Here is a 56,448-nt window from a genome sequence, read left to right as displayed (position 1 = left end):
CTCGCTCCCACATTGAGCAGTGGTGATTTCAGTAACCGCGATCGAAATCCACTTCCCCGCGCAACGCCTCTCCCGCCTGATACGCCCGCAGGTTCTCGACAAACAGCTTCACCATCATCGAAGGCGAAGTCGGTGCCGAGCTGTGACCGGTCAGCAGTAAGCCCCAGGCCGTCCAGAACGGATGACGCTGGGGCAGGGGTTCCTGACGGCACACGTCGATTACTGCGCCAGCCAGATGGCCTTCCTTCAAGGCATCCACCAGATCCGCATCGACCACCGCCACACCGCGCCCGGCGTTGATGAACAACCCGGTCGGCTTGAATTGCTTGAACAGCGCAGCGTCGTAGATATCGTGGGTTTCCGGCGTGTTCGGCAGCAGGTTGACCACGTAATCGACTTCACCGACCAGCCGCGGCAGATCCGCCAGTGAACCGACTTCGATAAACGGTGCCTGCTCCCGCGCGCTGCTGGCAACGCCATACAACTCGACGCCGAACGGTACGAGGAACTGCGCGACACTTTGGCCGATATCACCGGTGCCGACGATCAACACCTTGCGCCCCGCCAGGCTCTGGCCATGGCGACTGTCCCACTTGCGCTCGACCTGGCTGACCAGTCGCGCCAGCACTTCACGTTCGTGACCGAGCATGTACGTGAGCACGTACTCGGCCATGACCTGGCCGAAGATTCCGACTGCACGGGTCAGCCGATAGTGCCGCGGCAAGCCATCGGCCAGCAGCGGCGTGATGCCGGCCCAGGTCGATTGCAGCCATTGCGGTTGATGGCCCTGGCGTAGCAGGGTCGCCAGCAAATCAGGCTGGCCGAGCCACACCGGGCAATCGGCGGCCTGGCTGGCCAGTTCGGCGGAATCACCGCTGGTCAGCACCTCCAGGTCCGGTGCCGCCTCGCGCAACAGTTGGACGTACACCGGGTGGTCGTGTTCAGCAATCAGGACGCGCATGCTTCAAACCTTTCAAAAACGGTGCAGACGGCCGCCGACGGAGCAGTGCTCCGTCGATGCTGCCATCGCTAAAATCAATCAGTGTTTCATAACCACTCTGAACAGAGCCTGTCTGGCGCTCACATCGGATCGTTGCGACGCAACAACTCTTCCGGCAAGTGCTCGATGTACTCGTCTTCAGCAGGTGGCATTTGCAGGTGATAACCCTGTTTTTCGAGATTTTCCAGCACGACCGTGATGTCCTCACGCGACAGTTTGCGCTCGGGGCTCAGCACCAGGTCGAACGCGTGGATGGCCTTGCCGAAGGCTGCCATCAGGGGTTCCGGCACGCGTTCCAGAGCATCGCTCTTGAGCACATACAGGTACATTTCGTTTCGCTTCGAGCTGCGGTAGATGGAACAAATACGTTTCAAGGCTGTTCTCCGGCGGTGGCCAGGCTGTCGAGCAGCGCCTGGCCCATCAATTCGCGGCGCCAGCCACGCAGCGAATCAGGCAATTGGTAGGGACCATTGGGGAAGCCGCTCTTGAGCAGCGCTTCCAGGGTTTTCTTGCGCAGCATCAGTTCCGGCGCGATATTCAGGCGCTCGGCTTCGGCCTGGCCTATGGCCTTCATTTGTTTGAGCAGCGCAGCGGCATCCACCGGCAACGGCTCCGGCACGGCTGGCGGCCATTGATCAGGCGACACACTGCCAGAGCGCTTGATCAGATCAAGCAGAAACTCGCCGTCCTGACGCACGGTACGCGGGTGCATGTCTTCGATTTTCGCCAGGGCACCGAGGTTATCCGGTTGCGTACGCGCCAGCGGCCACAACGAATGCTCGCGGATAATCCGGTTGCGCGGCAGGTCGCGGACCCGGGCTTCCTTTTCGCGCCAGGCGCAGAGCTCACGCAAAACGGCGAGTTGAGCGCGGGACAACTTCCAGGCCAGCTTGGCATCGCGATAGACCTCGTACGGGTCGATCTCGCGGCGCAGGTTGGCCACCAGTTCGGCGCCGTCTTCCAGGACCCAGGTGTATTTCTCGTCAGACAGCTTTGGACGCAGCTTTACGAAGACTTCAGCCAAATGCACGGCGTCTTCGGCGGCATAGCTGATCTGGGTTTCGGAAAGCGGACGTTGCAGCCAGTCGGAACGGGTTTCACCCTTGGGCAGGTCGATGCCGAGCACTTCCTGCACCAGCCGCGAATAGCCCATGGAAAAACCGAGGTTCAGGTAAGCGGCAGCCAACTGCGTATCGAACAGTGGCGTCGGCAGGCTGCCGGTCAGGCGTAGCAGGACTTCGAGGTCTTCGCTGCACGCGTGGACAACCTTGAGCACCGCCGGGTTTTCCAGCAACGCGGCCAATGGCTGCCAGTTGTCGATGGTCAGCGGGTCGATCAGATAGGCGCGAACGCCATCACCGATCTGCAGCAGGCCGGCGATCGGGTAGAAGGTGTCGACCCGCATGAATTCGGTGTCGAGGGCAACGAATGGCAACTGTTGCCACTCGGCGCACAACCGTCCGAGGCTATCGTTGTCGCGAATCCAGTGAATATCGATGGCCACACGGCTCTCCCTTGAAGAATGGCGCGCAGTATATATCGCCCCCGGCGATTTCCGCGCATCCACTGAACAAGAGCGTTAGCGAAAATTACTGCGTGACATAAAGAATAGTCCTACAAAGCCGAGCTAGCTGGTCTTACCCAGCATCTGGAACCGTCGCGAGAATCACCGTGCCCGGCCAACACCGGCCAAAAGCCAGGTCGGCGGTCGTTGCGTGAAACAGAGTCAGAGGCAATCAACCCTTGGCCAACACGCCGTCGGTCACTGGACCACGACATCCGGCAAACATGTCCAGATCCTGGTTGTAGACCTTGCTGTTGACCTCCAGCAGCCCAAGCATCGAATGGAACAGGTTGTCCTGGCTCAGGGGCTTTTCACGGCTCTGTTGCAGGCAGTGGGTGTCTACCGCAAACGACTTTTTATAGCTGTCGGAGAACCAGGCAAACATGGCGACATGCTTTTGCTGCTCCGGTGCCAGCATGTAAGGCGTGCCGTGGAGGAACAAGTTGTATTCACCCAGGGACTCGCCGTGGTCCGACAGATACAGCATCGCGGTATCCACTTTGTCCTGGTTGCTGCGCAGCAGATCGATCAAGGTCGACAGCACATGGTCGGTATAGACCAAGGTGTTGTCGTAGCCATTGACGATACTTTCGCGACTGCAATTGTTCAGGGCATTACTCTCGCAAACCGGGGTGAAGCGCTCGAACTCTTTCGGATAACGCTTGAAGTACTCCGGACCGTGGCTGCCCATCTGGTGCAATACCAATACCGTGTCCTTGTCCAGGGTATCGATGAAATGCTGTAGCCCTTGCAGCAGGATTTCGTCGCGGCATTCGCTGTTGGCGCACAGCGCCGGGTCCTTCAGATTGCTGACGTCGTCAACGGTGACGCGATCGCACGTACCTTTGCAGCCTGACTGGTTGTCACGCCAGATCACGTCGATACCCGCATGCTTGAGCACGTCCAGCAGGCCTTCTTCGTTCTTTGCCTTGCTGGCGTTGTAGTCCTTGCGTCCCATATTGGAGAACATGCAAGGCACCGATACGGCGGTCTCAGTACCGCAGGAATGCACATCGGTGAATGCGATCAGGCCATCTTCCTTACTCAGTGTCGGAGTGGTGTCGCGGCTATAGCCAAGGATGCCGAAGTTCTCCGCCCGGGCACTTTCACCCACGACAAGAACCGTCAGGGATTTGCGCCCGTGAGTTTGCCAGGCCGGATTGCGCCGGGCATCTTCACCGAGCTTCACAAAAGGCTGATGTGCAGACGCAACCTGCTCGCGCAAGAAGCCAGCCGAGGCACCAATGTAGTTGCTTGGCACCACCATCAGGCGTAACTCGTGGTGATTGCGAAACAGCGAAGACAGTCCTTGATAGTTAACCAGTGCAACACCACCAATGACTGCTGCCGAGGCAAAAACCACCAGAACTTTACTGAGTAGTTCACGGTGCCAACGACGATAATTAATCGGCGTCTTCCACAACAGCCAGGACGGCAAAACGCCGAGCAGAAAAATATACACAAACAACTTGAGCGACAGTAAGTCACGCACTTCCGTGGCATTGGTTTCAGCGAAGTTACGCAACATGCCGGTGTCGATCAGAACACCATACTGGCTCATGAAATACGCCACCCCCGCGCTGGTCATGAACAGCAGGGTCAGGATCGGTTTGAGCACCGGCCGGAATGCCAGCAGGGTCAGCACAATGTTGAAGGCCGCGAAGATCATCGCTCCGAAGGCCACGCGCATGACGATGCCTTTGCCATCGGATGCGGTGATTTCGAACAGGTGTTGCCAAAGTACGTAATTGAAGCCAACTAACAAAAACGTGCTGGCAATCAGTGTCACCCATTCAGGGCGCACAGCTTTAATCTTAAGCATGATATTTGGCGGATCCTGAAAATAAGTATCTTCGGCAAATGTGAAAATTTCATTTACCGAGACAGCTGTAATTTTAGGCAGCCAACAATCAATTTTTTGTGAAAAATAAGCCAACAATTAGTTGGCTTATTAAGTCCGCCTGACACTTTCAGACTATTTGAGAATGGTTCAGCCCCGATTCAGATTCGACTCAAGCCTGGTGCAAATACCAGCGCCAGTCCTGTTCACCGACCTCCCCCATGAATTGACGATATTCAGCGCGTTTCACCGCCAGGTAGACGCCGAGGAATTCGCCGCCGAAGGCTTCCCTGGCCCAACTCGAACCTTCCAGCGATCGCAAAGTGGTCAGCCAGTCGGTCGGCAACAGTTTCGCAGCCTGGGCGTAGCCATTGCCTTCCACCGGCGCACCGGGATCGAGTTGTTCGCGGATACCGCGATGAATACCGGCCAAAATCGCCGCAGCCGCCAGATAGGGGTTGGCATCTGCGCCACAGATTCTGTGTTCGATGTGCCGGGAATACGCCGGCCCGCCAGGTACGCGCAGGCTCACGGTGCGATTGTCCACGCCCCAGGTGGCCGCCAGGGGCGCGTAGCTGTTGGCCTGGAATCGCCGGTAGGAGTTGGCGTTGGGGCAGAACAGCAACAGCGAATCGAGCAAGGTACTGAGCATGCCGGCGACGGCCTGCTTGAGCAGTGGCGTTCCATCCGGGGCTTCGCTGGCGAAGAGGTTGTTGCCGTCCTTGTCCGCCAGGCTCACGTGCATGTGCATCCCGGTGCCGGCCAGGTCATCGAAAGGCTTGGCCATGAAGCAGGCTGTCATGCCGTGTTTGTGCGCCACACCCTTGACCAGACGCTTGTAGCGCACCGCTTCATCCATCGCCTGCAGCGCGTCGGTGCGGTGTTCGAGGGTGATTTCCACTTGCCCCGGCGCGTATTCGGAAATGGCCGTGCGCGCGGGAATCCCCTGGAGCTTGCAGGCGCTGTAGAGATCGGCCAGGAATGGTTCGATCTGCTCAAGCTCGCGCAACCCGTAGACCTGGGTGCCGCGCGGACGCCCGCCATCGACATCCCGTGCCGGTTGCGGTCGGCCATTGCTGTCGCGTTGTTGGTCCAGCAGGTAGAACTCCAATTCCGCCGCCATGACCGGGTAATAACCGTCAGCCTGCAAACCTTCGATGACTTTCGCCAGCAGATGACGGGGATCGGCAATAGTGGCGGGCATTCCCTCCGTCGGGTGCATGCTGACCTGTACGGCCGCCGTCGGAATCAGGCGCCACGGCATACGCGTGAGGCTGCCGCTGATCGGGTAGGCGCGGCAGTCGATATCACCGACATCCCAGACCAGCCCGGAGTTCTCCACGTCATCGCCGTTGATGGTCAGGCCGAGGATGGTGCTCGGCAATGGCCGCCCGCTTTCATACACCGCCAACAACTCATCACGATGCAGCAGCTTGCCCCGCGGCACACCGTTGTTGTCGAGGATGAACAGCTCGAACATTTCAATATCCGGGTTCTGCTCCAGAAAGGTCAGGGCTTCTTGCTGGGTGGCAAACGAGGTCGTGGCACAACTCATGGGAACTCTCTTTTTCCGTGTCAGACGGGTACGCAAAAGCACCCGCACTTTAATCCCGCCATCGAGCGGAATATGTAGGAACAATCAGCGGAAAAAGCAGGAATCCGGCGGGCGCGCATGGCGGCAATGCCACAGCGCCCAGAAAGCCAGTTCAGAAGGTAGTGCAGAGAGGTTTGGCGTGGTGGTGGGCGTGAATCGACGACCAAGGCTCGACGCTCGAATGTCGATGGATGCCTTGAAGTGGATTGCGACTGGCCAACCGCCCATACAGAGAACCGCAGAAAACAGATGACCCGCAGCGTCACACGATGGCTTAAGTCGTTAAATCAGGATTTGAAGAACCTTGGATGTCGTCTGGCTAAACATTAGGCTGTTTTGTGATGCCTTCTGTGGGAGAAGGTCTGTATTTGATTTCTAAATACCACCCCAGACTTTCTGATTTGCCCCCTTCGGGCCTCGCGCGCCTAATCGGAACCCTTCTGTTCAAGGTCCGATCATGGAAAACACCCGAGCCACTTCCCGCCCTGCCCTCTGGCTCATGTTCAGCATTGTCCTGGTTGCCCTGAACCTGCGCCCTTCCATGGCCGCTGTCGGGCCTCTGCTCTCGGCGATTCGCGACGACATTGCACTGAGCTTCAGCCAGGCTTCACTGCTGACAATGTTGCCGGTGACGGCCATGGGACTGGCGATGTTTTTCGGCCTGCGCGTCAGCCAGCGATTCGGCGATCAGCGCACGGTGGTGTTCTCGTTGCTGATCATCGGCGTGGCCACGGTTTCGCGGTTGTTCCTTGATTCAGCCGCGGAGTTGCTCCTCAGTGCAGTACTGGCAGGTATCGGGATCGCCCTGATCCAGGCCCTGATGCCAGCGCTGATCAAATCCCGCTTCAGCGACCACGTTGCCCTGTGCATGGGGCTCTACGTCACATCGATCATGGGCGGTGCCGCCATGGGGGCTTCCTTTGCGCCGCTGGTGATGGCGCGTACTGGAAGCTGGCGTATGGGCCTGGCGATCTGGACCGTTCTCGCCGTGCTGGCGTTGCTTTTCTGGCGCAGCCATAGCGCGGGGATGCCTACACTGGATTCGAGGGCATCCAGCAAAAATTCGTACTTCGCCAATTCCCGCGCATGGTTACTCGCGATTTTCTTTGGCTTGGGCACTGCGTCCTACACCTGTGTTCTGGCCTGGCTGGCGCCGTACTACGTGGAAAAAGGCTGGAGCGAGCAGAACGCCGGATTGCTGCTCGGGTTTCTGACCGCCATGGAAGTGCTGTCGGGCCTGCTGACGCCCGTCATCGCCAACCGCAGCCACGACCGCCGCGTCGTGCTGATGGTATTGCTGACACTGATCATCGCCGGTTTCTGCGGACTGATTCTGAGCCCGCAGCATTTGAGCCTGATGTGGCCATGCCTGCTGGGGCTGGGCATTGGCGGCCTGTTCCCGATGAGCCTGATCGTATCGCTGGACCACCTGGACAATCCGGTGCGCGCCGGTGGCCTGACCGCATTCGTGCAAGGCATCGGCTACTTGATCGCCGGCCTGTCGCCGCTGCTGGCGGGGATCATCCGCGACCAGCTCGGCAGCTTTGAATGGGCCTGGTGGTCGCTGACGGCAGTCATGGCACTGATGATGCTGATGGTTTTGCGCTTCAACCCAAGGCACTACAGCCGACACATCCATTGACCCGGAGCCTGCCATGAAAACCACCGGTTTCGCCGTCGCTCACGCCAGCATGCTGCTTTGGGCCTTGTTGATCGCCGCATCGTTTTCCGCGGCGGCGCAAGTCAGCCAGGCCATCGACCCGATCCTGCTGACCGGTTTACGCCTGCTGTTTTGCGCCTTGGTTTTTCTGCCGCGGTTGCTGCTCAAAGGCGATGCCGTCATGACCGCCCGCGCGCTGTTCGGTCACGCGGTGCTCGGCCTGCTGCTGGCGCTGTACTTCGGTTCGCTGTTCGAAGCATTGCGCTACACCTCGGCTGTCAACACCGGGACGATGTTCACGCTGGTGCCGCTGATGACCCTGGGTTTCGAAGCCGTGCTGACACCTGACAGCCGTCTGAAACAACGGATTGTGCCGATGCTGCTCGCCGCTGCCGGGGCGGTTTTGTTGATCATGAAAGGCACTGGCCCCGGCGAGTTGCCATCGCCCTATGCATTGACGGTGTATGGCATCGGCTGCCTGGCGATGGCGCTCTACGCCCCCCTCAGCCAGCGCCTGAAAGCCGATAGTCTCAAGGGACGCGGGCCGGTGCCCATGACGTTCTGGAACATGCTGTTCGGTGCGCTGTTTCTGCTGGTGTTCTGTGGATTGAGTGGCGGTTGGCGCTCGGCATCATTACTGACGCTCAACGATTTCTATTGGCTGATGTACCTGGCCGTGTTCGCCACCCTGGCGACGTTTTGGCTGCTGCACCGGGCCATCGGCGTGATCGCGCCGTCCTCGGTGATTTCCTACATCTACCTGAGTACGTTGTTCATCACCTTGTTTCACTGGCTATGGGGGCGCCAGATGCCGCTGCCGCTGGAAATGGCTGGCGCGGTGCTGGTGGGTCTCGGCATGTTCGCGCTGTTGATATCCAGCCGCCGCACGGTGTCGGCGATGGTCCAGGGCTGACAGGGTCCTGGGCGAAACGTCCTGCAAGGCATTTTCCCTGCTCGCCCATTCCGCTAGGATCATTCACCCACCCATGCGCACGGTCAGCGCAAGGGACGCAGCGAGATGGAATGGATGCTGAACAGTAATTCGCTTAGAAAACTCGACATGCAGGACCTCATGGTGTTCGTCGCCGTGTATGAGCAGAACAGCGTCACCGACGTATCCGAGACGCTTTGCGTCAGCCAGTCCACCGTAAGTTACTGCCTGAAAAAACTGCGCACCAGTTTCGAGGACGAACTGTTCATCAATACCCGTACCGGTGGCATGCAGCCCACCTGCAAGGCCCGCGCGATGTACCCCCACGTACTGAAAATCCTGGAAAGCATCAACCTGTGTCACGCCGGCTTACCCACGTTCGACCCGGGCCTGCAACCCGTGACCTTCAACATCTGCGCACCGGAATATTTCGAACAGCTGATCCTGCCGCGCTTGTTGAAAACCTTCGACCTCGCCGACCTTCCGGTGATGGTCAATGTGTTCAAACTCGAAGCCGATATCCCAGCCGAAGCATTGCGCGAAGGCAGCCTCGACCTGGTGATGTGCTTCGGTCCGGACTTTCATCGCAGTCACGTCGATTTCAAATCGCAGACGCTGCTGGAAGACGATCTGGTGTGTGTTTTCGACAAGCGCACCACGCCGGCGGAACCACGCTTGAGTCTGCAAACCTATGTCGAACGTCGACACGTGTTCCCGACACCCTGGACGTCCGCCACCAACATGGTCGACGGCTGGCTCGCGCAGCAGGCACAACAGCGCCAGATCGTTGCACGCGCCAACAGCTACAGTGCAGCGCTAAAGCTGATTACCGGCACCGACTATGCCCTGACCCTGCCCCGGCGCATCCAGCGATTGCTGGCCAGTGCAGACACCTTCAATCACTGTGAAGCGCCCGAAGGCTTGCCGGGTTTCACCCTCGACATGCAGTGGAACCAGGGTGTCGATCAGGACAGCGCCAACACCTGGCTGCGAGCGCAAGTGATCCGGGCCTGCGTCGACCAGGAGACGGCCTGATGCTCAGTTGTTGATGGCGGTCTTGCTGTAGGAGTCGCGATCGATGTCGAGAATTTCCACGCACAACTGGACCTCGATGCTGCTCGGCCATTCACACAGGTCCCGCACCACCGCCAGCAGGCTTTCAGACAGCTGTTTCTTGATCTCTGCGGAACGACCACTCAACAGCGCCAGTTTCACATGCACGAACGCCCGCTCAGCCAGTGCCGTACCGACCTTGAACGTCTCGACCTTGACCGCGCGGCTCTTGATGTCGAATTCGGCAGCAAACTGACCGGAACCCACCAATGTATTGTTCAACCGCATCAATGCCACATCGGCATTCAGATCAGTCAGGTTGGCGGTATATTCCATGTGCAGGTGAGGCATGAGTCAGTTCCTGTAAGTGGGTGGAAAGGTCGTACATATAACACAGCACCGCCCTGCTCATTCAGGCAGCGGCAAAACCGCACGCTCGCTCATGAACGCTTCCAGCCGCGAGCGCAGCCAGCGCTCGGCAGGGTCGGTATCGACATGACTGAGCCAGACCATGGACAGGTCCAGGGTAGGTGTCTGGATCGGAAAGGGTTCCTTGAACAGCACTCCCGATGCAGCCATCGCCTCGGCGGTGTAGTCCGGCAGGCTGGCAATCAGGTCCGTCCCGGCAAGCAGCGCCGGCAAAGAACTGTATTGCGGGACCGAGAGCACCACCTGGCGCGTGCGGCCGATATCTGCCAGCCACTCGTCGGCGTAGCCACTGACGTTGGCGGTATGGGACACCAGCACGTGCGGCCGCGCGCAATATTCATCGAGGGTCAGCGGTGTGTCGGAGGCATCGGCGCGCAAAATGCTGGGCTGGATGTGCCGCAGCAACTTGCGCTTGGCATTGGCCGGCAAGCCACGGGTCTGGCTGATTCCCACCGTGATATCGCCGGACGCCAGCAAGTCGGGAATCCGCCAGTAATCGACATGCTGCACCACGAACACCACGTTGGGCGCTTCCTGGCGCAGCGCTCGCAGCAATGGCGGCAACAGCCCGAACTCGACATCGTCGGACAACCCGATGCGGAACGACATCTTGCTACTGGCCGGGTCAAAATCATGGGTCAGGCTCAAGGCCACGGACAACGAATCCAGCGCCGGCGAGAGGTGCCTGATGATTTCCTCGGCTCGCGCTGTCGGCTCCATGCGATGGCCAACGCGTATGAACAGCGGATCATTGAACATCGCACGCAAGCGGTTGAGCGCCGAACTGATGGTCGGCTGACCGAGAAACAGCTTCTCCGCCACCCGAGTGACATTGCGCTCGAGCATCAGCGCTTCGAATACCACCATCAGGTTGATATCCGCCTTGCGAAGTTCATTGCGATTCATCCACTGCCCCCGATCCCCAAATCTGCTGACAGTTTAGGTAGCTGGTGCGATTGCCGTCTATCCAACTCAGGTTCAACAGCCTGATGCCGTTCACGTTTAAGCAAAATGCTGTTCCATGCCTAGTCCTACAGCCTCTTCCTTTTTACCTGAAACCCCTGGCAGGCAGCCCGTGAGTCCCTAAGCTCAGCGACGCACGAGGTGAAAAACCACCCTCGTCATCCAAAACATGCGAAATCACAAGGAGCGGCACCATGGCCAGAGACAAAGCCAAAGACGACAAACATTTCAACTGCACCCAGGTACACGAAGCCGACTACGTCGCCAGCCTCTACCCGCACGCCAGGGAAGAGGTCAAGACATTCCTCGCCTCCGCCTGCAAGGACAAATCCCTGCACAACTCCACCCACAAGGACGTCTACGAACTGATCAAGAGAAAACTGGGCCATACCCAGCCGTAAGACGGATTGAAACGAAGCTGCTCTGTACGAGCAGCTTCAGCGCCCTCTATCTAGATTTCCTTGATCGGGGTCTGCTCGCAGGTCCCTTTGATCAAACTGATTGCATGCACACAATCAGCCTTGTTGACGTAAGCCTCCCCGCTGGCAATCGTTTCATGATTGCCTGCCCTCAACCGCCAACGCCATTGGCCCTTGCCGGTCAGAACGGTGCCGCGGATTTGTCTGTAAATCTCAAAATACATTGCTCGCTCCTTGCGATTGCTGGTGGCTGCAGATCAGTGGTCTGCGAAACCAGAGTAAAGGAGGAGCTTCCAGGCTGATTGCTTTCAATGTCAGGGGATATTTCGCACTGGCGACCCTGAATAACCGTGTGCCAACTTTCCTGCGGACAAAAACAAAACCCCTACCTGCATACGCAGATAGGGGTTTCGGAATTTAATCTTGACGATGACCTACTCTCACATGGGGAAACCCCACACTACCATCGGCGATGCATCGTTTCACTGCTGAGTTCGGGATGGGATCAGGTGGTTCCAACGCTCTATGGTCGTCAAGAAATTCGGGTACTGAGTCGTGACCGGCTGGCCGCGCTTCAGCAAATTGGGTATGTGACAGCTTGGTGTTTTGTGAGTATCACGAACTTTCGGTTCTTTCGTCTTCACACACCGCAATCTGGCCTTTCGACGCAAATTGCTTGGGTGTTATATGGTCAAGCCTCACGGGCAATTAGTATTGGTTAGCTCAACGCCTCACAGCGCTTACACACCCAACCTATCAACGTCGTAGTCTTCGACGGCCCTTCAGGGGACTCAAGGTCCCAGTGAGATCTCATCTTGAGGCAAGTTTCCCGCTTAGATGCTTTCAGCGGTTATCTTTTCCGAACATAGCTACCCGGCAATGCCACTGGCGTGACAACCGGAACACCAGAGGTTCGTCCACTCCGGTCCTCTCGTACTAGGAGCAGCCCCTCTCAAATCTCAAACGTCCACGGCAGATAGGGACCGAACTGTCTCACGACGTTCTAAACCCAGCTCGCGTACCACTTTAAATGGCGAACAGCCATACCCTTGGGACCGGCTTCAGCCCCAGGATGTGATGAGCCGACATCGAGGTGCCAAACACCGCCGTCGATATGAACTCTTGGGCGGTATCAGCCTGTTATCCCCGGAGTACCTTTTATCCGTTGAGCGATGGCCCTTCCATACAGAACCACCGGATCACTAAGACCTACTTTCGTACCTGCTCGACGTGTCTGTCTCGCAGTCAAGCGCGCTTTTGCCTTTATACTCTACGACCGATTTCCGACCGGTCTGAGCGCACCTTCGTACTCCTCCGTTACTCTTTAGGAGGAGACCGCCCCAGTCAAACTACCCACCATACACTGTCCTCGATCCGGATAACGGACCTGAGTTAGAACCTCAAAGTTGCCAGGGTGGTATTTCAAGGTTGGCTCCACGCGAACTGGCGTCCACGCTTCAAAGCCTCCCACCTATCCTACACAAGCAAATTCAAAGTCCAGTGCAAAGCTATAGTAAAGGTTCACGGGGTCTTTCCGTCTAGCCGCGGATACACTGCATCTTCACAGCGATTTCAATTTCACTGAGTCTCGGGTGGAGACAGCGCCGCCATCGTTACGCCATTCGTGCAGGTCGGAACTTACCCGACAAGGAATTTCGCTACCTTAGGACCGTTATAGTTACGGCCGCCGTTTACCGGGGCTTCGATCAAGAGCTTCGCGTTAGCTAACCCCATCAATTAACCTTCCGGCACCGGGCAGGCGTCACACCCTATACGTCCACTTTCGTGTTTGCAGAGTGCTGTGTTTTTAATAAACAGTCGCAGCGGCCTGGTATCTTCGACCGGCGTGGGCTTACGGAGCAAGTCCTTCACCCTCACCGGCGCACCTTCTCCCGAAGTTACGGTGCCATTTTGCCTAGTTCCTTCACCCGAGTTCTCTCAAGCGCCTTGGTATTCTCTACCCAACCACCTGTGTCGGTTTGGGGTACGGTTCCTGGTTACCTGAAGCTTAGAAGCTTTTCTTGGAAGCATGGCATCAACCACTTCGTGTTCTAAAAGAACACTCGTCATCAGCTCTCGGCCTTAAGATCCCGGATTTACCTAAGATCTCAGCCTACCACCTTAAACTTGGACAACCAACGCCAAGCTGGCCTAGCCTTCTCCGTCCCTCCATCGCAATAACCAGAAGTACAGGAATATTAACCTGTTTTCCATCGACTACGCTTTTCAGCCTCGCCTTAGGGACCGACTAACCCTGCGTCGATTAACGTTGCGCAGGAAACCTTGGTCTTTCGGCGTGGGTGTTTTTCACACCCATTGTCGTTACTCATGTCAGCATTCGCACTTCTGATACCTCCAGCAAGCTTCTCAACTCACCTTCACAGGCTTACAGAACGCTCCTCTACCGCATCACCTAAGTGATACCCGTAGCTTCGGTGTATGGTTTGAGCCCCGTTACATCTTCCGCGCAGGCCGACTCGACTAGTGAGCTATTACGCTTTCTTTAAAGGGTGGCTGCTTCTAAGCCAACCTCCTAGCTGTCTAAGCCTTCCCACATCGTTTCCCACTTAACCATAACTTTGGGACCTTAGCTGACGGTCTGGGTTGTTTCCCTTTTCACGACGGACGTTAGCACCCGCCGTGTGTCTCCCATGCTCGGCACTTGTAGGTATTCGGAGTTTGCATCGGTTTGGTAAGTCGGGATGACCCCCTAGCCGAAACAGTGCTCTACCCCCTACAGTGATACATGAGGCGCTACCTAAATAGCTTTCGAGGAGAACCAGCTATCTCCGAGCTTGATTAGCCTTTCACTCCGATCCACAGGTCATCCGCTAACTTTTCAACGGTAGTCGGTTCGGTCCTCCAGTCAGTGTTACCTAACCTTCAACCTGCCCATGGATAGATCGCCCGGTTTCGGGTCTATTCCCAGCGACTAGACGCCCTATTAAGACTCGCTTTCGCTACGCCTCCCCTATTCGGTTAAGCTCGCCACTGAAAATAAGTCGCTGACCCATTATACAAAAGGTACGCAGTCACCCAACAAAGTGGGCTCCCACTGCTTGTACGCATACGGTTTCAGGATCTATTTCACTCCCCTCTCCGGGGTTCTTTTCGCCTTTCCCTCACGGTACTAGTTCACTATCGGTCAGTCAGTAGTATTTAGCCTTGGAGGATGGTCCCCCCATATTCAGACAAAGTTTCTCGTGCTCCGTCCTACTCGATTTCATGACCAAGAGATTTTCGCGTACAGGGCTATCACCCACTATGGCCGCACTTTCCAGAGCGTTCCGCTAATCTCAAAGCCACTTAAGGGCTAGTCCCCGTTCGCTCGCCACTACTAAGGGAATCTCGGTTGATTTCTTTTCCTCAGGGTACTTAGATGTTTCAGTTCCCCTGGTTCGCCTCTTGCACCTATGTATTCAGTACAAGATAACCATCTTATGATGGCTGGGTTCCCCCATTCAGACATCTCCGGATCAAAGTCTGTTTGCCGACTCCCCGAAGCTTTTCGCAGGCTACCACGTCTTTCATCGCCTCTGACTGCCAAGGCATCCACCGTATGCGCTTCTTCACTTGACCATATAACCCCAAGCAATCTGGTTATACTATGAAGACGACATTCGCCGAAAATTCGATTGAGCTCCTAAGAGCAACTCACAAATTTTACCTTAGCCTGATCCGTTACCAGTGAAAGTAACGTTCAGTCTATCTTTCTATCACATACCCAAATTTTTAAAGAACGAACTAGTCAAAGACTAGAAATCAATATTCATACTGGAATATTCATTTCTAAACTCTAACGAAACAGACCACCTTAAAGGCTGGCCTCTCGTCTTCTTCAATGAATCAAGCAATTCGTGTGGGAACTTATGGAGCAGCTGAGTCGTCGATTAAGGAGGTGATCCAGCCGCAGGTTCCCCTACGGCTACCTTGTTACGACTTCACCCCAGTCATGAATCACACCGTGGTAACCGTCCTCCCGAAGGTTAGACTAGCTACTTCTGGTGCAACCCACTCCCATGGTGTGACGGGCGGTGTGTACAAGGCCCGGGAACGTATTCACCGCGACATTCTGATTCGCGATTACTAGCGATTCCGACTTCACGCAGTCGAGTTGCAGACTGCGATCCGGACTACGATCGGTTTTGTGGGATTAGCTCCACCTCGCGGCTTGGCAACCCTCTGTACCGACCATTGTAGCACGTGTGTAGCCCAGGCCGTAAGGGCCATGATGACTTGACGTCATCCCCACCTTCCTCCGGTTTGTCACCGGCAGTCTCCTTAGAGTGCCCACCATGACGTGCTGGTAACTAAGGACAAGGGTTGCGCTCGTTACGGGACTTAACCCAACATCTCACGACACGAGCTGACGACAGCCATGCAGCACCTGTCTCAATGTTCCCGAAGGCACCAATCCATCTCTGGAAAGTTCATTGGATGTCAAGGCCTGGTAAGGTTCTTCGCGTTGCTTCGAATTAAACCACATGCTCCACCGCTTGTGCGGGCCCCCGTCAATTCATTTGAGTTTTAACCTTGCGGCCGTACTCCCCAGGCGGTCAACTTAATGCGTTAGCTGCGCCACTAAGAGCTCAAGGCTCCCAACGGCTAGTTGACATCGTTTACGGCGTGGACTACCAGGGTATCTAATCCTGTTTGCTCCCCACGCTTTCGCACCTCAGTGTCAGTATCAGTCCAGGTGGTCGCCTTCGCCACTGGTGTTCCTTCCTATATCTACGCATTTCACCGCTACACAGGAAATTCCACCACCCTCTACCATACTCTAGCTTGTCAGTTTTGAATGCAGTTCCCAGGTTGAGCCCGGGGCTTTCACATCCAACTTAACAAACCACCTACGCGCGCTTTACGCCCAGTAATTCCGATTAACGCTTGCACCCTCTGTATTACCGCGGCTGCTGGCACAGAGTTAGCCGGTGCTTATTCTGTCGGTAACGTCAAAACACTAACGTATTAGGTTAATGCCCTTCCTCCCAACTTAAAGTGCTTTACAATCCGAAGACCTTCTTCACACACGCGGCATGGCTGGATCAGGCTTTCGCCCATTGTCCAATATTCCCCACTGCTGCCTCCCGTAGGAGTCTGGACCGTGTCTCAGTTCCAGTGTGACTGATCATCCTCTCAGACCAGTTACGGATCGTCGCCTTGGTGAGCCATTACCTCACCAACTAGCTAATCCGACCTAGGCTCATCTGATAGCGCAAGGCCCGAAGGTCCCCTGCTTTCTCCCGTAGGACGTATGCGGTATTAGCGTTCCTTTCGAAACGTTGTCCCCCACTACCAGGCAGATTCCTAGGCATTACTCACCCGTCCGCCGCTGAATCCAGGAGCAAGCTCCTGTCATCCGCTCGACTTGCATGTGTTAGGCCTGCCGCCAGCGTTCAATCTGAGCCATGATCAAACTCTTCAGTTCAAACATCTTTGGGTTTTGAGAAAACCCTAAACTTGGCTCAGCAATCGTTGGTTACATCTTTGATTTCTCGCGGAGTAACTTGTGATGCTGATAATCTGTTGACTAGCAGTCTGACTCCACAAGCACCCACACGAATTGCTTGATTCAGTTGTTAAAGAGCGGTTGGTTAAGATCTTTCGTCTCAACCGAGGTGCGCATCTTACAGCGCATCTTTTCAATTTGCAACCTTAAAAGTTTCTGATTTTTCAACAAAATCAACTACTTAAGCCAAGAACAACATCAAACTGCTCGTTAGCGGGAGGCGAATAGTACAGGATTAAAATGCGTGGTCAACCCCCCCACCTGAAAATTCTTCTTCCTTACCAAGGCGCCCGGGTTGCCACCACGAAAACCTCCAGCGTCTATATAAAGCATCGGGGCAGCAGAGAACCCAAACCACGTCGCCTGGACATATAGATACAACAATGATGAGAAAGCCCTGCGGTAAATGGATACCCGGGGTATCCCAAGAGCATGACGGGCATCGCGCCAAAAATGCCGGGACACGAAATACCCCAACCAATATGACAGAAACGAAAAAGCCCCTGAAATGTTTAACCATTTCAGGGGCTTAGTCTTATTCAATAATGGCGGAGAGATAGGGATTCGAACCCTAGGTACCGGTGAAGGTACAACGGATTTCGAATCCGTCCCATTCGGCCACTCTGGCATCTCTCCAACGGCGCGCATCATAACAACACTTTCGCAGGAAGCGAACCCCCTAAGCGAAATATTTCTGTGCTATCAGATGCTTGCGTCGGTTAAAGCGGTACGCCCAGACGATTGGCGACTTCTTCGTAGGCTTCGATGACGTCACCGAGGCCCTGACGGAAGCGGTCCTTGTCCATTTTCTTGCCGGTGGCCTTGTCCCACAGACGGCAGCCGTCCGGGCTGAATTCGTCGCCCAGCACGATGGAGCCATCGTGGAACACGCCGAATTCCAGCTTGAAGTCGACCAGCAGCAGGCCGGCGTCGTCGAACAGCTTGCTCAGGACTTCGTTGACCTTGAGCGACAGTTCTTTCATGCGAACCAGTTGCTCGGCGGTACCCCAGCCAAATGCCACGACGTGGGATTCGTTGATGAACGGGTCGCCCTTGGCGTCGTCCTTCAGGAACAGCTCGAAGGTGTAAGGGTTGAGCTTCATACCCTCTTCGACACCCAGACGCTTGACCAGGCTGCCAGCGGCGTAGTTACGCACGACACACTCGACCGGGATCATGTCGAGCTTCTTCACCAGGCATTCGTTGTCGCCCAGCAATTTGTCGAATTGGGTCGGCACGCCGGCCGCTTCGAGTTTCTGCATGATGAAGGCGTTGAACTTGTTGTTCACCATGCCTTTGCGGTCGAGCTGTTCGATACGCTTGCCATCGAACGCCGAGGTGTCGTTGCGAAACAGCAGGATCAAACGGTTAGCGTCGTCGGTCTTGTAAACCGATTTGGCTTTGCCGCGGTAGAGTTCTTCACGTTTTTCCATGATGGGCTCCGCTTGCTAAGTAGATGGGCTAGGCGATGTGACGCCAGTCGAGCCCTGAATCTTGATCGGCCAGTTGCAGCCAGTCCGGGTCGCACCCGAGGGTGTCGACAAAACATTGCCGGGCCAGCCGCGGCAGGTTGTTCTTGCTGCTCAGATGGGCCAGGACCAGGTGTTGCAGGTCTTTCCAGCCCAGCTCGGCCACCAGGAATGCCGCCTGGTGGTTATTCAAATGTCCCAATTCACCGCCTACCCGTTGTTTGAGAAAGTACGGGTAATGACCGCGAGCCAGCATGTCACGGCAATGATTGGACTCGATCATCAACGCATCGAGGTCCCGATAGCCGTCCAGCACCTTGTCACAATACGACCCCAGGTCAGTCAACAGGCCGAAGCGCCGTAAACCGTCACTGAACACATATTGCGTCGGTTCTTGTGCATCGTGGGCCACGGCAATGACACCGATGCTCAAGTCGCCGATTTGCAGTTGCTCGCCGCCGGCCAGAAAGCCTGCGGGTTCAATCGGTTTGCGCATCCCGCGCAAGGTCCCGCGACTGAGGTAGACAGGCAGATTGTAACGCCGAGACAGCAAACCCACGCCATGCACGTGGTCGGCATGTTCGTGGGTCACGAGTATCGCGCTCAACTGCGCAGGGTTCACACCCAGGCGCAGCAGGCGTTTTTCGGTTTCCCGCAGGGAAAAACCACAATCCACCAATACGTACGTATCAGCGCTGGCTATCAGCGTGCCGTTCCCTTGACTGCCGCTGCCGAGAACGGCAAAACGCATAGAATCAGCCCAGGTTGTCCTGAATCTTGCTCAACACTTTACGCGCCACATCTGCCGGCGCCACGGTGTTGATGTTTTTCTCGACGGTGACCTGGACGTTCTCGCCAACCTTGCTCAGGCGAACCTGGTAACGCTCGGCGCGGGCGTCAAGCTCTTCCTTGCTCGGCGCGCTGCCGAACAGGCTGCTGAAGAAGCCTGGCTTGTCGTCTTTGTTCTCGGCTTTTTCGGCCAGGTTGATGTAGTACAGGCCCAGGCTGCGGTTGATGTCTTCAACACGCCATTCGCCCTGTTCCAACGCACGACCGACGCTCGACCAGGCACGATCCAGGTCGGTACCGACGTTCAGCACAGGGTTGCCGCTGCCGTCTTCACTCAGGCTGACACGGCTAGGCGCGTCGAAATCACGCGAAGCCAGCATGGAGACCGAACCGCCCTTCTCCGAGATGCGGCTCATGCTCGCGAGCATGTCGTCGACCAGTGCCGCGTCCAGGCCAGTGTTGACCGAACGGTTGGTGAAGGCCACGTCGGCGGTGCTGCCGGCAGGACGCTCGGCGCTGACCACATAGACTTCACTGGTGTTGCGCTGCACGCCCGGCTCGATGCGCACCCGCACGCGGGTTTCGCTGTCCGTGCTGACGCCGGCCGCGCTCAAGCGCTTGGCCATGGCCGCAGACAGCTCATCGGAATGCTGCCAGGTCGTGGTGAATTCACCGGTTTGCGGACGCTGCTCATCCAGACGGAAACCGTTGTCCTGGAAGAACTGAACGGCCACAGGCCAGATTTCGGCCGGTGGATTTTGCGCCAGGATCGAGCGCGAATCACCGCTCTTCTGCAGGGAGTACGGACTGGCGTCGGCCCCAGCCGTCAATGGTTGCGGACGAGGAACGATGTATTCGCCCTTGACGGTGTCATCGGCCACGTTGCGCGGGATCGGCAACAGCGGATCCAGACGCTTGGCGGTACGGACATCCTGCGGTATTTGCATCGGTGCAGTCTGTTGCGCTTCCAGGTAATCGCTACCACGGTCACGGAAATAACCTTCCGGGCCCCAGATCCATCCACAGCCACTGGTGCTGGAGATAATCAAGGCAAGTGCGGAAAGTCCGGCCATTCGCTTCATGCGTTGTACTTCCTCAATTAAACCAGGACGCCGCACTGGCGCAGGGCCGTGCGCAGCGTTGCGTGACAAGGTGCGCTCAGCCAGGTCAACGGCAGGCGAATGCCTTCGTGCATCAGGCCCATTTCAACCAAAGCCCACTTCACCGGAATCGGGTTGGCTTCGATGAACAGGTCCTTGTGCAGTGGCATCAGTTTTTCGTTGATTGCCCGGGCGGTCTCGGCATCGCCCTTGAGGGCGGCCTCGCACAGATCGGCCATTTCACGTGGAGCGACGTTGGCGGTGACGGAGATGTTGCCCTTGCCGCCCATCAGGATCAGCTCGACGGCGGTCGGATCATCGCCGGAAAGGACGATGAAGTCCTTGCTTACGCCATCGAGGATGGCCTTGGCGCGCTTGAGGTCGCCGGTCGCTTCCTTGATACCGATGATGTTCGGCACGGTGGACAGGCGGATCACGGTTTCGGCCTGCATGTCGCAGGAGGTGCGGCCGGGAACGTTATAGAGAATCTGCGGGATGTCGACCGCTTCTGCGATGTGCTTGAAGTGCAGGTAAAGGCCTTCCTGGGTCGGCTTGTTGTAGTACGGCACGACCAGCAGGCAGGCATCTGCGCCGGCTTCCTTGGCATTTCGGGTCAATTCGACGGCTTCGCGGGTCGAATTGGCGCCGGTACCGGCGATCACCGGAATGCGGCCATTGACCTGCTTGACCACGGCACGGATGACTGCGATGTGCTCGTTGACGTCGAGGGTTGCCGATTCGCCGGTGGTGCCGACGGCGACAATGGCATGGGTGCCGTTTTCAAGGTGGAAGTCCACGAGTTTGCTGAGGCTGTCCCAGTCAAGACGCCCCTGTGCATCCATGGGTGTGACCAGTGCCACCATACTGCCCGCAATCATGAAACCGCTCCTGCCGGAAAAAGAGAGCCGTAATGGTACTGGCGCCAAGTTGCTTGCACAAGCGAAGTACTGTGCTGCCGCCATTCCCCTTGGCGCCGGTTTTCGCTACCCTTCAGACTTTGATCGGTACAGACAAGCTCGTCCGTCGGGTTTCAGCCTCCATTTTCGGCATCACAAGCCCTGATCCAGCGTTGCCGCCTCTCGCTCCCGCCCCGCCGGAGCACGTCGCAACCTGCCGCTTGGGGTTTTCTGAATTCGCATCCGCAGGCTGGCTCCCGACAAAACGCCCTCTGGACGTATCGACCGCTCATCGCTTTAGGAATGCTGCATGTCCACCCCCACAGTTCGCGAACAATTCCTTGTCATCAGTGCCCTCGGCGCCAACCCCATGGAGCTGACCAACGTCCTGTGCCGCGCCAGCCATGAAAACCGCTGCGCCGTTGTCACCTCTCGCCTGACCCGCCATGGCGAATGCAGTGCCCTGGTGCTGGAAATCTCCGGTAGCTGGGATGCCCTGGCGCGCCTGGAAGGCAGCCTGCCAGTATTGGCCAAGCGGCATGCGTTCACGGTCAACGTGGTGCGCAGCGCCGCCCTGGAAAACCGCCCCCAGGCCCTGCCGTACGTCGCTTATGTCAGCTCGGCCTACCGCTCGGACATCATCAACGAGCTGTGCCAGTTCTTCATGGACCACAATGTCGAGCTGGAAAACCTGACCTGCGACACCTATCAGGCTCCGCAGACCGGCGGCACCATGCTCAACGCCACGTTTACCGTGACCTTGCCGGCCGGCGTGCAAATCAGCTGGCTGCGCGATCAGTTCCTGGATTTTGCCGACGCGCTGAACCTCGATGCCCTGATCGAACCCTGGCGCCCACAGAACCCAATGTAAGGAAGCTTTCATGGCCGTTGCCATCGACCAACCGGTTGCCGATTTCGAAGCCCCCGCCACCAGCGGGCAAGCCGTCAGCCTCGCCGGCCTGAAAGGCAAGCAGGTGGTGATCTACTTCTACCCCAAGGACAGCACGCCGGGCTGCACCACCGAGGGGCAGGGTTTTCGTGATCAATACGCTGCGTTCAAGGCCGCCAATACCGAAGTGTTCGGCGTGTCTCGCGACAGCCTGAAATCCCACGAAAACTTCAAGTGCAAACAGGAATTCCCCTTTGAGCTGATCAGCGACAAGGACGAAGCCATCTGCCAACTGTTCGACGTGATCAAGCTGAAAAAGCTCTACGGCAAGGAATACATGGGCGTAGATCGCAGCACGTTCCTGATCGACGCCCAAGGCGTGCTGCGTCAGGAATGGCGCGGCGTGAAGGTGCCGGGGCATGTTGATGCCGTTTTGGCTGCAGCTCAGGCACTGAATAAAGCCTGATGTATGTGGCGTCTGCTCAGACGCCTTCCCGAGCAGGCTCGGTCCCACATTGGTTTTGTACTTGGCACAAATCACTGTGGGAGCGAGCCTGCTCGCGAAGAGGCCATCAGCCTCACTGAAAAATAAAGGCTGACCACTAAAGCAACGGCGCCACCTCCGGCTCCTTGCGCGGCCACGCATCCAGCACGGCCTTGAACAGCGTCGCCAGGGGAATCGCGAAGAACACCCCCCAGAAGCCCCACAACCCGCCAAACAGCAGCACCGCGCAGATAATCGCCACCGGGTGCAGGTTGACCGCCTCCGAGAACAGCAATGGCACCAGCACGTTGCCATCCAGCGTCTGAATGATCCCGTAGACCGCCATCAAGTAAATGAACTGATCGCTCCAGCCCCACTGGAACAGCGCAATCAGAAACACGGGCACGGTCACCACCACGGCGCCGACATAAGGCACCACCACCGAAATCCCCACCAGCAGTGCCAGCAGCGCCGCGTAGTTGAGCTCAAGAACGACAAAGGCGATGTAGGTCACGCCACCGCAAATGAAGATCTCGATGACTTTGCCGCGAATGTAGTTGGCGATCTGCCGGTTCATTTCATGGGCGACCCGGGTGATCAACGCCCGTTCACGGGGCAGGTAACCGCGCACCCACTGGCCGATCATGGCCCGATCCTTGAGGAAGAAAAACACCAGGATCGGCACCAGCACCAGATAGATCATGATGTTCACCAGCAATGGCAGGCTCGATAGCGAGAACGTGAGCGCCCACTGACCAAACTTGCCGATTTCGCCCCGCGCCACTTCAATGGCCCGCAGCACTTGCTCATCGGATACCAGGTGCGGATAGCGCTCAGGCAGCAGCAACAAGAGTGACTGCCACTTGGCAAGCATGCCGGGCAACTCGTTGAACAAAGTGATCAGTTGGTGCCACAGCAACGGCACGACAACCACGATGAATACCAACAACAACCCCATGAATAACGCAAAGACCAGCCCCACCGCGACCCAACCCGGCACGCGCAGGCGCTCGAGGGTCACCACCAGCCCCTGCATCAGGTATGCCAGCACCATGCCCGCGAGCACCGGCGCCAGCATACCGCCCAGGGTCAGTACGACGGTGAATGCCAGAAACAGCAGCACAGCCAGCACCACCGCTTCTTCATCGGAGAAATAGCGCTGAATCCAGTCGCGTAACACTTTGAACATCAATAATCCTTAGGAGTAAACGCAGCCGAATTCAGGCTTTTTTCAACCAGTAGCGGTAAACACCCGCGTCATCTTCTTCACGAAGCAGGGTATGACCGGCCAATCGGGCAAAGGTGCGAAAGTCGCGCTGCGAACCCGCATCGGTGGCGATGACCTTGAGTACCGCACCACTGGCCAGCCGGTTGAGCTCCATCTTGGCCTTGAGCAACGGTAACGGACAGTTCAGGCCGCTGGCGTCCAGTTCAACGTCATGCTCTACAGCGTCGGTCATTGCATCACTCCGGGTCAGGTGGTTGAGTTGCCTAGAATATCTGGTCGCAACGCCGGTGTCCGGCTACAGTAAGGTCTTTGTCGACTAAGGCTTTGTGCATGACCTTTTTGCGCCCTACCCTGCTGACGCTCGCTTGCCTGCTCGCCTCACCGGGCTTCGCCGACGACCTGCCGTCACTCGGCGACGCCAGTTCTGCCATTGTCTCACCGCAACAGGAATACCAGCTCGGCCGGGCCTGGCTGGCCATGTTGCGCAGTCAGGTTTCGCAGCTCAACGATCCGCAGCTCAAGGATTACGTGGAATCCAGCGTCTACCGACTGGTCGAGACCAGCCAGGTCACTGACCGGCGCCTGGAATTCATCCTGATCAACAGCCCGCAGCTCAACGCCTTTGCGGCGCCGGGCGGGATCGTCGGGGTGAACGGAGGGTTGTTCCTCAACGCCCAGACCGAAGGCGAATACGCTTCGGTAATGGCGCACGAATTGGCTCACTTGTCGCAGCGCCACTTTGCCCGGGGCGTCGAAGCGCAGCAACGCATGCAAGTACCCATGATGGCTGCATTGCTGGCCGGTATCGTGATTGCAGCCGCGGGCGCCGGTGACGCAGGAATCGCGGCCATTGCCGGCACACAGGCTGCGGCCATTCAGGAACAGCGTCGATTCTCCCGCCAGAACGAACAGGAAGCCGACCGCATCGGCATTCTCAATCTGGAAAAGGCCGGTTATGACCCCCGGTCGATGCCCACCATGTTCGAGCGCCTGGGGCGTCAGTACCGCTACGATGCCAAGCCACCGGAATTCCTGCTGACTCACCCGGTCACCGAATCGCGTATCGCCGACACCCGCAACCGCGCCGAACTAGCACCACAGGGTGGCATCGAAGACAGCATGCGCTATCAACTGATCCGCGCGCGCGTCCAGTTGATCTATGAAGAAACCCCGGGGCTCGGTGCCAAGCGCTTCCGCGCCCAGCTCGACGAAAACCCGAAAAACGACGTGGCGCGCTACGGCCTGGCAATTGCCCAGATCAAGGGCGGTCAACTGAACGAAGCACGGGAAAACCTCAAGCTGCTGCTGGCCAAGGCACCCAACGAAATCATCTACAACCTGGCTCAGGTCGACCTGGACATCACCAACAACCGCCTGCCGGATGCCCAGTCCCGGGTTGAGCGGTTGATGGCCCAGTACCCTGGCAACTACCCACTGAACCAGATGCGCGTCGACCTGCTGCTGAAGCAGAACCGTACTGCGGATGCGGAGAAAGCCCTCGAAGGCCTGCTCAAGTCGCGTCCGGATGATCCGGACGTGTGGTATCAGGTTGCCGAGACGCGCGGCCTGTCGGGCAATATCATCGGCCTGCATCAGGCTCGCGCCGAATACTTTGCGCTGGTCGGCGACTACAAACAGGCCATTCAACAACTGGACTTCGCCAAACGCAGGGCTGGCAGCAACTTCCCGCTGTCTTCGCGGATCGACGCGCGGCAACGCGAACTGATGGAACAGGAGCGCATGATCAAGGACATGATGGGCTGAAGCCCTGGAGACAAGAAGTCCGGACACAAAAAAACCGCCTCTTTCGAGGCGGTTTTTTATTCAACCAACAACAACCGGGTTATTCAGCCAGCTTGAAGGTGATGAAGCTCGCACGCCCCTGACGCAGTACCCGCATCGACACCGAGCGGTTCTTTGGCAGCGCCTTGGCGATGTCCGCGAACTCCTTGGTAGAACCGATGGCCTGGTTGTTCAGGTGGGTGATCACATCACCCGGCTGCAGGCCAATCATGGCGGCAGGGCCGTCCTGCACTTCCTTGATCAGCACACCACCCTTGAGGTCGTAGGTTTTCTTCTGCTCGTCAGTCAGCTCAACCACGGAAACACCCAGGCGATTGCTGCTGCGCTCGATGCTGGATTTTGGCAGCGCGTCCAGCTCCTTGCCTTCTTCCGGAATCGCGCCGACCGTCAATTCGACATTCTTGCGCTTGCCGTCACGAATCACTTCCAGATCGGCCTTGGTGCCAGCCTTCAACGCGCCAACGAGGTGCGGCAGGTCGGCCGACATAACGATTGGCTGACCGTTCATGCTCAGGATCACGTCGCCCACTTGCAGACCACCCTTGGCAGCCGGACCATCATCCTGGATTTGGGCAACCAGCGCACCGGCCGGTTTCTCCAGACCGAACGACTCGGCCAGGTCCTTGCTCACTTCCTGAATCACGACGCCCAGCCAGCCACGGCTGACCTTGCCACCGGATTTCAGCTGATTGGAAACATCCATGGCCACGTCGATCGGGATTGCAAACGACACGCCCATGAAGCCACCGGAGCGGGTATAGATCTGCGAGTTGATCCCAACCACCTCTCCGTTCAGGTTGAACAGCGGGCCGCCCGAGTTACCCGGGTTGATCGGCACGTCGGTCTGGATGAACGGCACATAGTTTTCGTTCGGCAGACTGCGACCGACGGCGCTGACGATGCCTTGGGTCACTGTGTGGTCAAAGCCGAATGGCGAACCGATCGCGACAACCCATTGGCCGGCCTTCAGGTCCTGGGATTTACCGAGCTTGAGCACGGGCAGATCCTTGCCTTCGATTTTCAGCAGCGCCACGTCGGAACGTGGATCGGTACCAATCAGCTTGGCTTTCATTTCGCTGCGATCAGCCAGACGGACGAGGATTTCGTCAGCATCGGCGATCACGTGGTTGTTGGTCAGGATATAGCCATCGGAAGAGATGATGAAACCTGAGCCCAGGGAGGTTGCCTCGCGCTGACGGTCACGAGGTGAGCGCGATTGTGGCGGCATGCCCCGTTCGAAGAATTCGCGCAGCATCGGCGGCAAGCCTTCGAGGTCGGGCATTTGCTGGCTGACTTTGCGATCCGGCAGCTTTTGCGTGGTACTGATGTTCACGACCGCAGGCGAGGCCTGTTCGACCAGTTGCGTAAAGTCAGGCAACTCGACCGCTTGGGCGGTGACCGCCTGACCGAGCACCAGCACGGTGGCAATAATGGAAAGGTAGGACTTCAAGCGAGGTATCGACATACGGCTCCCGTTACGACGAGCAGGGTTAAGCGATATGGAGCAAGGAACACCGGGAACAATACGCCGGTATTTTTGTTCCGGGAACAACAAACAAGGCCAGAGCCGAGGGGCTCTGACCTATAAGAAATTTACGGGATTTTTGCAAATTGAAATGCTCACGAAACATTTCGAATTCAGCTCACTGCTTGGTTGCAGCGGCGTCGGTGCGCATCGAAAGCGCTATCCGTTCAGCAGTACCGACCGGTATCTCGCCGACGACGGTGACCATCATGTCACCCTGTGCCGTGGCCAGGCGCCGGGAAACCGCAACGGTCGGCCCCAACTGAGTACGGGTGTCGGTGACTGTTGCGCCATTCAACGGCTCAAGGAATACCGAAAAGCGCGTCAGACCATCGTCATACATCAGGCTATTGACCTGGGTCTTGGTCTGCGGATCCTTGCGAGCAGTGCTGCTGGTCAGCTCGAAGCCAGGCGGCAACCAGTCGGAACGCCAGACCTGGGCAGACTTGACGGCAGAAGCCTTGTCACTTTCGAGATTGACTGGCTTGCAATCATTACTGGCCTGCAGGTCTTTTTCGGAAGGAACGTCAGCGGTATCCAGTTGCGTGAACTGGAAGCGCTCCAACAACCGCCCCTTGTCGTCCAACAGCAAGGACTTCAGAGGCAGGCCGGTCTCTTTGTCCAGATGCAGTTCAAAACCGTAGCGGTGCTGATCGCGGGGCTTCAGCGATACGATCACCGCCGGACGCCCGGCGACACGCGACTTGCCGATGACGGCGAGGTCATACCAATTCTTGAGCTTTTGAGGATCGAGTGCACGGGCAGCGGAGTTCGGGGAGTCCCCAAGCCCTGCTATCAGTGTGCCGCTGACGCATTGGGTTTGCCCATCAATGCGAACGACTTCCTGAGCGGAACCGTCAAGCTGGATCAATCGCTCGCGGACCTTTCCATCCTGGACGAGGTGCCAGATGTTATGGGTAGAAAAACTACCGTTACGCTCGTAGACGAAAGCACCCTGAAAGCTTTGCTGCTGCTCTGCCTGGCCCAGGCGGGTCAACCAGTCCTGAGCTTCATCGGCTTGGGCTGGAACGATGAACCAGCCGCTGAGCAGAAGCGAAAGTAGAGGTATGGCGCGCATGATCCTCCTTAACGGTTTTCCAGGCTTGCGGCACGAGCGTAAGGCAGAGCGCTCTCAGTGCCTTTCAGTGCAGCCTGTTGTGCGTGTTGGCGCAAGTAACCTGGCAGACGCTGATCATGCCAGCCTGGTTGACCTTGCAATACGCCGTTGGCCATTGGGCCGGTAGCATCCGAACTCTCATTGTAGCCTGCCAAAACGGCTGGGCCTTTTACTTGAGGAGCGGCCAGCGCGGGTTGACTGGATTGCTGGGCCAGTTCGACACCGGCGATCTCATCCTGGTTGTACAGACGCACACCGGCCAGCACCGCCAGGGTCACGGAAGCTGCGACCGCCAGACGACCCAGGCTGCGCCATGGACCACGGGAGGCTTTTGCCGGTACGGCTTCGTCAGCCAGGGCAGCAGAAACAGCCGCGGCGATGTCCAGGCGTGGAAGCAGCAGATCCTTGTGCATCACTGCCCGAGCGATCTGATAACGAGCCCAGGTTTCACGGGTTTCAACATCGTCACAGGCATTCAATACCCGACGCAATTCCAATTCGTCCGCTTCGTTATCCATCACTGCGGACAGCGATTCCTGCAGGGCTTCACGACTCATGGCGTTCCTCTCTTGGCTGTCGCCGCTGTCTTTAGTTTTCCTGCAACAACGGCTGCAGGGCTTTGTCGATGGCCTCCCGGGCGCGGAAGATCCGGGAGCGCACGGTGCCTACCGGACATTGCATGACACTCGCAATGTCCTCGTAACTCAGACCATCAAACTCACGTAAAGTTAAAGCCGTACGCAAATCTTCCGGCAGTTGCTGAATGGTTCGATGGACGGTGCCTTCGATCTCATCCCGCAGCAAAGCCCGCTCTGGCGACTCGAGATCCTTGAGGCCATGATCGCCATCGTAGAACTCTGCATCCTCGGAACTGACATCGCTATCCGGCGGCCGACGGCCGCGTGAAACCAGATAGTTTTTCGCCGTGTTGATGGCGATACGGTAAAGCCACGTATAAAACGCGCTGTCTCCGCGAAAATTTCCAAGTGCACGGTATGCCTTGATAAAGGCTTCTTGTGCCACATCCTGGGCTTCATGGGTGTCGTGCACGAAACGCACGATCAACCCGAGAATTTTGTGCTGGTATTTCAGCACTAGCAGATCGAAAGCACGCTTGTCGCCGCGCTGAACGCGCTCGACCAGTTGCTGATCCTCTTCCTGGGTTAGCATGAACACTCCTCGATGAGCTCGGAGGAGGATTGCAGAAGTAAACCACCAGACTTGCAAACATAGACTCGGGCTTTTCGCAAAAGTTCTCCCCCTCCAGGCAAGTTTCCTGCGGGCGCTGATTTGGCACGCACGAAAAGCGCAGCACGAGTTGACCCGGCTGCGCGGATAATCTTGTCATCGGATTCTTCAGCAGGGATCGAACTGCAATCCTCCACTGAAGCCGACACTGTCCCTTGTTTCAGGCAACCGTCTATTGATCTTGGCCCTTTGGCAAAAGTTCCAATTATTTATAGTTGCACCGAACCGACATTGTGCAACCGTGAAGGGAAAAAGACTGTTAAATCGGCGATACAGTCATTCTCGCGCCCAACGGGCAGAAAAACATCCGACGAAGCGACCGATGTTTTGCGTCACAGTAGTTTCACAATGCCATGCTAGCTCGGGTATTGTGCCGCTCCCCCCCTCTATATACTAGTGGCTGTGCGGCTGCCTTGACTCGCCTGTCCAGCTGCGCCACCCCCGACCCGGGTCGCTTTGAGCGGAATCCTGAAATGAGCCAACAGTTTCAACACGATGTTCTGGTAATTGGCAGCGGCGCTGCCGGCTTGAGCCTTGCGCTGACCTTGCCCGGTCATTTGCGCATTGCTGTTCTGAGCAAGGGCAACCTCGCCAATGGCTCGACTTTCTGGGCCCAGGGCGGCGTTGCGGCCGTGCTGGACGACACCGACACCGTTGAATCCCATGTCGATGACACACTCAATGCCGGCGGCGGCCTGTGTCATGAGGACGCCGTGCGCTTCACCGTCGAGCACAGCAGGGAAGCGATTCAATGGCTGATCGACCAGGGCGTGCCCTTTACCCGCGATGAACAGTCGAGTACCGAAGATGGCGGGTTCGAATTCCACCTGACCCGCGAGGGCGGTCACAGCCATCGGCGCATCATCCACGCCGCCGATGCCACCGGCGCGGCCATTTTCACCACCCTGCTCGACCAGGCCAGGAAAAGACCGAACATCGAACTGCTGGAACAGCGGGTTGCGGTTGACCTGATCACCGAGAAACGCCTGGGACTCGAAGGTGATCGCTGCCTCGGTGCCTACGTGCTCAATCGCGGCACCGGCGAAGTCGATACCTACGGCGCGCGCTTTGTGATCCTCGCCTCCGGTGGTGCGGCCAAGGTTTACCTGTACACCAGTAACCCTGACGGCGCCTGCGGCGATGGCATTGCCATGGCCTGGCGCTCGGGCTGCCGGGTGGCGAACCTGGAATTCAACCAGTTCCACCCTACTTGCCTGTATCACCCGCAAGCCAAGAGCTTCCTGGTCACCGAAGCCCTGCGAGGCGAAGGTGCCCACCTCAAGTTGCCCAACGGCGAGCGCTTCATGCAGCGCTTCGATCCTCGGGCCGAGTTGGCGCCACGGGATATCGTCGCCCGGGCCATCGACCATGAAATGAAGCGCCTGGGTATCGATTGCGTCTATCTGGACATCAGCCACAAGCCCGAAGCCTTCATCAAGACGCACTTCCCGACGGTGTACGAACGCTGCCTGGAGTTTTCCATCGACATCACCAAACAGCCGATTCCGGTGGTCCCGGCGGCGCACTACACCTGCGGCGGCGTGATGGTCGATCAACAGGGCCGCACCGATGTACCGGGGCTGTACGCCATTGGCGAAACCAGTTTCACCGGTCTGCACGGCGCCAACCGCATGGCCAGCAACTCGCTGCTGGAATGTTTCGTCTATGCCCGCTCGGCGGCAGCGGACATTCTCGAACAGCTGCCCCTGATTCCGATGCCAACTCCCCTTCCCGCCTGGGATGCGAGCCAGGTCACCGATTCCGATGAAGACGTGATCATTGCGCACAACTGGGATGAACTGCGGCGATTCATGTGGGACTACGTTGGCATCGTGCGCACCAACAAGCGTCTGCAACGGGCGCAACACCGCGTGCAACTGTTGCTGGATGAAATCGACGAGTTCTACAGCAACTACAAGGTCAGCCGGGATTTGATCGAGCTGCGCAACCTGGCCCAAGTGGCCGAGCTGATGATTCTCTCAGCCATGGAGCGCAAGGAAAGCCGTGGCCTGCATTACACCCTCGACTACCCGAACCTGTTGCCAGTCGCGCTGGACACTATTCTGGTGCCACCCACCTACGTCGGCTGAATTTGAGCCGGACCCGCAGGCGTCGGTGCACATCCGCCGCCTGCGCGTCCCGGGGTACGCAAATGGCCCGGACCCGGCGCTCACCACGTAGTCGGAAACGCAGTACCACCACCAACGGCAGCGCCAGGCTGTCCGGCCTCAATTGCACGGGCTGCCAACCCCTGGCCCGACTCCACAACTGCCAGCCATCGGCATCGCGCCGCAAGCCGCAAAAGGCCTGCGGGTGGGTCAGCAGGATTTGCCGGGGCAACAGCCAGACTCCGTGAGCCACGCACAGCACGACGCCGAGCGCGCTGGCCCAGACCGGAATTGACAGTAAAGACAACGAACCCAACGCGAACAGCTGGGCCAGAAGATACGCCGCCAGCAACTGCCGTGAGGCATGCCAGCGGCATTCGAACCCATTACTTGGGCTGGACACGATCCAGGATCATGCGAACCATGCGTTGCAGCTCAGGATCTTCCGATTCGCTGCGTTCCATGAACCAGCCGAACATGTCCTGATCTTCGCATTCGAGCAACCTGACGTAGCAGGCGCGATCAACCTCGTTGAGGTGCCGATAAACCTCTTTCACAAACGGCACCAGCAACACGTCAAGCTCAAGCATGCCGCGGCGGCTGTGCCAGTAGAGGCGGTTCAGTTCAACATCTTCGACCATGGAGCGCTCCTCAAATAGGCCGCAAGTATACAGCCCCGCGTCCCGTCGAACAGTCGGCTTTGGTCGGGCGCCGGTGATCCTTTGTGAACTACCCATTTCCAAGGCGCCCCCTTATGATGTCCGCCAGACTCTTTACCCTGCGATGACCCATGGCCGACTCTGCTTTTTTCTGCACCCTTTCTCATGAAGGTGTTCTCGCGGTCCGCGGCGCGGACGCCAGCAAATTCCTGCAAGGCCAACTGACCTGCAACCTCAACTACCTGAGCGATTCCCGGGCCAGCCTCGGTGCGCGCTGCACGCAAAAAGGCCGGATGCAATCGAGTTTCCGCATCCTGCTCGAAGGGGACGGCGTGGCCCTGGCCATGGCCACCGAATTGCTAGAACCGCAACTGGCGGACCTGAAAAAATACGCGGTGTTTTCCAAGTCGAAACTGAGCGACGAAAGTGCCGCCTGGGTCCGCTTCGGCGTTGACCATGGCGACGCCGCGCTGGTCAGCCTCGGCCTGGACCTGCCGGCAGAAACCGACAGCGTCGTGCGCAACGATGGGCTGATTGCCATCCGTGTCTCGCCTGAACGTGCCGAACTGTGGGTCACCGCCGGTCAAGCCGACGCGATCAAGGGCAAGCTTTCGGCAGTACTGAGCGAAGGCGATCTGAATCAATGGCTGCTGGGCCAGGTCCGCGCAGGGATCGGCCAGGTCATGCCCGGCACCCGCGAGTTGTTCATCCCGCAGATGCTCAACCTGCAAGCGGTCGGTGGCGTGAGCTTCAAGAAAGGTTGCTACACCGGACAGGAAATCGTCGCGCGGATGCAGTACCTGGGCAAACTCAAGCGCCGTTTGTATCGCCTGCAACTGGCTGCCAGCGAACTGCCTGAACCGGGTACCCCGCTGTTTTCCCCGACCCACGGCAGCTCCATCGGCGAAGTGGTGCTGGCTGCCCGCGCCGGGCAAAACATTGAACTCCTGGCGGTGTTGCAAGCCGAAGCAGCAGACAGTGGGGACATCCACCTGGGCGCGCTCGAAGGGCCGTCCTTGCAGCTGCTCGACCTGCCTTATGAACTGGACCGCGATCGCGAAATCCAGCAATAACGGCAGCACTTGGCGCAACACCCAGGGGGCGTTCTCAATTAGTTTTCACGCCGCGCCGGGCCTGCTGTTGTGCAGGGCAAGGCGCGAGAAGCGTGGTTTGGTCATTCCAAATAAGCTTCGAGCAACGCTGCCCTGCACAACAGCAGGCCCGGCCCTTCGGGTTGTGCCTTAAAGCGGGCCAGGCTGCGTTGCAGGCCTTGGAAAGGGAACAACCATTCCCAGCGGCCTACGCCTTGCCTGGCCCGCTTTAAGGCGACAACGTGACGGGAAAACTAATTGAGAACGCCCCCTAGAGAGACTAAATGAGCGAGCTGGCGGAAAAGGTCCAAAAGGATTTGGTTGAGGCCATCAATAACGATGACCTGGTTCTGCCAACGTTACCGGAAGTGGCCCTGCAGATTCGCAAGGCCGCGGAAAACCCGGAAGTCAGTGTCAGTACCCTGAGCAAAGTGATCGGCCGTGATGCCGCGTTGTCAGCACGCCTGATCAAAGTGGTCAACAGCCCACTGTTGCGTGCGACCCAGGAAGTGACCGATCTGCATACCGCGATCACCCGCCTGGGCATCAACTACAGCTGTAATCTGGCGATCGGCCTGGTCATGGAGCAGATTTTCCATGCCCGCTCCGACGTGGCGGAACAGAAGATGCGCGATGTCTGGCGAAAAAGCCTGGAAATCGCCGGCGTCAGCTACGCCCTGTGCCGCCGCTACACCCGACTCAAGCCTGATCAGGCGGCCCTTGGCGGGCTGGTGCACCAGATCGGCGTGTTGCCGATCCTGACCTACGCCGAAGATCACTATGAGCTGCTGTCCGACCCGGTCAGCCTCAACCATGTGATCGACCGGATTCATCCGCTGATCGGCGAAAAACTGCTCAGAGTCTGGGAATTTCCCGACATGCTGGTGCAAGTGCCGCAGCTGTACCTGAATTTCAAACGCCAGTCTGCGCAGGTCGACTATGTGGATCTGGTGCAGGTGGCCAGCCTGTATTGCCTGCAGGACACCGATCACCCGCTCGCCCGTGCCGATTCGTTGAATGTACCGGCCTACAAGGCACTCGGAGTCGACTTTGATGACAAAGTGATGTGCGCTGACCTGGAAGAAACACGCACGATGTTTTACTGACCTGGAACCGCGTTGCCTCAATCGCGAGCAGGCTCGCTCCCACAGTAGCGAACGACTCGATTCAATGTGGGAGCGAGCCTGCTCGCGAAGAGGCCAGAAAAATCGCCATCAATCCCCCGCAACAAAACTCACCCGCACCTTCAACCCTGCGTGCTCACCATCATGCAGGCTGATCTGCGCCAGATGCGCGCGGCAGATCTCACCGACAATCGCCAACCCCAATCCGGAACCGGCCACTTGCTGATTGCGTCGGTAAAAGCGCTCGAATACCCGATCCCGCTCTTCAAGCGGTATGCCGGGGCCATCATCTTCGACTTCCAGTACGGCGGGCGTCGAGACCCGCAGAATCACGTTGCCACCCGGCGGCGTGTGAGCCAGTGCGTTATCCACCAGATTGCTCAGCAGTTCGTTCAATAACGTCGGCTCGCCCCGCAACCAGACCGGTTCATCCGCCTCCAGCGCCAGCGCGATACCACGCTTGTGGGCCAACGGCGCCATGGCCATGCCCAGTTCCCGGGCCAACTGACTCAGGTCGAGTAACTGCGCGCCACCCTCGGCAATCGCCCGGGCGCCGTTTTCGACCCGTGCCAGGGAAAGCAGCTGATTGGCCAGATGGGTCAAGCGATCAGTGCCCTGGGCGGCGGTTTCCAGCGTGCTGCGCCAGGTATCGGGCTCGGCCGAGCGCATGCCAAGTTCCAGGCGCGCCTTGAGCGCCGCCAGCGGCGTGCGCAGTTCGTGGGCGGCATCGGCGATGAATTGCGCCTGCTTCTCGAACTGCCCGCGCAAGCGCTCGGTAAAGTGATTGAGTGCGCGCACCAGCGGCCACAATTCGCGCTGCACTTCCACCAGCGGCAAGGGCCGCAGATCGTCCGGCTGGCGCTCTTCCACCGCCGTGCGCAAGCGCTCCAGCGGGCGCAACGCGGCACTCACCGCGAACCACACCAGCATCAACGCACCGATTGCCAGCATGCCCAGGCGCAGCAAAGTATCCGCCGCCAGACTGCGGGCCATGCTGACGCGCGCTTCATCGGTTTCCGCCACGCGAATTTCCGCCATGCCGTTCATGTTCGGCTCGCTCACGGGTTTGAGCAGGCTCACCACGCGCACGTTCTGCCCGCGATACTGGGCGTTGTAGAAACGTGCCAGCGCCGGATAGTCATCGGTGCGCGGCGTCCCCGGCGGCGGCGCGGGCAGGTTTTCGTAACCGGAAATCAGCTTCTGATTGATGTCGTTGACCAGGTAGAAAATTCGCCCGGCACTGTCGTAGGCAAAAGTATCGAGGGCCACGTAGGGCACGTCGGCACTCAGGGTGCCGTCGCGCTGGGAGACGCCGGCGGCGATGGTTCGCGCCGAGGCCAGCAGGGTCCGGTCATAGGCCGTATCGGCAGCTTCGCGGCCGTTCCAGTAGGCGCTCAAACCACTGGCCAGCATCAACACCACCAGCAGCAGCGCCAGGTTCCACAGCAACCGCCAGCGCAGGCTGCTGGGCTTATGCATCACGGCTTTCCAGCAAATAACCGAGGCCGCGGAAGGTCACGATGGCGACCGGCTGGCCGTCGAGCTTCTTGCGCAGGCGGTGCACGTAGATTTCGATCGCATCGGGGCTGGCTTCTTCGTCGAGACCGAATACTTGAGAAGCCAGCTGCTCCTTGCTCATCACCCGACCGGGGCGCGCGATCAGGGCTTCGAGCACGGCCTGTTCGCGGGAGGTCAGGGTCAGCAATTCTTCGCCGAGGCTGAAACGCCGGGTTTCCAGGTCATAGGCCAGCACACCGCAACGCTGAATGCGCTCACCGCCCAGCACGCTGCGGCGCAACAAGGCTTTGACCCGGGCTTCGAGTTCGGTCAGCTCGAACGGCTTGGCCAGGTAGTCATCGGCGCCGAGGTTCAGGCCGTGGACCCGGTCCTTGACGTCGCTGCGGGCGGTCAGCATCAACACCGGCAGGTTCTTGCCCCGCGCCCGCAGGCGCGCCAGCACTTCGAAACCATCCATGCGCGGCAAGCCGACGTCGAGGATCGCCATGGCGTAGTCCTCGCTGCCCAGCGCTAGATCGGCGGCGACGCCATCGTGCAACACGTCCACGGTCAAACCGGTGCTCTTGAGTGCCTGGGCAACACTTTCGGCGAGTTGCAGATGGTCTTCGACGAGCAGGACACGCATGGATCTTTACCTCGTTCAGGGATGGCCGACGCCATTCTTTGGCGCGGAGTTTACAGCCGCAATCGCCACTGTGAAGCCCGAAAAACCGTGAAAGCCCGCTGAAAGGTTAGCGAAAGGTTGGGACGTTAGAGTCGGCCCACGGATGGTTTCGACTGCCAACCATCGAATCGTAGTTTGAAAGCGTGCTTTGACATGTAACTACCGAAAAACGCCTCGAAGCGTTTTCGCCAATAAAAACAATAAACGAGGTATTGCACCATGCTGTCCACACAGCTTCAGGCTTGCCCGCCCCGCCCTTTCTCTCGCTCCCCGATGTTTACGCTTGCCAGCGCCGAAGCCGGCTGCTCGTCGTTCAGTCCGTACGGACTCGAACGCGCCAGCACCGTGCGAAATCGTCGCACCTGAATCATCCCGAAAAACAACAACTCCAATGGAGACAAAAATGAGCCGTTCAATGCGCCGTTTCGCCCTCGCCGCCAGCTGTGTGCTGTTCGCCGGCCAACTCATGGCCGAGCCAAAACGCCCGGAATGCATCGCCCCGGCCTCGCCCGGCGGTGGTTTCGACCTGACCTGCAAACTGGCGCAAAGCGCGCTGGTCAACGAAAAACTGCTGACCAAACCGATGCGCGTAACCTACATGCCCGGCGGTGTCGGCGCGGTGGCGTACAACGCGGTGGTCGCCCAGCGTCCGGCTGATGCCGGCACCCTGGTGGCCTGGTCCAGTGGTTCGCTGCTGAACCTGGCCCAAGGCAAGTTCGGTCGTTTCGATGAAACCAACGTGCGCTGGCTCGCTGCCGTCGGCACCAGCTACGGCGCCATCGCGGTGAAGAGCGATTCGCCCTACAAAACCCTCGACGACCTCGTGCAGGCACTGAAGAAAGATCCGAGCAAAGTGGTGATCGGTTCCGGCGGCACTGTCGGCAGTCAGGACTGGATGCAAACCGCGCTGATCGCCAAGGCCGCCGGGATCAACCCCCGTGACCTGCGTTACGTTGCCCTCGAAGGTGGCGGCGAAATTGCCACCGCCCTGCTCGGCGGCCACATCCAGGTTGGCAGCACCGACATCTCCGACTCCATGCCGCACATCCAGAGCGGCGACATGCGCCTGCTGGCGGTGTTCTCCGACAAGCGCCTGGACGAGCCGGAAATGAAGGACATTCCGACAGCACGCGAGCAAGGCTACGACATTGTCTGGCCAGTGGTGCGCGGCTTCTACCTCGGGCCGAAAGTCAGCGATGAAGACTATGCCTGGTGGAAGGACTCCTTCGACAAGCTATTGGCATCACCCGAGTTCGCCAAGCTGCGCGATCAGCGTGAACTGTTCCCGTTTGCCATGACCGGCCCGGAACTGGACACCTACGTGAAGAAGCAGGTTGCGGACTACAAAGTGCTGGCCAAAGAGTTCGGCCTGATCCAGTGATCGCCTCTGTCTAGCGGCTGCGACTCCGTTTGGCGGAGTCGCAGCACAGGAGTTCCCCATGCTCTTACAACGCATTTTTGCTTCGGTGCTGTTGCTGGCCTGCCTCGGCCTCGCACTGATGGCATGGCCGTATCAAGCGGCTTTTTCCTACGAACCGGTGGGGCCTCGGGCCTTTCCATTGCTGATGCTCGGCCTGATGGGTTCGGCCCTGCTGTACATGGTGTTCCGTCCGGCGCCGATCAAGCACAGCGATGACGAGCCGCCACTGGACCGCGAAACCCTGACCAAAATCGGCATCTGCGTGGCGCTGTTGCTGGTGTTCGCCGGCACTTTCGAACCCCTGGGTTTCATCGTCGCCAGCATCCTGATCGGCGTGCCCATGGCCCGTCTGTATGGCGGTCGCTGGGTGCCAAGCATCGTGATCATCAGCCTGATGGCCGTCGGCCTCTACCTGCTGTTCGACAAGTTGATGGACGTGCCGCTGCCGCTTGGCGTGCTCGACGTTCTGGAGAACTGATATGGATACTCTTGGCTATTTGGGTCAGGGTTTCGGCGTCGCGCTGAGCCCGTACAACCTGGTGACCGCGCTGTGCGGCACCCTGATCGGCACCGTGGTCGGCCTGTTGCCGGGCCTGGGGCCGATCAACGGCGTGGCACTGTTGATCCCGATCGCATTCGCCCTCGGCCTGCCACCGGAGTCGGCGCTTATCCTGCTGGCGGCGGTGTACCTGGGTTGCGAATACGGCGGCCGGATCAGCTCGATCCTGCTGAACATCCCGGGCGAAGCGTCCACCGTGATGACCACCCTCGACGGTTACCCGATGGCCCGCAAAGGCCTGGCCGGTGTGGCGCTGTCGCTGTCGGCATGGAGTTCGTTCATCGGTGCCTTCATCGCCACCTGCGGCATGGTGCTGTTCGCCCCGCTGCTGGCGAAATGGGCGATTGCCTTCGGCCCGGCGGAATATTTCGTACTGATGGTATTTGCGATTGTCTGCCTCGGCGGCATGGCCGGTGACCGTCCGCTGAAGACGTTCATCGCGGCGCTGATCGGCCTGTTCCTGTCGACCGTCGGCATCGACGCCAACAGCGGTGTGTATCGCTTCACCGGGGACAACATCCACCTGACCGACGGCATCCAGTTCGTCGTGCTGGTGCTGGGCCTGTTCTCCATCAGCGAAATCCTCCTGCTGCTGGAAAAAACCCATCACGGCCAGGAAGCAGTGAAAGCCACCGGCCGCATGATGTTCAACTTCAAGGAAGCGGCGTCGGTGTTCGCGGTGAATATCCGTTGCGGCGTACTGGGTTTCATCATGGGCGTGTTGCCGGGTGCCGGTGCGACCCTGGCCAGTGCCGTGGCCTACATGACCGAAAAACGCATGGCGGGTGCCAAGGGTACTTTCGGCCAAGGCGACATGCGCGGCCTCGCGGCGCCAGAAACCGCCATCGGTGGCGCAGCTTGCGGTGCGCTGGTGCCGATGCTGACCCTCGGCGTTCCAGGTTCCGGCACCACAGCGGTGATGATCGGCGCACTGTCGCTGTACAACATCACTCCGGGCCCGCTGCTGTTCCAACAGCAACCGGACATCGTCTGGGGCCTGATCGCTTCTTTGTTCATCGCCAACGTGATGCTGGTGATCCTCAACATCCCGATGATCCGCATCTTTACCCGCATCCTCGCCGTGCCAAACTGGGCACTGGTACCGGTGATCGCGATCATTACCGGGATTGGCGTCTACGCGGTGCACGCGACAACGTTCGACCTGTTCCTGATGATCGGCATCGGCATCTTCGGTTATATCCTGCGCAAGCTGGACTTCCCGCTGTCGCCGGTATTGCTGGGCTTCATCCTCGGAGGTTTGATGGAGCAGAATCTGCGCCGCGCCCTGTCGATTTCCAACGGTGCGCTGGAAATCCTCTGGTCGAGCCCGATCACCTTCGGTTGCTGGGTGCTGACGGCGATCATGCTGCTGATGCCGCTCATCCGCATCTGGCGCAAACGTTCGGCCGCCCAAAGCGTTATCGCCGATGTCTGATCGGTCCCCCCTCAAGCTCTGGTGGGGAACCCCGCTGGTCGGCCTGCTTGGCGGTTACCTCGCCAGCCAGGTCGGCTGGCCTTTGCCGTGGATGGTCGGCTCGTTGCTGGCGATCATCCTCGTGCGCTGCCTGACACCCTGGCAATTGGCCGAAATCCCTGGCGGCCGCAAGTGCGGCCAGTGGATCGTCGGTATCGGTATCGGCCTGCACTTCACTCCAGTGGTGATGGAGCAGGTACTCAGTCATTTCGGTCTGATCTTCTTCGGTGCGTTGGTCACCAGCCTGTCGGCGGTCGTCGGCGTGTGGCTGATGCGCCGCACCGGTGAAGATCGCGCCACGGCGTTCTTTTCCAGCATGCCCGGCGGTTCCGGGGAGATGGTCAACCTCGGCGCCCGCAATGGTGCGGTGCTCAGCCGTGTGGCGGCGGGGCAGAGTTTGCGGGTGTTGGTGGTCGTACTCTGCGTACCGGCAGCCTTCAAGTATCTGTTGGGCGACGGTGCGCCGATTTCCCACGTTGGCAGCATCGATTGGCGCTGGCTGGCGGTGTTGTTTCCTGCGGGTGCGTTGGCGGCCTGGATCTGGGAGCGCCTGCGTCAACCCAACCCCTGGCTGTTCGGGCCGCTGCTGGTCAGCGCGGCAGTCAGCATCGGCTGGGATCTGCACATCGGTTTGCCCAATGGCGGTAGCCAGATTGGCCAATGGTTGATCGGTAGCGGTCTGGGCTGTCACTTCAACCGGCAGTTTTTCCGGCGTGCGCCATCGTTCATGGGGCGCACCTTGATTGGCACGGTGTTGACCATGCTGATTGCCACAGCGGCGGCATTGGGTTTGAGTGCGCTGACCCATCTGGATCTGCGTTCACTGACATTGGGCATGATGCCGGGCGGTATTGCCGAGATGAGCCTGACGGCGGAAACCCTGCAACTGTCGGTGCCGCTGGTGACGGCGATGCAGGTGATGCGGCTGTTGTTTGTGTTGTTTCTGGCGGAGCCGTTGTTCAAGTATTGGAACCGCGATCCAGAGTAAAGACCGAGTCGACTTCATCGCGAGCAGGCTCACTCCTACAGGGAACGCATTTCAATGTAGGAGTGAGCCTGCTCGCGATGCTTTTTTCAAACAGGTGGAAGACGCCACTCGATTGGCGTCTCGCCATTCTGCTCCAGAAACTTGTTGGTCCTGCTGAAGTGCCCGCAACCGAGGAAGCCGCGATAGGCCGACAGCGGTGACGGGTGCACCGAGGTCAGCACCAGATGCTTGGTGGCATCAATCAGTTTCTGCTTGCTCTGGGCATGGGCGCCCCACAGCATGAATACCAGGTGCGGTTGCTGTTGGCTGACCACTTCAATGACTCGATCGGTGAAAAACTGCCAGCCCTTGTCCTTGTGCGCATTGGCGTTGGCCCGCTCCACGGTCATGGTGGTGTTGAGCATCAGCACGCCCTGATCGGCCCAGCTCTGCAGGTAGCCATGGTTGGGGATGTCGATGTTCAGGTCGCGCTTGAGTTCTTTGTAAATGTTCACCAGCGACGGCGGTGCCGGTACGCCGGGTTGCACCGAGAAGCACAAGCCATGGGCCTGGCCCGGGCCGTGATAAGGGTCCTGACCGAGGATCACTACCTTGACCTTGTCCAGCGGCGTGGAATTGAGCGCGTTGAAGATCATCGGCCCCGGCGGATAGATCTCCTTGCCGGCCGCCCGCTCCTGTTGCAGGAAGTTTCGCAACTCTGCCATGTAGGGCTGGTCGAATTCGGCACGCAGTGCCTCCTTCCAGCCCGGTTCGAGTTTGATACGGTCGTCAGCAGTCATGGTTACATCCGGCAAAAACAATGGGGCGAACCCTAGGAAAGCGCATCACGCTTGTCAATTGATCTGATGCAGATCCGGCACTTTCCCACACAGCGATCATACTTAACCCTCAAATTCCCGATCGAGGTCACGATGAATCTGCACTTCGAAGAACTCACCGGCACCGACGGCGCACGCATCGGCATCGCCAGCCTGGATGCCGAAAAATCCCTGAACGCCCTGTCCCTGCCGATGATCAACGCCCTGCGCGACCGCCTGGAGGCCTGGGCCAAGGACCCGCAGATCGTCTGCGTCCTGTTGCGCGGCAACGGCGCCAAGGCCTTTTGCGCCGGCGGTGAAGTGCGCAGCCTGGTGGAAGCCTGTCGCGTCCATCCGGGCGAAGTACCGCCACTGGCTGCGCAGTTTTTTGCGGCGGAATATCGCCTGGACTTCAAACTTCACACCTACCCGAAACCGCTGATCTGCTGGGGCCACGGCTATGTGCTGGGCGGAGGCATGGGACTGTTGCAAGGGGCAGGCATCCGCATCGTTACGCCGAGCAGCCGCCTGGCCATGCCCGAGATCAGCATCGGCCTGTACCCGGACGTTGGCGCCAGTTGGTTTCTGTCGCGCCTGCCCGGCAAGCTAGGGTTGTTCCTGGCCCTGAGCGGTGCGCACATGAACGGCCGCGATGCCATCGACCTGGACCTGGCCGATCGTTTCCTGCTCGATGAGCAGCAGCCGGAATTGATCGAAGGCCTGTTGCAATTGAACTGGCAGGAACAGACACCCATGCAGCTCAACAGCCTGCTCAAGGCCTTGCAGCAGGAAGCCGTGGCACAGATGCCCGAAGCCCAGTGGCTGCCGCGACGCCAGCAGATCGACGAACTGCTGGATGTCAGCGACGTGCGTTGCGCCTGGAAGGCCATCAGCGCCTTGCGCGATCACACCGATCTGTTGCTGAGCCGCGCAGCCAGAACCCTGAGCGAAGGCGCACCGCTGACCGCTCATCTGGTCTGGGAGCAGATCATCCGTGCCCGGCACCTGTCGCTGGCCGAAGTCTTCCAGATGGAATACACCCTGAGCCTCAACTGCTGTCGGCATCCGGAATTCAGCGAAGGCGTGCGTGCCCGGTTGATCGACAAGGATCAGAAGCCACACTGGCACTGGCCGGACATCAACAACGTGCCGGACGCGGTGGTAGAGGCGCATTTTCACAAGGCGTGGGAAGGTCGGCATCCGCTGGCGGATTTGTCCGAATACTGAAGTCCGGGCAAAAAAATGTGGGAGCGAGCCTGCTCGCGATGAGGGCGTGTCAGTCGACGTTATTACTGTCTGACACACCGCCTTCGCGAGCAGGCTCGCTCCCACAGGTTTTGTATTCAGTTTAATGATTAGCGGTGGCCGCCCCGCCCGCTGCGATAGCCGCGACCGTTACCGCGATAGTCGTTGTTCCAGTTCCCGCGGTTACGGCCGTCCCAGCCATGGTTCTGGTGCATGCGGTAGTCGCCCCGCGACGGCTGATAGTGACGAGGGGCCGACTGGTAATGGCGCGATGGATGATAGATCCGCGGTTGCGAGTAATAGCGCGACGGTTGATAGATCCGTGGCTGTGAGTAATAGCGCGGTGTCGGCTGGTAATACCGCGCTGGTGGCACGTAGTACCGGGGTGGCGGCGTGTAGTAACCACCATTGGAGTAGTAGGAACTACCCCCGGCGTAATAGGTTGGCGATGCCGAGGTATAGACCTCGGAACTGTAGTAGCTGCCTCCTTCATCGTAATAAGGCACGCACCCACCAAGGGATAATCCCAACACAGCTAGCAGAAGAATTCGACAGAGCATGGCGGCCTCCTGGACCGCGGGTAAGCCACGCCAGCGACGCTGGCAGGCGACAGTCAAATGTTCGGTGACTGTCGAAAGATCAGACACCGAATTCGGAATCTGGTGCGTCCCCGAAACAAGTAGAAACATCTGGCCGATGAAAGGTTTTTCATCCATTCACGCCCTGATTAACGGTGGCCACCGCGATGTCCACCGCCATGATGTCCACCGCCGTGGCCACGGTAGTAACCATGCCCACCGTAGTAATAGGAGCGATAACCACCGTAATAACGTGGACCGTAGTAACCGTAGTAATAAGGCGAGTAGTAGCCGGGGTAGTAATAAGGTCCCCCGTAGACGTCGGCGGGACCGGCGTAGTAGTAGCAGCCAGACAATCCAAGACCAAGTACTGCACCTAACAACAATCGACGCAACATGGCGGCCTCCGTAAAGACCTGTAACAGCAGTCGGAACACACCGACTGACACCTGTTTTGACTGGCAATCCCCTGCCAAGTGCGACGTTGCACCCACCTTCTGATCAGCGGCGGGCAGGTTCCAATGCGGTGCACCAGCGCACCATCACAAGGCAGTGCGTCTTTCCAATCAACACCGTCGACCTCCCTGTCCCCCACGCTAGAGCGCTCGGGCCAACTTGGCACGCCTCTCGCTTTATTAAAACCGTGCAGGAGTCACTACAGGTTCGCGGCACCACAATTTGCAATGGCTGACTAGGGTTCCGGCTCGCAATCGCGAGTGACTGGTCCGAGAGTTGGCGACCTCCAGTTGAGGTTACACGGCGGGACAAAAGCCCGGGAGACAAGCCACCGTTAGCGGTGCCGCTGCCGTCCTGTCCGTCCTTGATCAACTGGAGAACCATCATGTCCCAGCTTCGTTTACCCGCCCTGCTCGCCGCTGCGTTCGCCGCCCTCGTGAGCTTCTCGTCCCAGGCTGCACAGAAAGACCACTTCAGCGTGTGCTGGACGATCTACGCCGGCTGGATGCCCTGGGAATATGCCGGCAGCCAGGGCATCGTCGACAAATGGGCGAAGAAGTACGGCATCAAGATCGACGTGGTGCAGCTCAATGACTACGTCGAATCCATCAACCAGTACACCGCCGGCCAGTTCGACGGTTGCACCATGACCAACATGGACGCACTGACCATTCCGGCTGCCGGCGGCGTCGACAGCACCGCGCTGATCGTCAGCGATTTCTCCAACGGCAACGACGGCATCGTGCTCAAGGGCGAAGGCAGGAAAGTCGCCGACCTCAAGGGCATGGACGTCAACCTGGTGGAACTCTCTGTTTCCCACTACCTGCTGGCCCGGGCCCTGGATTCGGTGGACCTCACCGAGAAAGACCTGAAAGTGGTCAACACCTCCGACGCCGATATCTCGGCCGCCTTCAACACCGATCAGGTCAACGCCGTCACCACCTGGAACCCGATGCTCTCGGACATCAAGGCCAAGCCTGCGGTGACCGAGGTGTTCAACTCCAGCCAGATCCCCGGCGAAATCATGGACATGATGGTGGTCAACTCCCAGACCCTCAAAGACAACCCGGCCCTCGGCAAGGCACTGACCGGCGCCTGGTTCGAAGTGGTCGAGTTGATGAACGCGAAAAACGCCGCCAGCAAAGCCGCCCTGGAGCACATGGCCAAGGCCTCGGGCACTGACCTGGCGGGTTTCCAGGCGCAACTGGACACCACAAAGCTGTTCGCCACGCCCAAGGAAGCACTGGCGTTCAGTACCAGCAAGCAACTGCCGGAAACCATGCGCAAGGTGGCCGAGTTCTCCTTTCAGCACGGCCTGCTGGGTGAAGGCGCCAAGGACACCAGCGCGGTCGGCATGGCCTTCGCCAACGGCGTGACCAGCGGCGACAAGGGCAACCTCAAGCTGCGCTTCGACCCGAGTTACGTGCAGATGGCCGCCGACGCCAAGCTGTAATCAGGAGAACTGGCCATGCGCCTGATCAACCGTCACCCGGACCGCCCGAGTCGCCTGTTGCTGGTGATCCTGCCGTTCGCCCTGGTGCTGTTCGCCTACTTCATGGGCTCGGCCGAGCGACTGGCGGAAAACCCCAACGACAAGCTGCTGCCCAGCGCCGTGCAGATGACCGACGCGGTGAAACGCCTGGCCTTCGTCGCCGACAGCCGCACTGGCGAATACCTGCTCTGGCAGGACACGGCGTCCAGCCTGCAACGTCTGGCCATTGGCCTGGGCATCAGTGCCTTGGCCGGGCTGTGCCTGGGCATCGCCACCGGTACCCTGCCGCTGTTCGGTGCGCCGTTGTCACCCTTGCTGACCGTACTGTCGATGGTGCCACCGCTGGCGATCCTGCCGATCCTGTTCATCGTCTTCGGTTTGGGTGAGTTGTCGAAAGTGATGCTGATCGTGATCGGCATTACTCCGGCGCTGGCCCGGGACCTGGAACAGCGCGCCCGGGAAATTCCCGTGGAACTGCTGATCAAGGCCCAGACCCTCGGCGCGTCTACCTGGACCCTGATGCTGCGGGTGGTGTTGCCGCAACTGCTGCCACGCCTGGTGATCTCGTTGCGCTTGATGCTCGGCTCGGCGTGGCTGTTCCTGATTGCCGCCGAAGCCATCGCCTCCACCGACGGCCTCGGCTACCGGATTTTCCTGGTGCGCCGCTACCTGGCGATGGACGTGATTTTGCCGTACGTGGTGTGGATCACCCTGCTCGCCTGGTTGATGGATTGGGGCCTCAAGTACCTCACCCGCCGTGCTTTTCCCTGGTATGAAGGAGCGGCCAAATGAGCTTCATCACCGTCAAAAACGTCTGGCAGCAATACGCCGATCAGGTGGTGCTCGAAGGCCTCAACCTGAGCGTCAACGAAGGTGAGTTCTGCACCCTCGTGGGGGCTTCCGGTTGCGGTAAATCGACCTTCCTGCGCCTGCTGCTCGGCCAGGAACGCGCCAGTCGCGGCGAGATCCTGCTCGACGGTCAGCCCTTGGCCGCAGAGCCGGACGCCAGCCGTGGCGTGGTGTTCCAGCGCTACTCGGTGTTCCCGCATCTGAGCGTGCTGGACAACGTCGCCCTCGGCCTCGAACTGCCCCGCTCGTATTTGCTCGGACGCTTGTTCGGCAGTGCGAAAAAAGAGGCTCGCGAACAGGCTTCGGCGCTGCTGCACAAAGTCGGCCTTGGCCACTCGCTGGACAAGTACCCGGCGCAGCTTTCCGGCGGTATGCAACAACGGCTGGCCATTGCCCAGGCGCTGATCATGAAGCCGCGGGTGTTGCTGCTCGACGAACCGTTCGGCGCCCTCGACCCGGGCATCCGCAAAGACATGCACGCCTTGCTCCTGGAGTTGTGGCGCGAGACCCGACTGACGGTGTTCATGGTCACCCATGACCTGTCCGAAGGCTTCAGCCTGGGCACACGCCTGCTGGTGTTCGACAAGGTCCGCCTCGACCCGCATGCGCCCGGCCGCTATGGCGCACGCATCACCTACGACATCCCTTTGAACAGCGACCGCCGCACCCACCGTGCCGCCGTCGACGCCCTGCCAGTGCAACTGGCGGGCTCACTTCGAACCGCTTGAGAGGGTTTTGCCCATGACTGATTCGACCCAACTGTTCCCGCCCTTTGCCGAGGAAATGCTCCCCGGCGGCGGCCACCGCTCCTTCGTGCTCAAACGCGGCCAATTGCTGCGCCTGACCGATCTGCGTGGCGGCGCCAACGTCAGCCTGACGTTGCTCAACGCCAATGAAAAAACCGAACGGCTGAACCTGCCCGACAGCCTCAAATGCCAACACACCGCCAAGCTCACCGCCGGCCACTGCCTGTACTCGGACATGGGCCGCGTGCTGGCCGCCATCACCGCCGACACCTGCGGCTGGAGCGACAGCCTCGGTGGCGTGCTCTGCGCTGAAGAAGTGGCGCAAAAGTACGGCGCGGGCCGCTATCAGGAACTGCGCAACGGCTTTTTCCGCAACGGTACCGACAACCTGTTGGTGGAGCTGGGCAAGTGGGGGCTGGGCCTGTCCGACCTGCTGATGACCCTCAACCTGTTCAGCCGCGTGAACGTCGATGACGCCGGGCGCTTCCATTTCGTCGGGGGCAATTCCAAGGCTGGCGACTACATCGAGTTGTACGCGCCGATGGACACCCTGGTGGTGCTCACCGCCCTGCAGCACCCGATGGACCCGTCGCCGGAATATGCACCGAAACCGCTGAAGCTCAGCTGGATGAACGCCGACGCCAGCATCGCCGAACACTGCCGCACCTCGCGCCCGGAGAACGAGCGCGGCTTCATCAACACCGACCGTTTGTTTGCCTGAGGATCGCTGCCATGTCACTCGCTATCGCTACCGTTCACAAGCAACCAGACACCGCGATCTACCGCGCCACCATCCCCGCCGGCGAGCCTTGGCTGATGGAGGTCAAGGCGGGCCAGACTTTGCGCATCCTCGACCTTGAAGGCAATCAGGCCGTCGACACCTTGTTCTACAGCGTTGCCAATCCCAGGGAGCGCTACGACGTGCAGCGCACCCTGCGTCGGCAGAACAGCGTGTACCTGAGCACCGGCAGCGTGCTGTATTCCAACCTCGGCAAGCCGATGCTGACCATCGTCGCCGACACTTGCGGGCGTCACGACACCCTCGGCGGCGCCTGTGCGCAAGAGAGCAACACCGTGCGCTACGCCCTGGAAAAACGCTACATGCACAGCTGCCGCGACAACTACCTGCGCGCCTGTTCTCACGATGGCCGCCTGGGCAAGGGCGACATCGGGCCGAACATCAACTTCTTCATGAACGTGCCGGTCACCGCTGACGGCGGCCTGACCTTCGAAGACGGCATCTCGGCACCGGGCAAGTACGTCGACCTGCGAGCCGAGATGGACGTGATCGTGCTGATCTCCAACTGCCCGCAACTGAACAACCCCTGCAATGCCTACAACCCCACCCCTGCGGAGCTGCTGGTATGGAACTGAAACTTTCGCGGTTGCGCCGCTGGTTGTTTGTCTTGTGCCAGGCCCGTTCCGGGCAGTGCTTCAAACCGTCCAAACACCACTAAACCCTGTGGGAGCGAGCCTGCTCGCGATGGCATCAGTACCTTCACCACTTGTGTTGGCTGACCCACCGCTATCGCGAGCAGGCTCGCTCCCACAGTGATCTGCGTTGATGTTGCCGTCGGGGACGACCCCGGTGCCTGTCGAAAAACTGCGGGACGGCCCGCATCCCAGTCGAGGCTGATGCGCTATCGCCTCCGGGGGTTATGCCATGTTCGAAAAAGTCCTGATTGCCAACCGTGGCGCCATTGCCTGCCGCATCCTGCGGACCCTGCGTGAACTGCAAGTGCAGGGCGTTGCCGTGTACTCCGAAGCCGATGCCGCCAGCCTGCACATCCTGCAAGCCGATGAAGCCCACAGCCTCGGTGAGGGTGCAGCGGCTGGAACTTACCTGGCGGTGGACAAGATCCTCGCCATCGCCAAGTCCACCGGCGCCACCGCGATCCATCCCGGCTACGGCTTTCTCTCGGAAAACGCCGCATTCGCCGAAGCCTGCGAGGCCGCCAACATCGCCTTCATCGGCCCGACGCCCGAACAACTGCGGGTGTTCGGCCTCAAACACACCGCACGCGCCCTGGCCAGACAACACGGCGTGCCGATGCTCGAAGGCACCGAACTGCTCGACAGCCTCGATGCCGCGCTGCTGGCTGGTGAACAAGTCGGCTACCCGGTGATGCTCAAGAGCACCGCTGGCGGTGGCGGCATCGGCATGCGCGTATGCCGAAGCGCGGCCGAGCTGAGCGAATCCTTCGAAGCGGTCAAGCGTCTGGGCCAGAACAATTTCAGCGACGCCGGGGTGTTCATCGAGAAGTACATCCAGCGCGCCCGCCATCTGGAAGTGCAGGTGTTCGGTGACGGTCACGGTGAAGTGATCGCCCTCGGCGTGCGTGATTGCTCGGTGCAACGGCGCAACCAGAAAGTCCTCGAAGAAACCCCGGCGCCGAACCTGCCCGACGGCATGGCCGAGGAGCTGTGCGCGGCAGCGATCAAATTGGCCAAGGCAGTGAATTACCGCAGCGCCGGCACTGTGGAGTTTGTATTCGACAGCGAGGCCCAGCGCTTTTACTTCCTGGAAGTGAATACCCGTTTGCAGGTGGAACACGGTGTCACCGAACAGGTGTGGGGTGTCGACTTGGTGCGCTGGATGGTGCAACTGGCGGCCGGTGATCTGCCGCCCCTGAGCGAACTGATGCAGGGTTTGAAACCGGTGGGCCATGCGATTCAGGCGCGGTTGTATGCCGAAGATCCGGGTCGCGACTTTCAACCGAGCCCGGGCTTGCTCACCGCCGTGGATTTCCCCGTGGCCAATGGCATTGAACTGCGTATCGACACCTGGGTCGAGGCGGGCTGCGAGATTCCGCCGTACTTCGACCCGATGATCGCCAAGGTCATCAGTTGGGCGCCGACTCGCGAGGAGGCCGCTGCGGATCTGCATCAGGCGCTGGGTGCCAGCCTGCTCTACGGCGTGGAAACCAACCGCGATTACCTGCGGCAGATTCTGCTCGATGCGCCTTTCGCCAGCGGCCAGCCGTGGACCCGTTGCCTGGAAGGACTGGTCTATCAGGCCAACACCTTTGAAGTGCTCAGCGCCGGTACACAAACCAGCATTCAGGACTATCCCGGGCGCCTCGGTTACTGGGCGGTCGGCGTGCCGCCATCGGGGCCGATGGACAGTCGGGCGCTGCGTCTAGGTAACCGTTTGCTGGGCAATGACGAAGGCGCGGCGGCGCTGGAAATCACCATGAGCGGGCCGTTGTTGCGCTTCAATTGCGAGGCGGTGGTGGCGGTGACTGGCGCGGTGATTCCGTTGGCTTTGAACGGCGAAAGCGTACCGATGAACACGGCACTGCTGATTCCAGCGGGCGCGACGTTGAGCCTTGGCACCATCGCAGGCGCAGGTGCGCGCAGCTATCTGTGCCTGCGTGGCGGCCTGCAAGTACCGGAGTATCTGGGCAGCAAAAGCACCTTCACCCTCGGCCAGTTTGGCGGCCACGGTGGCCGCGCGTTGCGAGCCGGTGATGTGTTGCACCTGCCAGCCCTGAATGACCGCCGTGCCGGTCAGCAACTGGCTGACGAGCAGGTCACCGAGTTGCCGGCAGTTCGGCAGATTCGGGTGATCTACGGCCCCCACGGCGCCCCGGAATACTTCACGCAAAACTACATCGGCACCTTCTTCGCCACGCAGTGGGAAGTGCATTTCAACTCCAGCCGCACGGGCGTTCGCTTGATCGGACCGAAGCCTGAGTGGGTGCGTGCCGACGGTGGTGAAGCCGGTTTGCATCCGTCGAACATCCATGACAATCCGTATGCGATCGGCGCGGTGGATTTTACCGGAGACATGCCGGTGATCCTCGGCCCGGATGGCCCGAGCCTCGGCGGGTTCGTGTGCCCGGTGACGGTGATCGAGGCGGATCTTTGGCAGTTGGGACAGCTCAAGGCTGGGGATAGGGTGCAGTTCTTGCCGGTCGATATCAAAACTGCCCGAGCCCTCGCCTTGAAATGGAATCCCTCCTGTAGGAGTGAGCCTGCTCGCGATGACGGCATCACCTCCGACATCTCTGTGACTGAAACACCGCAATCGCGAGCAGGCTCACTCCCACAGGGGATTGAGTCGCCTGTGGTGTTGGATATCGGACTGGACGACACGCGGTTGGTGGCGCGCCTGTCCGGCGACACCCACCTGCTGCTGGAAATCGGCGCTCCGGAACTCGATCTGGTCCTGCGCTTCCGCGCCCACGCCCTGATGCAGGCACTGGAAAGCAAAGACGTGCACGGCGTGATCGACCTGACGCCAGGCATCCGTTCCCTGCAAATCCACTACCAACCCGAGCAACTGCCGCTTTCCGATCTGCTCGGCATCGTCGCCGGCGAATGGGACGCCGTGTGCGCCGCCAAGGACCTGCAAGTGCCCTCGCGCATCGTCCATCTGCCGCTTTCCTGGGACGACCCGGCGTGCCAGTTGGCCATCGAGAAATACATGACCACGGTGCGCAAGGATGCGCCGTGGTGCCCGAGCAACCTGGAATTCATCCGTCGCATCAACGACCTGCCGAACCTCGATGAAGTGCAACGCACAGTGTTCGACGCCAGCTATCTGGTGATGGGCCTGGGCGACGTCTACCTCGGCGCACCGGTCGCCACCCCGCTCGACCCGCGCCATCGCCTGGTGACCACCAAGTACAACCCGGCGCGCACCTGGACCGCGGAAAACTCGGTGGGCATCGGTGGCGCCTACATGTGCGTCTACGGCATGGAAGGCCCCGGCGGTTATCAGTTTGTCGGGCGCACGCTGCAGATGTGGAACCGCTACCGCGAAGTCGCAGCCTTCGATGGCAAACCGTGGTTGCTGCGGTTTTTCGACCAGATCCGTTTCTACCCGGTCTGCGCCGATGAACTGCTGCGCATCCGCCGGGATTTTCCCCTCGGGCGCTTCGACCTGAACATCGAGCACAGTCAGTTGAACCTGGCGGATTACCAGGCGTTCCTGGCCCGGGAAGCCGAGACCATCGGCGCGTTTCGCGATCAGCAAAAAGGCGCATTCAATGCCGAGCGCGAACGCTGGATCGCCAGTGGCCAGGCGCATTTCGACAGTGAAGAACTGGCCCCGGAGGCCACCGAGGATGCACCGCTGGCAAACGGCCAACAGAGCGTCGACAGCCACATCGCCGGCAACCTTTGGCAGGTCCGGGTCGAAGCCGGCAACCGCGTCGAGGCCGGCGATTTGCTGGTGATCCTGGAGTCGATGAAGATGGAAATCCCCCTACTCGCGCCCATGGCCGGCGTGGTGCGCGAGATTCGCGTGCAACCGGGTTCGGCGGTGCGCGCCGGACAGCGCGTCGTGGTGCTGGAACTCGACTGAACCCATTTTGAAAAGGACTAACGCCATGAACATCGATCTGCAACTCGACACCCTGCGCGGCGCTTATCGCGACGGCCGCACCACGCCGCGGCAATTGCTGCTGCAACTGCGGGACAAAGCCGCGGCGCTGAACCCGGACTATCACCTGTTCATCCACTTGCTCAGTGTCGATGAACTGGAGCCATACCTCGCCGCCCTCGACGGTCGCGACCTCGATAGCCTGCCGCTGTTTGGCGTGCCGTTCGCGATCAAGGACAACATCGACCTGGCGGGCATTCCGACCACGGCGGCGTGCCCGGCATTCGCCTACGTGCCGGAGCGTTCGGCGACCATCGTCGAACAATTGCTGGCCCTTGGTGCGATCCCGCTGGGCAAGACCAATCTCGACCAGTTCGCCACGGGGCTCAACGGCAGCCGCTCACCGTATGGCGCGTGCCCCAACAGCGTGTTGCCGGAGTATCCGTCGGGCGGTTCCAGCGCCGGATCGTCGCTGGCGGTGGCGCTCGGGGTCGCGAGTTTTGCGCTGGGCACCGACACCGCCGGCTCCGGGCGTGTGCCGGCGGCGTTGAACAATCTGGTCGGCATGAAGGCCACCAAGGGCCTGATCTCGACGGCTGGCGTGGTTCCGGCCTGTCGTACGCTGGATTGCGTCACCACCTTCACCGCCACGGCGCGGGAAGCCAGTCAGTTGCTGGCGCTCACCGCGCGCCTCGACCCACGGGACGAATACAGCCGCAGCAACCCGCTGTGGAACGACGGCTCGGCGTTCGGTACACCGCGCCCCTTCCGCTTCGGCGTACCCCGTGCACAGGACCTGCAATTCTTCGGTTGCCCTGAAGGTCCGCTGTTGTTCGGTGATGCCATCGACCACCTCAAGGCCTTGGGCGGCGAAGCGGTGGAACTGGACCTGTCGCCGTTTCTGGAGGCCGCACGCTTGCTCTATGAGGGTCCGTGGGTGGCCGAACGCTACAGCGTGGCCGGGGAGTTGATGGCGCAAAATCCTGAGGCCGTGTTGCCGGTGATTCGCGCCGTGTTGGCCAAGGCACCCGCCGTCGACGGCGTACAAACCTTCCGCGCCCACTATCGGCTGCAAGCGCTCAAAGCCCTGTGCGACACAGCGCTGGAAGGCCTGGATTGCGTCGTCACGCCGACCATCGGCCGCCCGGTGACGCTGGCGGAGCTCGAGGCCGAACCGGTGCTGCGCAATTCGGAACTGGGCTACTACACCAATTTCATGAACCTGCTCGACTACGCTGCCGTCGCCGTGCCCAGCGCGTTCATGGACAACGGCATGCCGTGGGGCGTGACGCTGTTTGGCCGCGCCTTTACCGATCAGTACCTGTTGAGCGTGGCGGATGCCTTGCAGCGTCAGCAAGGCCTGGCCGCGCCTGCACCGGCGACGGTTGCCCGCCACGATCGGGCGCGCCTGGTGGTCTGTGGTGCGCACCTGGACGGGTTGGCGTTGAACTGGCAGCTCAAGCAGCGCGGTGCCCGGTTGCTGGAATCGACATTCAGCTCGCCGGATTATCAGCTCTATGCCCTGGCCGGCGGCCCGCCATTCCGTCCGGGCATGGTCCGCGTGAAGGATGGCGGCATGGCGATTGCGGTGGAAGTCTGGGAGTTGCCGAGCAGCGAGTTGGGTTCGTTCCTGACCGGGATTCCAGCGCCGCTGGGGTTGGGCAAGGTGCAACTGGCGGATGGTCGCTGGGAGAGCGGGTTTATCTGCGAGGCGTATGGATTGGAGGGCGCGGTGAACATCAGCCATTTGGGCGGGTGGCGGATGTATCTGAAAACACTGCGATAAACACACATCCCCTGTGGGAGCGAGCCTGCTCGCGATGGCGTCAGCACATTCACGATTGATGTGACTGACACACCGCCATAGTCGGATCGCCGCCCGGAGCAAGCTCGCTCCCACAGGCTCCTGCACGAAGCCTTGCAACAGACCGTGAGCATCGGTCTCACCACCCTGCAGCCCGATGACACCTTGCACAGCCTGCTGTCACGGGCGGATCATGCGATGTATCGGGCCAAGCAAAGTGGCCGTAATCGAACCTGCACGGAAAAACCTCACTCCAGCTATGACTATTCATCATGAGCCTGCCTGACCTCTGCCCCGCCTGCGGCGCCCCCAACGACTGCACCCTGGCCGATCCGCGAACCGCTGACCGCGCCTGCTGGTGCTACGGCGTCAGCATCGACCCGGCCGTGCTCCAGGCGCTGCCGGCAGAACTGCGCGACGTCTCGTGCCTGTGCCCGCGCTGCGCCGAGGTCGAGGCGCAGTTGCAAGCAGCGTCCGAATCGATCTAGTAAGATGCGCGCCCCTTTCCCTACCGATCCTTAAGTCATGCGTGTCGACCGTTTTCTCAGCAACCTGCCGTGCTTCAACCGTAAGCAGGTACGCCTGTTGCTGGTGGAAAAACGCGTCAGGGTTGACGGAAAAATCGTCAGTGACCCGCACAGCGAAGTCCGCGAATTCAGCCGCGTCGAAGTCGACAACGACGTGCTGCAAGTCGGCAAACCCCTGCGCCACTTCATGCTGCACAAGCCCGCCGGATGCGTCAGCGCCACTCGGGATCCGCAACACCCGACCGTGCTCGATTTGATCCATGAACCGGACAAGGACGAGCTGCACATCGCCGGACGCCTGGACTTCAACACCACCGGCCTGATGCTGATCACCAACGACGGCAGCTGGTCGCGGCGCCTGACCCAACCGCAGACCAAACTGCCCAAGGTCTATTACGTCGAAACCGAGCAGGACATCGGCCCCGAATACGCGATCACGTTCAGCCAAGGGCTGTACTTCGCCTTCGAAGACCTCACCACGCAACCGGCCGGGCTAGAGCTGCTCGGGCCAAAATGCGCACGCCTGAGCATCGTCGAAGGCCGCTATCACCAGGTCAAGCGCATGTTCGGCCACTTCAACAACAAGGTGATGCGCCTGCACCGCGAATGCATGGGGCCGCTGGTACTCGACGACGCGTTGAAACCGGGCGAATACCGCCCGCTGAGCGATGAAGAGACCGGATCGATCTAAGCGCACGACCGCTCAGCAGAAAGTTGTCGAACAATTTACCAACGGCACTTGCGCAATGATGTGACCCCTGCTTGAATCAGGACGTCGGCCGAAATGTGACCGACGAGTCACCCCATACTTCTAAGAAACTTTTTGCCGGTAGGAACCCTTGGGTTCCGGCCTCATCCGGCAGACTGCCCGCCAATAACAATACCCGTCGACCGGACTGCAATGGATCGACATGGGCCTCTCAAATTCCAGGCGTATGCCTACCTGTCACAAAGCTCGTGCAATCTCTATTGCGCGCATACCCGCTTGCCAGGAGTCTTATGACATGAGGCCAGAAATCGCTGTGCTGGATATACAGGGTCAGTATCGGGTTTACACGGAGTTCTATCGCGCAGACGCCGCAGAGAAGACCATTATCTTGGTCAACGGCTCGATGGCCACGACTGCGTCGTTTGCACAAACCGTGAAAAACCTCCATCCGCAGTTCAACGTCGTCTGCTACGACCAGCCCTACGCGGGCCGGTCAAAAGCCCACAACCTGCATGAAAAAATGCTCACCAAGGAAATCGAAGGGCAGATCCTCCTTGAGCTGATCGACCACTTCGCCGCCGAACACGTGCTGTCGTTTTCCTGGGGCGGTGCCGCGACCATGATGGCGTTGTCGCAACGGCCACGGCGCATCGAAAAAGCCGTGATCAGCTCGTTCTCCCCAGTGATCAACGCGCACATGCTCGACTACCTCGAGCGCGGCGTCGAACACCTGGGCAACCTGGACCGCGACCGGGTCGGGCACCTGGTGAACGACACCATCGGCAAACACCTGCCGTCGTT

General features: G+C 59.5%; 50 protein-coding genes, 1 tRNA gene, 3 rRNA genes, 1 pseudogene and 1 riboswitch (1 of these 56 running past the window's edge). Of the genes and pseudogenes, 26 read left to right on the top strand and 29 right to left on the bottom strand.

Features of this window, described 5'->3' with window-relative positions; all coding sequences use genetic code 11:
- Positions 1-28 precede the first annotated feature (28 nt).
- The 5 genes from WHX55_RS06775 to WHX55_RS06755 all read right to left on the bottom strand — a co-directional run bounded on the left by WHX55_RS06775 (position 29) and on the right by WHX55_RS06755 (position 5,959).
- Positions 29-961 carry a D-2-hydroxyacid dehydrogenase gene (locus WHX55_RS06775; protein ID WP_353742270.1) on the bottom strand — a complete coding sequence of 311 codons (933 nt, stop codon included), beginning with the start codon at positions 959-961 and terminating at the stop codon, positions 29-31.
- Positions 962-1,080: 119 nt separating this feature from the next.
- Entirely contained in the window at positions 1,081-1,374 is a 294-nt protein-coding gene (locus WHX55_RS06770) for a YcgL domain-containing protein (RefSeq protein WP_033041871.1), read from the bottom strand.
- Positions 1,371-2,504: a ribonuclease D gene (gene rnd / locus WHX55_RS06765; protein WP_150755678.1), complete on the bottom strand. Its 1,134-nt coding sequence runs from the start codon at positions 2,502-2,504 to the stop codon at positions 1,371-1,373. Before rnd ends, WHX55_RS06770 begins: the two co-directional genes overlap by 4 nt.
- Positions 2,505-2,736: 232 nt before the next feature.
- Positions 2,737-4,386 (bottom strand): phosphoethanolamine--lipid A transferase, encoded by a 1,650-nt coding sequence (locus WHX55_RS06760; protein ID WP_353742269.1) that lies wholly within the window; start codon positions 4,384-4,386, stop codon positions 2,737-2,739.
- Positions 4,387-4,576: 190 nt separating this feature from the next.
- Positions 4,577-5,959 carry a glutamine synthetase family protein gene (locus WHX55_RS06755; RefSeq protein ID WP_353742268.1) on the bottom strand — a complete coding sequence of 461 codons (1,383 nt, stop codon included), beginning with the start codon at positions 5,957-5,959 and terminating at the stop codon, positions 4,577-4,579.
- 496 nt (positions 5,960-6,455) lie between these two features.
- Between WHX55_RS06755 and WHX55_RS06750 the strand changes: the two genes are divergently transcribed.
- The 3 genes from WHX55_RS06750 (at position 6,456) to WHX55_RS06740 (ending at position 9,624) form a co-directional block, all read left to right on the top strand.
- Complete coding sequence (locus tag WHX55_RS06750) at positions 6,456-7,640, top strand: cyanate transporter (protein ID WP_353742267.1); 1,185 nt, start codon at positions 6,456-6,458, stop codon at positions 7,638-7,640.
- Positions 7,641-7,653: 13 nt separating this feature from the next.
- Entirely contained in the window at positions 7,654-8,571 is a 918-nt protein-coding gene (locus tag WHX55_RS06745; protein WP_150755673.1) for a DMT family transporter, read from the top strand.
- Positions 8,572-8,685: 114 nt separating this feature from the next.
- A complete protein-coding gene (locus WHX55_RS06740; protein ID WP_150755672.1) occupies positions 8,686-9,624 on the top strand; it encodes a LysR family transcriptional regulator in 939 nt (312 codons plus the stop codon).
- Positions 9,625-9,627: 3 nt separating this feature from the next.
- Here WHX55_RS06740 and WHX55_RS06735 read toward each other — a convergent pair whose 3' ends face one another.
- Together WHX55_RS06735 and WHX55_RS06730 are read right to left on the bottom strand one after the other, a co-directional pair.
- The gene (locus WHX55_RS06735; protein ID WP_150757517.1) at positions 9,628-9,993 is read right to left on the bottom strand and encodes a 5-carboxymethyl-2-hydroxymuconate Delta-isomerase; all 366 of its coding nucleotides are present in this window, start codon (positions 9,991-9,993) and stop codon (positions 9,628-9,630) included.
- 57 nt (positions 9,994-10,050) lie between these two features.
- On the bottom strand, positions 10,051-10,977 hold the full coding sequence (locus WHX55_RS06730) for a LysR substrate-binding domain-containing protein (RefSeq protein ID WP_353742266.1): 927 nt from the start codon (positions 10,975-10,977) through the stop codon (positions 10,051-10,053).
- 251 nt (positions 10,978-11,228) lie between these two features.
- Between WHX55_RS06730 and WHX55_RS06725 the strand changes: the two genes are divergently transcribed.
- On the top strand, positions 11,229-11,435 hold the full coding sequence (locus WHX55_RS06725) for a hypothetical protein (protein WP_150724331.1): 207 nt from the start codon (positions 11,229-11,231) through the stop codon (positions 11,433-11,435).
- A gap of 50 nt (positions 11,436-11,485) precedes the next feature.
- Here WHX55_RS06725 and WHX55_RS06720 read toward each other — a convergent pair whose 3' ends face one another.
- The 9 genes from WHX55_RS06720 to dapA form a co-directional block, all read right to left on the bottom strand.
- Positions 11,486-11,677, bottom strand: coding sequence for a DUF1508 domain-containing protein (locus WHX55_RS06720; protein WP_150724330.1), 192 nt, complete (start codon positions 11,675-11,677; stop codon positions 11,486-11,488).
- Between the two features lie 197 nt (positions 11,678-11,874).
- Positions 11,875-11,990 (bottom strand): 5S ribosomal RNA (rrf, locus tag WHX55_RS06715).
- Positions 11,991-12,140: 150 nt separating this feature from the next.
- Positions 12,141-15,032 (bottom strand): 23S ribosomal RNA (locus tag WHX55_RS06710).
- A 312-nt stretch (positions 15,033-15,344) separates the two neighbouring features.
- Positions 15,345-16,881 (bottom strand): 16S ribosomal RNA (locus tag WHX55_RS06705).
- The 16S, 23S and 5S rRNA genes sit together here, the layout of an rRNA operon.
- A gap of 627 nt (positions 16,882-17,508) precedes the next feature.
- Positions 17,509-17,598: transfer RNA gene (locus WHX55_RS06700), tRNA-Ser, on the bottom strand.
- An 83-nt stretch (positions 17,599-17,681) separates the two neighbouring features.
- Entirely contained in the window at positions 17,682-18,395 is a 714-nt protein-coding gene (purC, locus tag WHX55_RS06695; protein WP_007944067.1) for a phosphoribosylaminoimidazolesuccinocarboxamide synthase, read from the bottom strand.
- A 28-nt stretch (positions 18,396-18,423) separates the two neighbouring features.
- A complete protein-coding gene (locus WHX55_RS06690) occupies positions 18,424-19,182 on the bottom strand; it encodes an MBL fold metallo-hydrolase (protein WP_095945094.1) in 759 nt (252 codons plus the stop codon).
- 4 nt (positions 19,183-19,186) lie between these two features.
- A complete protein-coding gene (bamC, locus tag WHX55_RS06685; RefSeq protein ID WP_150756237.1) occupies positions 19,187-20,302 on the bottom strand; it encodes an outer membrane protein assembly factor BamC in 1,116 nt (371 codons plus the stop codon).
- Positions 20,303-20,319: 17 nt separating this feature from the next.
- Positions 20,320-21,198 (bottom strand): 4-hydroxy-tetrahydrodipicolinate synthase, encoded by an 879-nt coding sequence (gene dapA / locus WHX55_RS06680; protein ID WP_150756238.1) that lies wholly within the window; start codon positions 21,196-21,198, stop codon positions 20,320-20,322.
- 328 nt (positions 21,199-21,526) lie between these two features.
- Between dapA and WHX55_RS06675 the strand changes: the two genes are divergently transcribed.
- Together WHX55_RS06675 and WHX55_RS06670 are read left to right on the top strand one after the other, a co-directional pair.
- A complete protein-coding gene (locus tag WHX55_RS06675; RefSeq protein ID WP_007979776.1) occupies positions 21,527-22,087 on the top strand; it encodes a glycine cleavage system protein R in 561 nt (186 codons plus the stop codon).
- Between the two features lie 10 nt (positions 22,088-22,097).
- A complete protein-coding gene (locus WHX55_RS06670) occupies positions 22,098-22,571 on the top strand; it encodes a peroxiredoxin (protein WP_150756239.1) in 474 nt (157 codons plus the stop codon).
- A 136-nt stretch (positions 22,572-22,707) separates the two neighbouring features.
- Here the strand turns inward: WHX55_RS06670 and WHX55_RS06665 are convergent, their stop codons facing one another.
- On the bottom strand, positions 22,708-23,778 hold the full coding sequence (locus tag WHX55_RS06665; RefSeq protein ID WP_150756240.1) for an AI-2E family transporter: 1,071 nt from the start codon (positions 23,776-23,778) through the stop codon (positions 22,708-22,710).
- Between the two features lie 31 nt (positions 23,779-23,809).
- Complete coding sequence (locus WHX55_RS06660) at positions 23,810-24,049, bottom strand: sulfurtransferase TusA family protein (RefSeq protein WP_007996208.1); 240 nt, start codon at positions 24,047-24,049, stop codon at positions 23,810-23,812.
- Positions 24,050-24,147: 98 nt separating this feature from the next.
- Here WHX55_RS06660 and WHX55_RS06655 point away from each other — a divergent pair, with 98 nt between their 5' ends.
- Positions 24,148-25,581, top strand: coding sequence for a M48 family metalloprotease (locus tag WHX55_RS06655; RefSeq protein WP_150727528.1), 1,434 nt, complete (start codon positions 24,148-24,150; stop codon positions 25,579-25,581).
- A 79-nt stretch (positions 25,582-25,660) separates the two neighbouring features.
- Here WHX55_RS06655 and WHX55_RS06650 read toward each other — a convergent pair whose 3' ends face one another.
- The 4 genes from WHX55_RS06650 to rpoE form a co-directional block, all read right to left on the bottom strand.
- The gene (locus tag WHX55_RS06650) at positions 25,661-27,085 is read right to left on the bottom strand and encodes a DegQ family serine endoprotease (protein WP_150727529.1); all 1,425 of its coding nucleotides are present in this window, start codon (positions 27,083-27,085) and stop codon (positions 25,661-25,663) included.
- A gap of 178 nt (positions 27,086-27,263) precedes the next feature.
- Complete coding sequence (locus WHX55_RS06645; RefSeq protein ID WP_150727530.1) at positions 27,264-28,223, bottom strand: MucB/RseB C-terminal domain-containing protein; 960 nt, start codon at positions 28,221-28,223, stop codon at positions 27,264-27,266.
- An 8-nt stretch (positions 28,224-28,231) separates the two neighbouring features.
- On the bottom strand, positions 28,232-28,819 hold the full coding sequence (locus WHX55_RS06640) for an RseA family anti-sigma factor (RefSeq protein WP_150727531.1): 588 nt from the start codon (positions 28,817-28,819) through the stop codon (positions 28,232-28,234).
- A 31-nt stretch (positions 28,820-28,850) separates the two neighbouring features.
- Positions 28,851-29,432: an RNA polymerase sigma factor RpoE gene (gene rpoE / locus WHX55_RS06635; protein ID WP_003172477.1), complete on the bottom strand. Its 582-nt coding sequence runs from the start codon at positions 29,430-29,432 to the stop codon at positions 28,851-28,853.
- 551 nt (positions 29,433-29,983) lie between these two features.
- Between rpoE and nadB the strand changes: the two genes are divergently transcribed.
- Positions 29,984-31,600 (top strand): L-aspartate oxidase, encoded by a 1,617-nt coding sequence (gene nadB, locus WHX55_RS06630; RefSeq protein WP_150727532.1) that lies wholly within the window; start codon positions 29,984-29,986, stop codon positions 31,598-31,600.
- Here the strand turns inward: nadB and WHX55_RS06625 are convergent.
- Entirely contained in the window at positions 31,569-32,021 is a 453-nt protein-coding gene (locus WHX55_RS06625; protein ID WP_151215102.1) for a protein YgfX, read from the bottom strand. The two genes, nadB and WHX55_RS06625, sit on opposite strands and share 32 nt — an antisense overlap.
- A complete protein-coding gene (locus WHX55_RS06620; RefSeq protein WP_057716026.1) occupies positions 32,005-32,259 on the bottom strand; it encodes a succinate dehydrogenase assembly factor 2 in 255 nt (84 codons plus the stop codon). Before WHX55_RS06620 ends, WHX55_RS06625 begins: the two co-directional genes overlap by 17 nt.
- Positions 32,260-32,408: 149 nt before the next feature.
- On the opposite strand from WHX55_RS06620, the gene WHX55_RS06615 reads away from it, so the two are divergent.
- Both WHX55_RS06615 and WHX55_RS06610 read left to right on the top strand, forming a co-directional pair.
- A complete protein-coding gene (locus tag WHX55_RS06615) occupies positions 32,409-33,350 on the top strand; it encodes a folate-binding protein YgfZ (RefSeq protein WP_150756243.1) in 942 nt (313 codons plus the stop codon).
- Between the two features lie 302 nt (positions 33,351-33,652).
- Positions 33,653-34,474 (top strand): HDOD domain-containing protein, encoded by an 822-nt coding sequence (locus tag WHX55_RS06610; protein ID WP_353742265.1) that lies wholly within the window; start codon positions 33,653-33,655, stop codon positions 34,472-34,474.
- 108 nt (positions 34,475-34,582) lie between these two features.
- Here the strand turns inward: WHX55_RS06610 and WHX55_RS06605 are convergent, their stop codons facing one another.
- The gene (locus WHX55_RS06605) at positions 34,583-35,971 is read right to left on the bottom strand and encodes a sensor histidine kinase (RefSeq protein ID WP_150727536.1); all 1,389 of its coding nucleotides are present in this window, start codon (positions 35,969-35,971) and stop codon (positions 34,583-34,585) included.
- Complete coding sequence (locus tag WHX55_RS06600) at positions 35,964-36,635, bottom strand: response regulator (protein WP_150756245.1); 672 nt, start codon at positions 36,633-36,635, stop codon at positions 35,964-35,966. The genes WHX55_RS06605 and WHX55_RS06600 overlap by 8 nt, the downstream gene beginning before the upstream one ends.
- 442 nt (positions 36,636-37,077) lie before the next feature.
- On the opposite strand from WHX55_RS06600, the gene WHX55_RS06595 reads away from it, so the two are divergent.
- The 4 genes from WHX55_RS06595 to WHX55_RS06580 are packed head-to-tail and all read left to right on the top strand — an operon-like array spanning position 37,078 to position 41,115.
- Entirely contained in the window at positions 37,078-38,055 is a 978-nt protein-coding gene (locus WHX55_RS06595; RefSeq protein ID WP_150727537.1) for a tripartite tricarboxylate transporter substrate binding protein, read from the top strand.
- A gap of 58 nt (positions 38,056-38,113) precedes the next feature.
- On the top strand, positions 38,114-38,572 hold the full coding sequence (locus WHX55_RS06590; RefSeq protein WP_095945109.1) for a tripartite tricarboxylate transporter TctB family protein: 459 nt from the start codon (positions 38,114-38,116) through the stop codon (positions 38,570-38,572).
- Between the two features lies 1 nt (position 38,573).
- Positions 38,574-40,088 carry a tripartite tricarboxylate transporter permease gene (locus tag WHX55_RS06585; protein WP_150727539.1) on the top strand — a complete coding sequence of 505 codons (1,515 nt, stop codon included), beginning with the start codon at positions 38,574-38,576 and terminating at the stop codon, positions 40,086-40,088.
- Complete coding sequence (locus WHX55_RS06580) at positions 40,081-41,115, top strand: AbrB family transcriptional regulator (protein ID WP_150757379.1); 1,035 nt, start codon at positions 40,081-40,083, stop codon at positions 41,113-41,115. Before WHX55_RS06585 ends, WHX55_RS06580 begins: the two co-directional genes overlap by 8 nt.
- 86 nt (positions 41,116-41,201) lie before the next feature.
- Here the strand turns inward: WHX55_RS06580 and ung are convergent, their stop codons facing one another.
- Positions 41,202-41,894 carry a uracil-DNA glycosylase gene (ung, locus tag WHX55_RS06575; RefSeq protein ID WP_008050720.1) on the bottom strand — a complete coding sequence of 231 codons (693 nt, stop codon included), beginning with the start codon at positions 41,892-41,894 and terminating at the stop codon, positions 41,202-41,204.
- 132 nt (positions 41,895-42,026) lie between these two features.
- On the opposite strand from ung, the gene WHX55_RS06570 reads away from it, so the two are divergent.
- Positions 42,027-43,139 (top strand): enoyl-CoA hydratase/isomerase family protein, encoded by a 1,113-nt coding sequence (locus WHX55_RS06570; protein WP_353742264.1) that lies wholly within the window; start codon positions 42,027-42,029, stop codon positions 43,137-43,139.
- Positions 43,140-43,267: 128 nt separating this feature from the next.
- On the opposite strand, the gene WHX55_RS06565 is transcribed toward WHX55_RS06570, so the two are convergent.
- The gene (locus WHX55_RS06565) at positions 43,268-43,717 is read right to left on the bottom strand and encodes a hypothetical protein (protein WP_150756249.1); all 450 of its coding nucleotides are present in this window, start codon (positions 43,715-43,717) and stop codon (positions 43,268-43,270) included.
- Positions 43,718-43,884: 167 nt separating this feature from the next.
- Entirely contained in the window at positions 43,885-44,133 is a 249-nt protein-coding gene (locus WHX55_RS06560) for a hypothetical protein (protein WP_150727543.1), read from the bottom strand.
- Between the two features lie 282 nt (positions 44,134-44,415).
- A riboswitch (guanidine-I (ykkC/yxkD leader) is annotated at positions 44,416-44,516 on the top strand.
- Positions 44,517-44,576: 60 nt separating this feature from the next.
- Here WHX55_RS06560 and WHX55_RS06555 point away from each other — a divergent pair.
- From WHX55_RS06555 to WHX55_RS06505, 11 genes and pseudogenes are all read left to right on the top strand, one after another.
- The gene (locus WHX55_RS06555) at positions 44,577-45,644 is read left to right on the top strand and encodes a putative urea ABC transporter substrate-binding protein (protein ID WP_102672053.1); all 1,068 of its coding nucleotides are present in this window, start codon (positions 44,577-44,579) and stop codon (positions 45,642-45,644) included.
- A 15-nt stretch (positions 45,645-45,659) separates the two neighbouring features.
- Entirely contained in the window at positions 45,660-46,475 is an 816-nt protein-coding gene (locus WHX55_RS06550; RefSeq protein WP_353742263.1) for an ABC transporter permease, read from the top strand.
- Complete coding sequence (locus WHX55_RS06545) at positions 46,472-47,260, top strand: ABC transporter ATP-binding protein (RefSeq protein ID WP_150756252.1); 789 nt, start codon at positions 46,472-46,474, stop codon at positions 47,258-47,260. The genes WHX55_RS06550 and WHX55_RS06545 overlap by 4 nt, the downstream gene beginning before the upstream one ends.
- Before the next feature lie 13 nt (positions 47,261-47,273).
- Entirely contained in the window at positions 47,274-47,999 is a 726-nt protein-coding gene (locus tag WHX55_RS06540) for an urea amidolyase associated protein UAAP1 (protein ID WP_150756253.1), read from the top strand.
- Between the two features lie 11 nt (positions 48,000-48,010).
- Entirely contained in the window at positions 48,011-48,652 is a 642-nt protein-coding gene (locus WHX55_RS06535) for an urea amidolyase associated protein UAAP2 (RefSeq protein WP_150756254.1), read from the top strand.
- A gap of 289 nt (positions 48,653-48,941) precedes the next feature.
- The gene (uca, locus tag WHX55_RS06530; protein WP_353742262.1) at positions 48,942-52,589 is read left to right on the top strand and encodes an urea carboxylase; all 3,648 of its coding nucleotides are present in this window, start codon (positions 48,942-48,944) and stop codon (positions 52,587-52,589) included.
- Positions 52,590-52,614: 25 nt separating this feature from the next.
- Positions 52,615-54,393 carry an allophanate hydrolase gene (gene atzF / locus WHX55_RS06525; RefSeq protein WP_353742261.1) on the top strand — a complete coding sequence of 593 codons (1,779 nt, stop codon included), beginning with the start codon at positions 52,615-52,617 and terminating at the stop codon, positions 54,391-54,393.
- Positions 54,394-54,525: 132 nt separating this feature from the next.
- Positions 54,526-54,687: pseudogene (locus WHX55_RS06520) on the top strand (diguanylate cyclase); the annotation flags it as partial.
- Positions 54,684-54,899, top strand: coding sequence for a cysteine-rich CWC family protein (locus tag WHX55_RS06515; RefSeq protein ID WP_150756257.1), 216 nt, complete (start codon positions 54,684-54,686; stop codon positions 54,897-54,899). The pseudogene WHX55_RS06520 and the gene WHX55_RS06515, both read left to right, overlap by 4 nt.
- Before the next feature lie 37 nt (positions 54,900-54,936).
- Positions 54,937-55,629: a pseudouridine synthase gene (locus WHX55_RS06510; RefSeq protein WP_353742260.1), complete on the top strand. Its 693-nt coding sequence runs from the start codon at positions 54,937-54,939 to the stop codon at positions 55,627-55,629.
- A 313-nt stretch (positions 55,630-55,942) separates the two neighbouring features.
- Positions 55,943-56,448: the 5' portion of an alpha/beta hydrolase gene (locus WHX55_RS06505; RefSeq protein WP_008019397.1), read on the top strand. It continues 379 nt past the right edge of the window; the window shows 506 of its 885 coding nt (coding positions 1-506); its start codon is at positions 55,943-55,945; the stop codon falls past the right edge of the window.

It is taken from the genome of Pseudomonas fluorescens, from assembly GCF_040448305.1.
Taxonomy (GTDB): Bacteria; Pseudomonadota; Gammaproteobacteria; order Pseudomonadales; family Pseudomonadaceae; genus Aquipseudomonas; species Aquipseudomonas fluorescens_BH.
This window is presented reverse-complemented; position numbering and strand designations above follow the sequence as displayed.

What these genes read in the sequence shown, in the direction of transcription:
- WHX55_RS06775 (WP_353742270.1), bottom strand. Translation starts at nt 961, where the DNA reads ATGCGCGTCCTGATTGCTGAACACGACCACCCGGTGTACGTCCAACTG.
- WHX55_RS06760 (WP_353742269.1), bottom strand. Translation starts at nt 4,386, where the DNA reads ATGCTTAAGATTAAAGCTGTGCGCCCTGAATGGGTGACACTGATTGCC.
- WHX55_RS06755 (WP_353742268.1), bottom strand. Translation starts at nt 5,959, where the DNA reads ATGAGTTGTGCCACGACCTCGTTTGCCACCCAGCAAGAAGCCCTGACC.
- WHX55_RS06750 (WP_353742267.1), top strand. Translation starts at nt 6,456, where the DNA reads ATGGAAAACACCCGAGCCACTTCCCGCCCTGCCCTCTGGCTCATGTTC.
- WHX55_RS06745 (WP_150755673.1), top strand. Translation starts at nt 7,654, where the DNA reads ATGAAAACCACCGGTTTCGCCGTCGCTCACGCCAGCATGCTGCTTTGG.
- WHX55_RS06740 (WP_150755672.1), top strand. Translation starts at nt 8,686, where the DNA reads ATGCTGAACAGTAATTCGCTTAGAAAACTCGACATGCAGGACCTCATG.
- WHX55_RS06735 (WP_150757517.1), bottom strand. Translation starts at nt 9,993, where the DNA reads ATGCCTCACCTGCACATGGAATATACCGCCAACCTGACTGATCTGAAT.
- WHX55_RS06730 (WP_353742266.1), bottom strand. Translation starts at nt 10,977, where the DNA reads ATGAATCGCAATGAACTTCGCAAGGCGGATATCAACCTGATGGTGGTA.
- WHX55_RS06725 (WP_150724331.1), top strand. Translation starts at nt 11,229, where the DNA reads ATGGCCAGAGACAAAGCCAAAGACGACAAACATTTCAACTGCACCCAG.
- WHX55_RS06720 (WP_150724330.1), bottom strand. Translation starts at nt 11,677, where the DNA reads ATGTATTTTGAGATTTACAGACAAATCCGCGGCACCGTTCTGACCGGC.
- purC (WP_007944067.1), bottom strand. Translation starts at nt 18,395, where the DNA reads ATGGAAAAACGTGAAGAACTCTACCGCGGCAAAGCCAAATCGGTTTAC.
- WHX55_RS06690 (WP_095945094.1), bottom strand. Translation starts at nt 19,182, where the DNA reads ATGCGTTTTGCCGTTCTCGGCAGCGGCAGTCAAGGGAACGGCACGCTG.
- bamC (WP_150756237.1), bottom strand. Translation starts at nt 20,302, where the DNA reads ATGAAGCGAATGGCCGGACTTTCCGCACTTGCCTTGATTATCTCCAGC.
- dapA (WP_150756238.1), bottom strand. Translation starts at nt 21,198, where the DNA reads ATGATTGCGGGCAGTATGGTGGCACTGGTCACACCCATGGATGCACAG.
- WHX55_RS06675 (WP_007979776.1), top strand. Translation starts at nt 21,527, where the DNA reads ATGTCCACCCCCACAGTTCGCGAACAATTCCTTGTCATCAGTGCCCTC.
- WHX55_RS06670 (WP_150756239.1), top strand. Translation starts at nt 22,098, where the DNA reads ATGGCCGTTGCCATCGACCAACCGGTTGCCGATTTCGAAGCCCCCGCC.
- WHX55_RS06665 (WP_150756240.1), bottom strand. Translation starts at nt 23,778, where the DNA reads ATGTTCAAAGTGTTACGCGACTGGATTCAGCGCTATTTCTCCGATGAA.
- WHX55_RS06660 (WP_007996208.1), bottom strand. Translation starts at nt 24,049, where the DNA reads ATGACCGACGCTGTAGAGCATGACGTTGAACTGGACGCCAGCGGCCTG.
- WHX55_RS06655 (WP_150727528.1), top strand. Translation starts at nt 24,148, where the DNA reads ATGACCTTTTTGCGCCCTACCCTGCTGACGCTCGCTTGCCTGCTCGCC.
- WHX55_RS06650 (WP_150727529.1), bottom strand. Translation starts at nt 27,085, where the DNA reads ATGTCGATACCTCGCTTGAAGTCCTACCTTTCCATTATTGCCACCGTG.
- WHX55_RS06645 (WP_150727530.1), bottom strand. Translation starts at nt 28,223, where the DNA reads ATGCGCGCCATACCTCTACTTTCGCTTCTGCTCAGCGGCTGGTTCATC.
- WHX55_RS06640 (WP_150727531.1), bottom strand. Translation starts at nt 28,819, where the DNA reads ATGAGTCGTGAAGCCCTGCAGGAATCGCTGTCCGCAGTGATGGATAAC.
- rpoE (WP_003172477.1), bottom strand. Translation starts at nt 29,432, where the DNA reads ATGCTAACCCAGGAAGAGGATCAGCAACTGGTCGAGCGCGTTCAGCGC.
- nadB (WP_150727532.1), top strand. Translation starts at nt 29,984, where the DNA reads ATGAGCCAACAGTTTCAACACGATGTTCTGGTAATTGGCAGCGGCGCT.
- WHX55_RS06620 (WP_057716026.1), bottom strand. Translation starts at nt 32,259, where the DNA reads ATGGTCGAAGATGTTGAACTGAACCGCCTCTACTGGCACAGCCGCCGC.
- WHX55_RS06615 (WP_150756243.1), top strand. Translation starts at nt 32,409, where the DNA reads ATGGCCGACTCTGCTTTTTTCTGCACCCTTTCTCATGAAGGTGTTCTC.
- WHX55_RS06610 (WP_353742265.1), top strand. Translation starts at nt 33,653, where the DNA reads ATGAGCGAGCTGGCGGAAAAGGTCCAAAAGGATTTGGTTGAGGCCATC.
- WHX55_RS06605 (WP_150727536.1), bottom strand. Translation starts at nt 35,971, where the DNA reads ATGCATAAGCCCAGCAGCCTGCGCTGGCGGTTGCTGTGGAACCTGGCG.
- WHX55_RS06600 (WP_150756245.1), bottom strand. Translation starts at nt 36,635, where the DNA reads ATGCGTGTCCTGCTCGTCGAAGACCATCTGCAACTCGCCGAAAGTGTT.
- WHX55_RS06595 (WP_150727537.1), top strand. Translation starts at nt 37,078, where the DNA reads ATGAGCCGTTCAATGCGCCGTTTCGCCCTCGCCGCCAGCTGTGTGCTG.
- WHX55_RS06590 (WP_095945109.1), top strand. Translation starts at nt 38,114, where the DNA reads ATGCTCTTACAACGCATTTTTGCTTCGGTGCTGTTGCTGGCCTGCCTC.
- WHX55_RS06585 (WP_150727539.1), top strand. Translation starts at nt 38,574, where the DNA reads ATGGATACTCTTGGCTATTTGGGTCAGGGTTTCGGCGTCGCGCTGAGC.
- WHX55_RS06580 (WP_150757379.1), top strand. Translation starts at nt 40,081, where the DNA reads ATGTCTGATCGGTCCCCCCTCAAGCTCTGGTGGGGAACCCCGCTGGTC.
- ung (WP_008050720.1), bottom strand. Translation starts at nt 41,894, where the DNA reads ATGACTGCTGACGACCGTATCAAACTCGAACCGGGCTGGAAGGAGGCA.
- WHX55_RS06570 (WP_353742264.1), top strand. Translation starts at nt 42,027, where the DNA reads ATGAATCTGCACTTCGAAGAACTCACCGGCACCGACGGCGCACGCATC.
- WHX55_RS06565 (WP_150756249.1), bottom strand. Translation starts at nt 43,717, where the DNA reads ATGCTCTGTCGAATTCTTCTGCTAGCTGTGTTGGGATTATCCCTTGGT.
- WHX55_RS06560 (WP_150727543.1), bottom strand. Translation starts at nt 44,133, where the DNA reads ATGTTGCGTCGATTGTTGTTAGGTGCAGTACTTGGTCTTGGATTGTCT.
- WHX55_RS06555 (WP_102672053.1), top strand. Translation starts at nt 44,577, where the DNA reads ATGTCCCAGCTTCGTTTACCCGCCCTGCTCGCCGCTGCGTTCGCCGCC.
- WHX55_RS06550 (WP_353742263.1), top strand. Translation starts at nt 45,660, where the DNA reads ATGCGCCTGATCAACCGTCACCCGGACCGCCCGAGTCGCCTGTTGCTG.
- WHX55_RS06545 (WP_150756252.1), top strand. Translation starts at nt 46,472, where the DNA reads ATGAGCTTCATCACCGTCAAAAACGTCTGGCAGCAATACGCCGATCAG.
- WHX55_RS06540 (WP_150756253.1), top strand. Translation starts at nt 47,274, where the DNA reads ATGACTGATTCGACCCAACTGTTCCCGCCCTTTGCCGAGGAAATGCTC.
- WHX55_RS06535 (WP_150756254.1), top strand. Translation starts at nt 48,011, where the DNA reads ATGTCACTCGCTATCGCTACCGTTCACAAGCAACCAGACACCGCGATC.
- uca (WP_353742262.1), top strand. Translation starts at nt 48,942, where the DNA reads ATGTTCGAAAAAGTCCTGATTGCCAACCGTGGCGCCATTGCCTGCCGC.
- atzF (WP_353742261.1), top strand. Translation starts at nt 52,615, where the DNA reads ATGAACATCGATCTGCAACTCGACACCCTGCGCGGCGCTTATCGCGAC.
- WHX55_RS06515 (WP_150756257.1), top strand. Translation starts at nt 54,684, where the DNA reads ATGAGCCTGCCTGACCTCTGCCCCGCCTGCGGCGCCCCCAACGACTGC.
- WHX55_RS06510 (WP_353742260.1), top strand. Translation starts at nt 54,937, where the DNA reads ATGCGTGTCGACCGTTTTCTCAGCAACCTGCCGTGCTTCAACCGTAAG.